Source organism: Bifidobacterium rousetti (assembly GCF_008698235.1).
GTDB classification, from domain to species: Bacteria; Actinomycetota; Actinomycetes; order Actinomycetales; family Bifidobacteriaceae; genus Bifidobacterium; species Bifidobacterium rousetti.
Map to the genome: position 1 here is coordinate 1 of NZ_PEBH01000007.1, position 57,671 is coordinate 57,671.

Consider the following 57,671-nt stretch of genomic DNA (forward strand, 5'->3'; position numbering starts at 1 on the left):
GCCTGCAGCGGACTGGCAATCATTGACTATAAAGAAGTAGTACAAACACACTCTTGAGTTCTCAAACCACCACACACATTCGATCCACAGAAACTTCATCAGGAGTTTTCCGCAACCGAACGGCAGCAAGTGATAACCATAGCCACTCATCCGCGTTTTGGCAAACACGAGGGCATAACAAAACCGGAAACCGTTGCAATCACACGGTTCCCTCGGCGTGTCGCAAACAGCCTGTCATCGCTGTTCTGGTTTCAGGATACACCCGGGAACGCGATGCGCGGGTGACCCGAAAGTGACGAACAGTCGAACAAGTAGAATGGCGGGCATGACCGATGCCTCCATCCCGCATACCCATGCCCTGACCGCAACGCCGGACACGTCCCCGTCACCGGACGTCGCGCCGGCCCCGACCGCAGCCAAAGCAACGGCAACTGCGACGACGGGCGGCATCGCCCGTATCGGCGCCGCGGCGCGTTGGGCGCTGGCGGTGGCGGCGTGCCTGTGGCTGGCGTGGTGCACGGCGGTCGGCCCGCTGTATTGGGCCGATTCGTCGATCGCGAACTTCGGATGGGTGAACGCGGGCTACGGCATCGCCGCGTTCGTCGTCTACCTGCTCATCATCGCGGGCCTGGTGCGCAAGGCGCGCCACCAGCCATTGTTCGGCTGGACGACCGATCCTGACGGCACGCCGACGCCGCGACGGCTGATGCCGCGGACATGGCGGCGAAGGCGGATCGACACGACCGCCGACACCGGTGACGGGCGTCGCCCCGCCCGCATCCCCGGCATCGTCCGCGGCGCATGGCGGCGGACGCACGCCGCCGCGCGACACGCGCGCACGTTCCTCGCGCGCTGGATCGTGCGCGTCACGGACAGACGCTGGAAGCTCACGGCGATCCTGCTCGTCGGCTGGCTGTGGGCGCCGACGACGCTGTTCGCCGCGTTCGGCGCGGACCTGCGCAGCCAGGCGCGCGAGTTCAGCTGGGCGTGGAACCAGTGGACCGGCCTGAAGCAGCCGTACATCGGCTTCTTCTCGTTCGCTCCGATGGACATCTACCCGACGGCGCACTACATGTGGCCGGCGGACCCGACGTACCTGACCGACCAGCACAACATCGTGCTGACGCTGATCTACGGCGCCACGCTCGCGGCGTCGCGCTATCTGACCGGTTCCAACGACTGGGGCACGATCACGCTCGCGGCGACGCAGTTCCTGTTCGCGACGTGCGTGACGGCCGCGACGATGCACCGGTTCCTGAACCTGCCGTGGCTGGCCCGCGCGGATCGCGCCGATCCCGCGCATCCTGAACGCGGCGGGGAACGGCTCGTACCCCGCCGGTTCGACTGTCCGGAACGCGGCATGCGCGCGGCGCTGCCGGCTCAGGCCGCGCACGCGCCGGTCCGCGTGGCGGTGCTGCTGTTCTTCCTCATCTGCCCGCTGACCGTGTTCTCGACGATCTCGCTGACCAAGTCGCCGCTGTTCGCATTCGCGTTCCTGTGGGCGTTCGGCATCTGGTACGAGCTGTACGCGACGTCGGGCGACCGTCTGGCCGCGGCGCACGGGCGCGCGATCGGACTGGACGAGACGTTACGGAAGAAGGGCAGGGTTCTCAAACTCCCCCGCGGCACGTTCGCGGCGTTCGCCGCGGCGAACGCGGTGATGCTGATCTCGGCGAAATACGCGTGGTACGTGCTGCTCTTCGAGTTCGTGCTGGCACTGCTCGCCGACCGACGACGCTGGGCGACGTACGTAGTCGCATTGCTGCTGCCGACGATCCTCATCCACGGCGGCATCACGATGGCGATCAACTCGGGGGCGATCATCGGGGGCGACCCGATCGAGAGCCGCGGCGTGCAGCTGCAGATGATCGCGCGCGTGGCGCAGCGCGACCCCGATTCGATCCCCGAATCGGCCCGGAAGCAGCTCGCCCCGGTGTTCAACCTCGATCAGATGGCCGACGCGTACTTCCCGCAGGACGCGGACCCGGTCAAATCGTCCGGCATCCAGTCGAAAAAGGTCAGCTACCGGTGGCGCTCGGTCAAGCCGTCGGACATGGACGGGTTCAACAAGGCGTGGCTCGAGATCGTCCAGGCGAACCCGGTCGTCGCGATCGACGCGCTGATGGCGAAATGCTACGGGTACTTCGACATCGCGGACCAGCCGTACGTGTCGATGAGCTACTACGTGGACAGCGACTACGTGCAGGTCAATTCGACGTGGATCAAGTACTACCACCACCAGTGGCGCGCGCAGGTGGCGAACTTCGCCGACTCGTGGGGCGCGATCCCGGTGCTCGGCTGGGTCACGCACGGCAACTTCTACGTGATCATGACGCTGCTCATCGGCGCGGCCGAGGTGATCCTGCGGCGTTGGCGGGCGCTCGCCTGGCATCTGCCGCTGCTGTTGCTCATGGGTGTGATGATCACCGCCCCGGCGAACAACTTCGAGCGCCACATGCTGCCCGTCGCGTTCTGCTTCGGTTTCCTCCTGCTCACGTTCTGGCGCGATTCGCGGGGGTTCCGACCCCAATCGGCCGGCGCGACCGCCGGATCGGTGAGGCAATCCCGATAGGGCCTCCTCACTCCCGTCCCGCTCCCGTCGCTGTCATCCCGCGGATGACGGGATGACGCGCGCATCGCGGCGCCCCGCCATAGTCTGGAATCAGGCGCACGAGAGCGAGGGAGGTCGCGATGCACAGGACGAGGAAGCCGCGCGGCGGGGACGCGCGCGGGGGCGTGACCGTATCGGTGTTCGTGCTGCTGGCGGCGATGCTGCTGTCGGTGGGATTGGGCGCCGGATTCCTGTTGACCCGTTCGCGCATCCCGCAATCATTGGAATCCTCCGAACCAGCCGGCAGCATGAAGGTCGCCGCGTCGCGGTTCGACGACGCGCGCTCCGTGCAATTGACGGTGACGCTCGGCACCTCCTCGACCATCATGTCGCCGGTGGCGGGCACGGTGACGGCGTCGCGTTGCGCGACGAACGCCGTCGTCGCCTCGGGAGGCGCGCCGATCAGCGTGGACGCGATTCCGGTGCTCGCGTTGCACACCGGCACGCCGCCGTACCGCACGCTGACCAGCGGCACGAAGGGGCCCGACGCGCGGGCGTTGAACGATGCGCTGCGCTCGCTCGGCTATGCGGCGCCGGACTCCGACTGGTTCACATGGAACTCCATCACCGCATACAACAAGTTGGCCGACAGCGTGGGTGCCCGACGCATCACCAAGGAGGGCGGTTGGGCGATCGACCCGTCGTTCTTCATCTGGCTGCCGTCCGCGAGCGCGACGGTCGCCGAATGCCGGGTTTCGGTCGGACGGCAGATCACGCAGGGGGCGGAACTGCTGGTCACGAGCGCGGCGCCGGTGAAGGCGGCGTTGCCTGCGGGGGCGGCTACGGGTGATCTCGTCGCGGGCGATCGTGTGCTGACGATCGGATCGACGACGGTGCCGATCCCGGCCGGAACCGCGGAGCTGACCGATCCTGGTGTGCTGGCGGCGATCACGGGCAGCACCGAGTATCGTCTGGCGAGTCTGGGAGGCGGATCGGGGCAGATGGGCGCTGGCGGCGGAACCGGAGCCAGCGGCTCGGGATCGGGCGTGTCGGGCGGCGAGGGCGGCACCGTGCAGGTGTCGTATACGTGGCGGCTGGCGCAGCCGATCGAGGCGGTCACCGTGCCGCCGTCGTCGCTGTATCGGGCGTCGGGAGGCAAGGCGTGCGTGACCGTGTCGGGCAAGCCGACGTCGGTGACGATCATCGCCTCGCAGCTCGGCAAAACGATGGTCGCGCCGGACGGGGTGGATTCGTTCTCCTCGGTGGATGTCTCCCCCGCATCCGACGCGGCGTGCCGGGGGTGATCCGCGATGACGGGGATCGCCGATCAGGGCACCATGCAGGGCAAGCGCGTCGAACTGACCGACGTGGGGCACACGTTCGATCCGTCGGGCGAGGACATGCTGTTCCGCCATCTGACGGTGACACTGCTGCCGAAGCATGTGTACGCGCTCACCGGTCCGTCCGGATCGGGCAAGTCGACGCTGCTGTCGATCATCGCCGGGTGGGTGACGCCGACGAACGGCACGGTGGAGCGCATCGGCTGCTCGCGTGTGAACTGGGTGCTGCAGAACCCGCACGGTGTGGCGCGCCGCTCGGCCGTCGACCATGTGGCGCTGCCGTTCATCGCGCGCGGCGAGGGCCGTGCGGAGGCGAGCGCGCATGCGATGGAGCTGCTGGACGCGTTCGGGCTGACGGCGTTGGCGGGCAAGCGGTTCCGGGACCTGTCGGGCGGCGAGGCGCAGCGGCTCATGCTGGCCCGAGGAGTGGCGAGCGGCGCCGATCTCATGCTGGTCGACGAGCCGACGGCGCAGCTCGATCTCAATACGGCGGCGACGGTCAACGAGCGTCTGCACGCGCTGTCGTTGGGCGGGGCGATCGTCGTGGTCGCCACGCACGATCCGCGCACCCGTGATGCGTGCACGGATCTGATCGATCTGGGCGATTTCCAGTCGGATGACCGGGCGACCGATCGATCGGACAACCATGGGGAGGTGGACGGGTGATGACCGGGACGAACAGCCATCCGCGCCCCGACCGCATGCGGTTGCGCGGCGTGCTCGACGAGGCCGCGCGCAACCTCGCCTCCGGCACATCGCACGCGTGCGCGATGGCCGTGAAGCTCGCCTGTCTCATGATGCTGTGCGTCACGGCCGATCTCGCGTCGATCACCGCGATCCAGCGTCAGGCCGACTCGTTCGTCGCCTCGGGCGGGTCCACGTACTCGATCACCTACACCGGGCATATCGACGGCGCGGCGTGCGATCGCCTCGTCTCGCTCGACGGCGTCATCGCGGCCGGGGCGGTACGCGGCACGGCAGGCAAGCTCACGTTCGCGGCGCTGCCGTCCACGGGCGTGCCGACGTACGAGGTGACGACCGGCGCGACCGGCGTGTTCGCGAACAGCACCACCGCCGCGCGTGACGCGGTGCGACCGGACGCCGCACTCTCCGGCGTGTGGTTGTCGCAGGAGGCGGCGAAACCGCTCGGCGTCCGCGCCGGTGGCCGCGTCACGTTGCGCGACGATCGCACGGTCGACGTCGCCGGTGTCTACGACTGGCCGGACGACGGACGGCAGAGCGGCTACTCGTACGCGGCGATCACGCCCGTCCCCGCATCCGACGACGAACCGTTCGACCAATGCTGGGTCAAGGCGTGGCCGGTGCCCGAGAACCTCGAATCGCTGCTGCGCGTCACCACGATGGGCGACGAATCGGCCACACAGGAACGGCCGACCGTCGCGCAGCTCAACACGACGCAGGGACGCACGTTCGACGCGATCGCGGCGTACCGTGGGCGGCTCACGGCATGGGCGCCGCTGGTGGCGGGGGTCGTCGCGCTGCTGGTCGGATGGATCGCGGTGCATCTGCGGCGGCTGGAACTCGCGTCGGCGCTGCACTGCGGGGTGCCGAAACCCGCGATGGTCGCCGGCGTGCTGGTGGAGACCGGGGTCTGGGCACTGATCGCGATCGCGATGTGCACGCCGGCGCTGGCGTGGATGTGGCTGGCGAACACCGATGCGGACGCGATGGTGCTCACCGACACGCTGCTGCGCGTGCCCGCGGCGGCGTATGTCGGGGTGTTCGTCGGCGCGTTGGCGCGTGCGGCGACAATTCGGGAGCGGCAGCTGTTCCGGTACTTCAAGAACCGGTGATGAACCGGTGATGGGCGGAAGTCACTACACTACAGAGGTATGGCTGACTTTCTCGATGTGCTGACCTCGCATGTCTCCGAATCCGTTTCCGGAAGCGCCTCCGACGACGCCGGTGCGGTCGGTGGGTCCGGCGACGCACGGACGCTGCTGACACGGGTCGCGTTCGAATCGCTGACCGACGGCCTGTCCGACGATCGTGTGGCGTCGATGCTGCGCGTACTGGGCTGGGACGGCGATTTCGCCTGTTTCGCGATCGCGGGACGACCCGCCGTGAACGCGGCCGCGACGATGCAGGCGGTCGACAAGGCGGTCATCGACTTGGGTGGATCATCGCCCGTGTGCGGCGTGCGTGATGGGGTTGTGGCGGCGGTGATCCGCATCGAGGCCGCGGTCAGACCGGAGGTCGTGTGCACGGCGGTGTCCCCGGCGTTCGGCGGCGACGTTGTCGACGACGATGCGGACAGTCCGGATGACGCCGCAAACGGAAATGTGACTGCGACGAGTGAGCAGACCGACGGCGCGCGGTCGCCACTCTGTCTGGGACCTGTGCGTCACGGCGTTGCGGGCGCTGTCGCGACGCTGGGCGCGGCATTGACTACGTTGCAGGCGGCACCGGCATTGGCGGCCGGCTCACCGATCGACGGCACCGGCGTCACCGGGGCACGCACGACGCGTCCCGTACGGGGCGTCGCGCTGTTGCGCGCGGAGGACGCGCTGCCGGAACGCGCGCTGCTCGGCGACCCGGACGCACGTCGCGAACTGGTCGACGTGGTGTACGGATCGCTCGCCGGCACCAATCCGGACGACCCGACGATGCTCACCGTCTCGACGTTCCTCTCCTCCGGAGGCTCCCTCGAAACCACGGCGCGCGCGCTCAACGTGCATCCCAACACGGTGCGCTACCGTCTCAAGCGCGCGGCTGACTCCACCGGCTGGGACGCCACCGACCCGCGCGAGGCCTACGTCCTCACCACCGCCATCGCGCTGGGGCGTATGCACGCGGCGTGATATACGAGAAAACCTGACGCTGAGGGGTGCTCAGCGTCAGGTTTTCTCGTATATCCGCTATCCGTTGCGGGCAACGGCTACATCACTGATCGAAATCAGGCGATGGAGGCCGGGTCGACCGGGATGCCGGGGCCCATCGTGGAGGTGATGGTGGCCTTGGTGACGTAACGGCCCTTGACGGTGGACGGCTTGAGACGCTTGACCTCTTCGGCCACGGCGTGGAAGTTCTCGTCCAGAGCCTTCTCCTCGAAGGAGGCCTTGCCGATCAGGAAGGAGAGGTTGCCGTGCTTGTCGACACGGAACTCGATCTTACCGCCCTTGATGTCCTTGACGGCCTTGGCGACGTCCATGGTGACGGTGCCGGTCTTCGGGTTCGGCATGAGGCCACGCGGACCGAGCACACGGCCGAGACGGCCGACCTTGCCCATCATGTCCGGGGTGGCGACGACGGAGTCGAAGTCGAGGAAGCCATCCTGCACCTTGGCGATCAGGTCGTCGTCACCGACGATGTCGGCGCCGGCTTCCTGGGCGGCGGTGGCCTGCGGGCCACGGGCGAACACCAGGACCTTGACGGTCTTACCGGTGCCGTTCGGCAGGCTGACGGTGCCGCGGACCAGCTGGTCGGCCTTGCGCGGATCCACGTTCAGGCGCAGCACGGCTTCGACGGTCTCGTCGAAGTTGCGGGTCGGCATGCTCTTGAGCAGCGCGATGGCCTGATCGGGGGTGTACAGGTTGTTGCGATCGACCTTCTCAGCCGCTTCGCGGTACTTCTTGGAATGCTTAGCCATCTGTCCTTCTCCTTATCAGTCGGTCACCGTGATGCCCATGGAACGGGCGGTACCTTCGATGATCTTCATGCCAGCTTCGATATCACGAGCGGACAGGTCAGCCATCTTCGTCTCGGCGATTTCGCGGACCTGAGCCTTGGTGACGGAGCCGACCTTGTGGGTCAGCGGGTTCTCGGTGCCCTTCTCGATGCCGGCGGCCTTCTTCAGGAGAGCCGCTGCCGGCGGGGTCTTGAGGACGAAGGTGAAGGAACGGTCTTCGTACACGGTGATCTCAACCGGGATCACCTGGCCCATCTTGTCCTGCGTCTGGGCGTTGTACGCCTTGCAGAAGTCCATGATGTTGACGCCGTGCGAACCGAGCGCAGGACCCAGCGGCGGGGCCGGGTTGGCCTTGCCAGCCTGAATCTGCAGCTTGATCAGCGCGGAGACTTTCTTCTTGGGAGCCATGTTATGGTTCTTCTTTCTATAACGCGGTGCTATCGGTCGCCGCACCCGACCCCCGACTTATGCGTCGCGAACTGTTCTGAACTGTTTCAAACCGTTCGAACACGGACGCCGTCAAAGGCCCTGCGCGGTCTCCTCCCGCAACTTATATTGCTGTGCTGTGCTAGCGGGTCTCCCCTCCAGACACGAACTTTCTAATTCTGCCACCGAAGCCCGACGACCGACACGCCGACAAACGAAAAGATCCCGCACGCCATGTGCGGGATCTTACAAGATGTCAGTCGAGCTTCTCGACCTGATCGAAGCCAAGCTCCACCGGCGTATCGCGGCCGAAGATGGACACGAGCACGGTGAGCTTCTGCGTGGTCGGCTCGACGTCGGAGACGACGGCGGCCATCGTGGCGAAGGGGCCGTCGGTGACGGTGACCTGATCGCCCACGGCGTAGGAGACCTCGACGGTGCGCTTCTTGGCGGCGGCGGGCTTGTCTCCGGCCTTCTTGAGCGCCTCGGAGGCGATCATCGGGGCCATCATCGCGACGACCTCCTTGCGGGAGAGCGGCGCCGGGTCCTTGGTGGGGCCGACGAAGCCGGTGACGCCTTCGGTCTCGCGCACGATGCGGCGGGCGTTCTCGTCGGGCCACATGCGGATGAGCACGTAACCGGGCACACGCACGCGGGTGATGACCTTCTTGCCCTTCTCGGTGTGCTTCTCGACCTCCTCCATCGGCACTTCGATCTGGAAGATCTTGTCTTCGAGGCCGAAGGACTGGATGCGGGATTCGACGTTGGTCTTCACACGCTTCTCGTAGCCGGAGTAGGTGTGCAGCACGTACCACTTGCCCTCGAGGGTGCGCAGGGACGCGGAGAACGCGTCGATGGCGGCCTGACCGGCATCGGTGGCCTCGGCCTGCTCGGACTCGTTGGTTTCGGTCTCCTCGTCGTCGTCAAGCGAAACAGCGGGCTCGGAGGAGGAATCGACGGAGGCGACGGGCACGTCCGCAGCAGACGGGGCCTCGGTATCGACGGAGGAATCGCCCTCGGCGGAGTCCGCAACCGAAGCGGTCTCCTCGGCAGCAGGGGCGGCCGGAACGTCAGCCGGCTCGTTCTCCGGCAGGTCGGGCATCGCGTCGATGCTATCGAAATTCACTTCATCGCTCATGCGTTTTCACCTTCGGGTGTACTAGGGGTCGTTACTGGAGGATCAGCCGAACACCCACAGCGTGGCCTTGCCCAGGCCGAAGTCCATGCCGGTGACCAAGGCCATCAGCAGCAGCACGAAGATGAACACGGCAAGGGACCAGAAGAACAGTTCCTTGGCGGTAGGGGTAACAACCTTGCGAAGCTCGTCGATGATCTGCTTGATGAACAGACCGATGCGCATGAAGACATTCGGCTTAATGGCCTTTTCGCTCTTGCTAGCCTTCGCCATATCCATCCTTCGCTTGGGGTATTCGTCAGAAACTTGGCAGGGAAGGCGGGACTCGAACCCACAACCTACGGTTTTGGAGACCGTTGCGCTACCAATTGCGCCACTTCCCTAGGTGAACTTCACCTCGGTTTCACGTTCTCGAAGAACGCTTCGCCACGGCGAAAACCGCCAAGTCGGTATATTAGCGAATGACTTCCGATTACACAAATCGCGTGTCGCACGGCGTGGCGCGACACGCGATTCATACCGAAATTGGCTTGATACCAACGTTTTGGGCGGTTCAGACGATCTGGAGACGAATCACGCCTCAACGTACGCCTTCATGCGCTTCATGCCTTCGGCGAGCTGGTCGTCGGCCAGCGCGTAGGAGAACCGCAGGTATCCGGGGGCGCCGAACGCCTCGCCGGGGACGGCGGCGACGTGCGCCTCGTCAAGCAGCGCGGCGGCGAAGTCGGCCGACGTCGCGGACACGGTGCCGTTGGGGCCGAGCGGTTTGCCGAGCAGCTCGCGGATGTCGGCGAACGCGTAGAACGCGCCGGTCGGGGTCGGGCAGTGCACACCCTCGATGTCGTTCAGCGCGGCGACGATCGCCCTGCGTCGCACGTCGAACGCCTCGCGCATGCGGTACACCTCGTCGAGCGGGCCGGAGACGGCCGCGATGGCGGCGCGCTGGGACACGTTGGCGACGTTCGAGGTCATGTGGCCCTGCAGCTTGGCGGCGGCCTTGGCGACCGACTCGGGGGCGATCAGCCAGCCGACGCGCCAGCCCGGCATCGCATAGGTCTTGGCGACGCCGTTGAGGATGATGAGCTGGTCGCGCACCTCGGGCACCGCGGCGCCGATGTACGTGGTGTGCGCGTCGTCGTAGTTGAGATGCTCGTAGATCTCGTCGGTGATGACCCACACATGGTGCTCGATCGCCCACTTCGCGATGCCCTCGATCGTCTCGGCGCTCCACACGGCGCCGGTCGGGTTGTTCGGGGAGGTGACGATGATCGCCTTCGTGCGCTCGGTGCGGGCGGCCTCGATCGCGGCGAGATCGGGCTCGAAGTCGCGCTCGGCGCCGGCGAACACCTCGACCGGCGTGCCACCGGCGAGCTTGACGGCCTCCGGGTAGCTGGTCCAGTACGGGGTGGGGATGATGACCTCGTCGCCTTCGTCGAGCAGGATCTGGAACGTCGAGTAGACGGCCTGCTTGCCGCCGTTGGTGACGACGACCTGCTCCGGGGTGACCTCGAAGCCGGAGTCGCGCAGGGTCTTGTCGGCGATCGCGCGGCGCAGCTCGGGCAGGCCCGGGGTCGGCGTGTACTTGTAGTTCCTCGGGTCGCGGCAGGCGGCAGCGGCGGCGTCGACGACGTAGTCCGGGGTCGGGAAGTTGGGTTCGCCGGCGCCGAAGCCGATGACGTCGAGTCCGGCGGCCCTCATGGCCTTCGCCTTGGAATCGACGGCAAGCGTGGCGCTCGGGGTCACATGGTTGATACGGTCGGAAAGAGTCTGCCATTGAGCCATAGTCATGGCTTCAAGGATAATCCGGGCGCGCGAGAAGCGCCAGAGCGGCCGCTAGACCAGCCGCTAGACCAGGACGAGGTTGTCGCGGTGGACGAGGGGGTGGGTGTATTCGGGGCCGAGGATGCGCTTCAACTGGGCGGTGTTGCGCCCGAGCATCCGCTCGATCTCCTCGGAGTCGTAGCCGGCCAGACCGCGCGCCAGATGAGCGCCGTCGTCTGAGTCGATCCACACCGGGTCGCCGGCGGAGAAGGCGCCGCGCACCTCGAGCGCGCCGGCGGCGAGCAGGGACGCCCTGCCTCCCCGCACGGCCTTGGCCGCGCCGGAGTCGACGATGATCGTACCGCGCGGTTCGGCCGCGAAGCCGATCCACAGCCGTCGCGTGGAGCCGCGGTGCTTGACCGGGGCGAACGCGGTGCCCACCGGATCGCCCATCAGCGCGGGACCGGCGTTGCCGGCACAGGTGAGGACCGTGGGGATGCCGGAGACGGCCGCCACGCGCGCCGCCTCCAGCTTCGTGACCATGCCGCCGGTGCCGACCTTCGAGCCGGTGCCGCCGACCTTGACCTCGCCGAGCGCGTCCACGACGTTCGGCACGTATCCGATGCGTCGCGCGCCCGGCTGCGACGGCGGGGCGGTGTACAGGCCGTCCACGTCGGTCAGCAGCACGAGCGCGTCGGCCCGCACGAGGTTGGCGACGAGCGCGGAGAGCCGGTCGTTGTCGCCGAATCGGATCTCGTTGGAGGCGAGGGAGTCGTTCTCGTTGACGATCGGGACGACGCCCAGATCGAGCAGACGGTCGAGCGTGCGCTGCACGTTGCGGTACTGGGTGGCGCGGATCGTGTCCTCCGCGGTGATGAGGATCTGCCCCACATGCACGCCGAACCGGCCGAACGCCGCCTCGTACTGCGCCATCAGCAGGCCCTGGCCGACGGCCGCGGCGGCCTGCTGCGTGGCCACGTCCGTCGGACGCTCGTCGAAGCCGAGCGGGCCGAAGCCCGCCGCGATGGCGCCCGAGGAGACGAGCACGACGCGCGCGCCCTGCCGGTGAGCCTCGGACAGCGCGGCGACCAGCGCGTTGAGGCGCGTGGCGTCGAGGTGGCCGTTCGGGCTGGTCAGCGAACTGGAACCCACCTTGACGACGACGGTCTCGGCCTCGGCGATACGCCGACGGATCTCGGCCTGCGATGGTGTGGACATGTTCCCTCCTTGTGGTCGGGAGACTTCTTGTGGTCGGGAGTCTACTCCCGACCTTCGCCGGAGTCGCCGGTGGCGGCCCCGTCGGACCCCTCGCCGCGGCCGAAGAGGCTGTTCTCGTCGTGGCGGTCGTCGTCGATGGACGGGTCGGCCCAGTGGCCGGCCTTGCGTTCGGCCATCATCGCCTCGCGGACGGCCGCCTTCGCGTCCATCATCGCGTAGTATTCGCGACGGCGTTCGGCGTTGGTGCGTCGACGCGCGCCCGGCGCGTCGGCCTCGAGACGCAGGTCGGTGCCGCGGGCGCCGATCGGCGTGCCGTCGAGCAGCTCGCCGCCGGCCATGATCGTCGGATCCCAGTCGAACTCGACCGCGCGGTCGCCCCGGCCGATGCGGATCTCGTCGCCCGGCTTGGCGCCCTTACGGCGTAGCTCGTCCTCGACGCCCAGCTTGGCCAGACGGTCGGCCAGATAGCCGACGGCCTCGTCGTTGTCGAAGTTGGTCTGTTGCACCCAGCGTTCGGGCTTGCGTCCGATGATCTCGAACCAGACGTCGCCGTTGCCGTTCTCCCTGCGCTCGATCGTGAAGTCGAGCGAGGTGCCCGCCTCGTCGGCGACGCGGCGGCGACGGCCCTTCTGCTCGAGCGGCTTGATGACGACGCGGGCCTCCTCCTCGGCGGCCTCGCGACGGGCGACCTCCTCGCGCATCTGGCCGACCAGATCGGCCAGCGCGAAGTTGAGCTCCTTCAGGCCCTCGTGGGAGGCGGTGGAGATGATGAACACGCGCATGCCGCGCTTCTCGAACTCCGGCTTGACGAACTCGGCGAGCTCCTTGGCCTCCGGCACATCGACCTTGTTGAGGATGATGATGCGCGGGCGCTCCGGGATCGGGATCGCGCCGAGCGGCAGGTCGAGCGAACCCGCGTATTCGGCGAGCTCGTGCTCGAGCGCCTCGTAGTCGCTCATCGGGTCGCGGCCCGGCTCGATCGTCGCGCAATCGATGACGTGCGCGATGATCTCGGTGCGCTCGATGTGGCGCAGGAACTCGAGGCCCAGGCCCTTGCCCTGGCTGGCGCCCGGGATCAGGCCCGGCACGTCGGCGATCGTGTAGCGGCGGTCGCCGGCCATGACGACGCCGAGGTTCGGCACGAGCGTCGTGAACGGGTAATCGGCGATCTTCGGCTTGGCGGCGCTCATCGCGGCGATCAGGCTCGACTTGCCGGCGGACGGGAAGCCCACCAGCGCGACGTCGGCGATCGACTTCAACTCGAGGATCACGTCGCGCTCCTCGCCGAGCTCGCCGAGCAGGGCGAAGCCGGGGGCGCGACGGGTGCGGTTCGCCAGCGCGATGTTGCCGAGACCGCCGGCGCCGCCCGCGGCCGCCACGAAGCGGTCGCCCTCGTGACGCAGATCGGCCAGCTCCTCGCCGGGACGCTTGGCCTGGCCCTGCGGGCCCTTCGCGGCGAAGACGATGGTGCCGCACGGCACGGGAAGGATCAGGTCCTCGCCCTTGGAGCCGTCCTTGTTGTCGCCCAGACCCATCGTGCCGCTGGCGGCCGTGCGATGGGGCATGAATCGGTAGTCCAGCAGGCTGGTGGCGTTCCGGTCGGCCACGAAGACGACGGAGCCGCCGTCACCGCCGTTGCCGCCGTTCGGGCCGGCGAGCGGCTTGTACTTCTCGCGGCGGATGCCGGCGGATCCGTTGCCGCCGTCGCCGCCCTTGACGTGGACGGTCACACGATCCACAAAATCACTCATGTTGTCCCTTATCTGTGTAACAAAAAAGCCGCGTCCTTTGGGGCGCGGCTTTTCGCTATCGCTACTCTCAGGCGACGACGTCGACGACCTTGCGGTCACGACGGGTGCCGAACTTCACGGAGCCATCAGCGAGGGCGAACAGGGTGTGATCCTTGCCCATGCCGACGTTGTGGCCCGGGTGGAAGTTGGTGCCACGCTGGCGGACGATGATGTTGCCGGCGACGACGGCCTCGCCGCCGAACTTCTTCACGCCGAGGTATTGAGGCTGCGAATCGCGACCGTTGCGCGAGCTGGACGCGCCCTTCTTATGTGCCATGATCGGTTCCTTTCAGTCAGTCTAAGCTTTGACGGAAAAATCAGGCGATCGCCGTGACCTTGACGGCGGTCAGCTTCTGACGGTGGCCCTTGCGACGGGCGACACCGGTCTTGTTCTTGAACTTCTGGATGTTGATCTTCGGGCCCTTGGCCTCGTCGTTCACGACCTCGGCCTTGACGGAGACCTTGGCGAGATCAGCGGCGGACAGGGTGACGTTGGCGCCGTCGACCACGAGCGCGACCGGGAGTTCCACGGTATCGCCCTGCTTGGCGTCGAGACGGTTGACGAGGATGACGTCGCCGACCTCGACCTTTTCCTGATGGCCACCGGCCTTCACAATCGCGTACATATTCGTTCCTTTTATACTTGGGAAAGCTTATTGCCTGACGCTCTCGGATACGCCGAGCTCGCGGTCAGACACCAGCCATCTAACTTACACTCACACGCGGACTAACGCAACCGCGTTTCGTCCGCGTGTCACTCACGCCGGTTCGGCGCATGCCGTGGTATACGCGCGGACTCCACCGAGTCCGCGCACGGCATGCACACCGGGCGATTCCCGATTCAGCCGTCGATCTCCGCGTTGTTTGCGGCGACCGCGGCAGCGGCGATCTGCGCGAGCTTCGCCTTGACGTCCGGACGGGAGCCGGCCGGCTCCGGCGCGGGGGTGGTGCCGCGTCCGTGCTTGTTCGTGCGCACGAACGGGTCGCCGCCGCGCAATGCGTACGGGTCATCGTACTCGGCGTTGACGATCGGCTTGTCGTGCAGGATGAAGCCGCGGCCCTTGCAGGTCGGGCACTCCTCGGAGAACGCCTCGACCAGGCCCTGGCCGATGCGCTTGCGCGTCATCTGCACGAGGCCGAGCGAGGTGACCTCCGCCACCTGGTGCTTGGTGCGGTCGCGGGCCAGGCACTCGACAAGTCGGCGCAGCACGAGGTCGCGGTTGGCGGGCATCACCATGTCGACGTAGTCGATCATGATCATGCCGCCGATGTCGCGCAGACGCAGCTGACGCGCGATCTCCTCGCTCGCCTCGAGGTTGCACCGGGTAACCGTCTCCTCGAGCGACTTGCCGCGGCCGATGAAACGGCCGGTGTTCACGTCGATCGTGGTCATGGCCTCGGTGCGGTCGATGACGATCGAGCCGCCGGAGGGCAGATAGACCTGACGCTCCATGCCCTTGCGCAGCTGGGAGTCGATCTGCCACTTGTCGAACACGTCCTTGCCTTCGTGCTCGGCCGGATCCCACTTGACGAGCTTGTCCTTGAGGTCCGGTGCCATCGTCTCGAGGTACTCCTCGATGCGCTCGTAGACCTTGTCTCCCTCGACGATCAGCTTGCCGAAGTCGTCGTTGAAGATGTCGCGCACCACGCGGATCGCCACGTCCGGCTCGCCCTGCAGGAGCTTCGGGCGCTTGCCGTGCCAGAACTCCTCGCGCTTGGCGTTGATGCGGTTCCACTGGCGCACGAGGCTCTCGAGGTCCTTGACGATCGCGTCCTCGCTGGCGCCCTCGGCCGCGGTGCGGATGATCACGCCCATGTCCTTCGGCGCGATCTTCGCGACGATGTTCTTCAGACGCGCGCGCTTGCGCTCCGGCAGCTTGCGGCTCACGCCGGTCATGCCGCCGGACGGCACGAGCACGAGGAATCGGCCGGCCAGGGTGACCTGCGAGGTGAGTCGGGCGCCCTTGTGGCCAATCGGGTCCTTGGTGACCTGCACGAGGACCGGGTCGCCGGACTTGAACGCGAGCTCGATGCGGCGCGGCTGGCCCTCGAGACGGGCGGCGTCCCAGTTGACCTCGCCGGCGTACAGCACGCCGTTGCGGGCCTGACCGATGTCGACGAAGGCGGCCTCCATGCTCGGCAGCACGTTCTGCACGCGGCCGAGGTACACGTTGCCGACCGTCTGCACCTCCTGGATGTCGGAGACGTAGTGCTCGACCAGCACGTTGTCCTCGACCACGGAGATCTGGGTGTGCTTCTCCTTCTCACGCACCACCATCAGACGCTCGACGTTCTCGCGGCGCGCGAGGAAGTCCTGCTCCATGAGCTGCGACTGGCGGGAGCGCTCGCGACGGTTGTCGCGGCGGCGCTGCTTCTTGGCCTCGAGTCGGGTCGAACCCTCCACGTCGGTGATCTCATCGATGTACTGCTGCTTGCGGGAGCGGCGGGAGATGATCTGCTCGTCGTCCTGCGACTTGCCGCGGCGGCGGCGACGGCGCGTGCGGGTGACGGTCTCTTCCTCGACCGGCTCGTCGTCACGGTCGTCACGGTCCGCGCGCTCGTCACGATCGTCGCGCTCGACGGCGGCGTCGGAACGTCCGCGGGAACGGCGACGGCGACGGGTACGGGTGCGCGGCTCCTCCTCGGCCGACTCGTCGTCGCGGCCGCGTCCCTCGGGTTCCTCGTCCATGATCGGGCGGTAGGAGATGTCGTCCAGCTCGAGGTCCTCCTCGATCTGCTCGACCTCGGCGGCGGCGCGACGCTCCTGCGCATTCAGGCGGCGGTTGCGGCCGCGGCGGGAACGGGAGCCGTCCTCCTGCTGGTCCTCTTCGGAGGGGGAGCCGGCGGTGCGATCTTCCTGGGCCGTTGCGTCGGAATCGGACTTGACAGGCGCCTTGGCGCGCGAGGTCCGGGACTCCTGATCGGTCCGGTCGGCACGGTTGCGGGAACGCGTGCGGCGGGAACGACGGGTGTCGCCCGTGTTCTCGGCGTCGACGCGCGCGTCGGCGTCGTCATCGGAGGAGTCCTGCGCGTCACCGTCGGCGTGGATGTCGATCACGTCGATGTCGTCGTCATCGCCGCGCAGGGAACGGCCGGCGGGGATGACCGGCTCCTGGAACAGCAGCGAGGTCATCGGACGGGATCGGCGGCCCGCGCGCGGGGAACGGTCGAAACGCTCGTCGATGTCGTCGGCGTCGTCGTCACGGTCGCGACGGTCATGGAACGGCAGGTCGTCGAGCAGCTCCTCGGCACGCTCGATGTCGTCATGATCGTCACGGTCGTCGCGCGCGGGGGCCCGACGGCGGGAACGACGGGCGGAACGGTCGTCGGCGTCGAAATCGTCGTCGATGTCACGGCGGGAGCGACGGCGACGGCGTACCGGACGATCGTCGTCGGCATCGTCGAAATCGTCGTCGAACGCGGACGCGACGCGGCGGCGCGAGCGGCGCGGGGACTCGTCGTCGCGATCGCCGGCGGGACCGCTGGCGGAGGCGCCGTCACGGGAATCGTCATTGGTCTGGCGACGATGGCGGCGGGCCGCGGAGTCGTCGTCATCGGAACCGGCCGCGGAATCGGAGTCGGCAACGGCGGACAGCTTCGGCTCCTCGAATATCGGCGCGGAATGGTCCTCGACCTTCAGTTCGAGCGACACTCCGGCGGCACCGGCGCCGCGCACGACGCGACGGCCGCCACGGCGACGACGGGTCGGAGCGGCGGGCGCCGGGGCGGCGTCAGACGGGTCCGCTCCGGCCGCGGAAGGCGCGGCGTCGGCGATGCCGGACTGATCCGCATTACCGGTGTTCTCAGTGTTATCGACGTTATCGGCGTTGGATACGGTGGGATTCTGGGCGTCGACGTCGTCGACCCCATTGTTGTTCACAGCGGGCACGATGCTCCTCGTTCCGGCGTGCTGCATCACACCGGACCTATATATAAGGCCCCTACGGCTCTCACACCACGCTCTCACCGTGGCCGCGCATCGATTGCGCCCGCAGAAGCAATTCCAGTCAAAGTCTGTGCGGCTCGGACGGCGGACACCGGCGCTCGTGCGGGCCCCTGGGCCCAGCTGCGAGGGGATCGACGCCATCTGGCACGTCGGCGGTTTGCAGAACCGCCATGTTCAAGTATGCCACAACTTTTCCCCGGCATCGCCACGGGCAACGTACGCCGGGTCCGAGGATCGCCAGTTCCCGGGCCGATCGGCGTACGGGGAACGGGGCCATCACATGACTTACCACGGACCTCGTACGCTGAGGACGCGCCAGCGTACGGGGAACGGGGCTAGCGCACGAGTCTCACCCGTATTCGTACGCCTGCGTCGCGGCAACGTACGAATACGGGTGAGATCGGCCCCCAAGTCACGGGGAGCGTACGCTACGGCGATGTCAGCGTACGTTCCTTGTGGCATCGTGCCGTATGACCACGGGATGCGTACGGCGTGTCAGCCGTGACATCCCCGGCGCCCGCCACCGGCACTCAGTCGGCGACACCGGTTCAGTCGCGGGACGAGAGCCACTCCCCCAGGATGTCGGCGAGGAGGGTCAGGTCGGAGGCGGGCAGCTGCTCGTCGTGCTTGTGGGCGAGCAGCGGGTCGCCGGCGCCGAGGTTGACGGCCGGGATGCCGAGCTGCGCGAACCGGGCGACGTCGGTCCAGCCGAGCTTGGCGAGCGGCTCACGGCCGGTGCGCTCACGGACGAGACGCGCGAGGGAGACGGCCATCGGCGCGTCCATGCCGGGGCGGGCGGAGGGCGATTCGTCCTTCATCTCGATGCCGTACCCCTCGAAGACGCCGCCGGTGGCGGTGTGCTCGCCGTTGCCGAGTTCGGCGCCCGCGTCGGCGCCCATCATCAGGGCCTTGGCCTCGGCGAGTGACTTGTCGGGTGCGAACCGGTAGTTGACGTGCACGCGGCACTCGTCGGGGATGACGTTCGTGCCCTTGCCGCCGGAGATCAGCGTGGCGTTGAGGCCCTCACGGTAGGTCAGGCCGTCCACCTCGACGTCGGCCGGCTCGTAGGCGTTGAGCCGGCCCAGGATGTCGGCAGCCTTGTGGATCGCGTTGACGCCCATCCACGCGCGCGCCGAGTGGGCGGCGACGCCGTGCGTGATCACGTCGAAGCGGATCGTGCCGTTGCAGCCGCCCTCGATGCCGCAGTTGGTCGGCTCGCCGATGATCGCGAAATCACCTTGGATCCAGTCGGGGTGGGTCTCGACGACCTTCCTCAAGCCGTTCTTCTCGGCGGCGACCTCCTCGTGGTCATAGAAGACATAGGTGAGGTCGGCGTTGGGCGTGCCGTCCGGGGTCGAGCCGTCGAGCGTGGCGGCGAGGTAGAGCATCACCGCGTCGGACGCCTTCATGTCGGTCGTGCCGCGCCCCCACAGGATGCGCTCGCCCGGATGCGCCTGGGCGACATCCGCGCGGATGAGCGGATCGCCGGGTTCCAGCCATCGCGGCGGGAAGTTGTCGATGACCGGGACGACGTCGATGTGCCCGGCGAGGATCACGCGCGTGGGTCGGCCGAAGTCGGTGGAGGCGACGACGGTGTCGCCGTGGCGTCGGACGGTCAGGTGGGGCTGCTTATTCAGGAACCGTTCGATCTCGTCGGCGAGCGCGGTCTCGTAGTCGCTCACCGAATAGGCGTTCATGATCTGGGCGAGGATCGTCGCGAGGGCCTCGTCGCGGGGGGCGTCGGAGTCGAGGGTGATGGGGGTGGCGGTGTCGCGCGCGAGGGCGGCCTTCGGGTCGGCGGCCTGACCGGCGGCCTTATCGGCGGTCTTATCGGTCGTGGTGTTCGTGTCGTTCGTCATAGCCGCGATTCTAGCGGGGACGCGCCGGCGCCGGGGTCGGGTGCCCATTCGTCGGGCCGACGACCGGGCGGGAGGCATCGCACGGGAATCGCACGGGATCGGACGGGAATCGCACGGACGCGAGCGGGAGCGTCCGGCTCGCGGAAGGCGTCCACGGATGCGTTCGAGGACCGGTCAGTGAGATACCACGGACGAATGCATGGCGATGTGCGAGTATGGGAAGCCGAAAGGGAGGAACATGCCAGGTCTATTGAGCGCGATGCAGGGATTCTGCGTCATCGGCATCGTCATCTTCGTGGGGTATATCGCGGCGCGTATGCGCATCGGCGGGCCGAGCGCGCAGATGGTGCTGAACCGGTTCTCGTTCTTCGTGTCGAGTCCGTGCCTGATGTTCGCGATCCTCTCCAAGGAGCCGATCTTCGACATCTTCCACCCGTCGATCATCGTCGCGTTCCTGTCCGCGATGCTCGTCGGCGTGGTGTTCCTCGTGCTCAACCGCATGTTCTTCCACATGAACGCGGCCGACGCGACGATCGGCGCGCTCAACTCGCTGTATCTGAACTCGAACAACATCGGTCTGCCGATCGCCACGTACATCCTCGGCAACGGCGCGCTGGTCGCCCCGATCCTGGTGATGCAACAGGCGCTGTTCACGCCGATCGGCCTGACCTCGCTGGACGTGTTCACCAAGGGCAAGGTGTCCGTCAAGGAGATCGCGAAGCAGCCGCTGCATCAGCCGCTGCTCATCGGCTCGCTGCTGGGCATCGCGCTGTCGGCGGTGAACGCGAAGACCGGATGGTTCATCCCGAACTACCTGTACGACCCGATCAACATGATCGGCGAGTCGGCCGTCCCGATGATCCTCATGGCGTTCGGCATGTCGCTGCACGGCACGAAGCCGCTGCAGCAGAAGGGCGATCGTCCGGCGATCTTCACGGTCGCGATCCTCAAGAACATCGTGATGCCGGTCATCGCGTTCCTGCTCGCCTACTTCATGATGGGATTCCGCGGCCCGGAGCTGTACGCGTGCGTGGTGCTCGCGGCGCTCCCGACCGGTCAGAACGTGTACAACTACGCGGCCCGCTACAACGTAGGATTGACGTTCGCGCGCGACGGCATCCTCATCTCGACGATGACGAGCCCAGTGTTCATCGCGATCATCGCGTTCCTGCTGAGCTGAAGTGAGCTGAGGTGAGGTGAGACGAGGTGGACTGGGCTGAGGTGAGCTGAGGCGAGCTGAGGCGAGCTGAGGCGAGGTCACCCTGAGCTGAGACGAGCTGAGACGAGGTGAACTGAGCTGAGGTCGCCCTGAGCCTTCGAAACGAGGATTCGGCGCAACAATTTCCCGAAATCATCCCCGACTTCCTGAATTTGTTGCGCTGACTGCGAGTAAGCGCAACAAATTCCCGAGATCAAGGGGGACTTCCCGAATTTGTTGCGCTTACCGCGGCTCAGCGCAACAAATTCGGGAAATGGCCGTTTTCCTCGGGAAATTGTTGCGCTGGCGACCGCGTTGACGGCTACCGGCGGCTTCATCTCGGATACCGGCGGCTTCATCTCGGATACCGGAGGTCATGAAATACCGGAAGCCATGAGATACCGGCGGCCATGAGATGACAGCGGCACGAAATGACCACGGCACGAAATGACCACGGCCGTGAGATGACAACGGCCATGAGATGACAGCGAACATAGCGGACATCGACCGCCGGCGGCTGCGCGGCTCAGCTGTTGAGGATCTCCTGGATCGCGGCGTACTGGGCGTCGGTGAGCTGGACGGCGGGCTCGCGGATCAGCGTGGAAATCGGCAGCCCCTTGGCCTTGACGGCGCCCTTGATCGCGGAGACGAACAGGTCGGACTGGTCGTAGAGCGCCATCAGGTGGCTGATGCGCTGCGCCGAACGGATCGCGGTGGCGTAGTCGCCCGCCTCGTACGCGGCGTGCAGGTTGGCGAAGGTCTCCGGCTCGACGTTGGTCATGCCGCAGATCACGCCGTCGCCGCCGGAGACGCGGTTGACGAGGTAGTACTCGTCGAATCCGGAGAACACGGCGAAACGCGGGTTGACGGCCTTGACCGCGCGGATCACCTTGCGCGTGTGGCTGATCGTGTCGACCGTATCCTTGATGCCGACGATGTTCGGGTGTTCGGCGGCGAGCGAGGCGACGAGCTCCGGAGTCAGGTCGGAGCCGGTGCGCGGCGGGAAGTTGTAGAGGATCACCGGGATGCCGACGGCCCCGGCGACCGCGCCGAAGTACGCCTTCGCGCCGCCCGCGGTGGGGCCGAAGTAGTACGGCGAGACGACGACGAGCGCGTCGACGCCGCTCTTCTCCGCGGCGCGCGAGAAGTCGAGCACCTTGTCGATGTTCGTGTCGCCCACGCCGGCGAACACCTTGATGCGTCCGGCGACGTGGCGGACGACGAAGTCGACGACCTCCTTCTTCACGTCGAGCGGGAAGGCGTAGAACTCGCCGATGCTGCCGAAGATGAGCACGCCGTCAATGCCCGCCTCGATGAGGTGGTCGAGGTGACGTCCCCAGTTCTCATAGTCGATGGAGCCGTCGTCCTTGGTGATGGTGATGGACGGGCAGATGATGCCCGAGAACACTGCGTTGCTTGCCATGTGATTCCTTTCTGTGTACATACAGTAATGGACTACCCCTCAGACCCGCTCTACGGGCCGTCTCCTCTGACAAGAGGCTCCAGAGGCAACCCCGACATGCGCCGAGGGGCGGCGGAACGCCGGTTCCAACCGCCCCTCGACACCGAATGCGTATAGACGTATAGGTAGTGAGTATAAATCGATCACGCCTTGATGCCGTAGGCGCGGCGGGCGTTGTTCGCGAAGAAGTCCTCGTCCTCGCCGAACGTGTCCAGCATGAGCTGGAAGTGCTCGGCGAAGGTCGAGTTGAGCTCCACGACCGGCCAGTTGGAGCTGTACAGCACCTTCTTCGGGCCGAACGTGTCGCGCACGTACTTGACGATGTCCGGGTCGACCGGGTTGTCGCCGGAGACCTTGATGTAGGAGTTCGGCAGTTCGGCCAGGGAGGCGAGCGCGGCCTTCGTGTCGTCGTCGAGTCCCGGCGCGTTGCCGAGGTGGTCGACGATCAGCGTGAGCTGCGGCACCTGGGCGAACGCCTTGGCCATGTCGGGCAGTTCGGCGCCGCGGTTGCACAGCTCGAACGGCAGTCCCTTGCCGGCCATCGCCTCAAGCCCTTCGATGAACGAGGGTTCGAGGCAGCGGCCGCGCGGCTCGGAGTCGACATGCAACGGCTCGCGGATGCCGTCGGCGTTGATCGGCACGCGCATCCACGGGCTGACGCGCCCCTGCAGCATGCGCTTCAATATCTTCGGCGAGGGGTTCTCGGCCAGCAGCCGGTCCTCGAGCTCGTGGTCGGCCGCGTCGACCTCCACGTACACGCCGCCGAGGAAGTCGACGCCGAACTTCGCGTATTCGGCCTCGAGGTCCTCGACCGTGTACCGGTGCTGGAGGGTGGGCAGTCCGGCGAGCCACGGCAGGTCCTGCGCAGCCGGGTCCCAGATGTGGAAGTGCGAATCGATTACCGCAAGTGTCATCTCACGCCTCCTTCAGGCCGATCTTGGAGCCCCAGAACGCGTACCATGCGACGTACAGGAAGCCGGGCACGGTGACGAGCATCGCGATCTCGATGCCGGCGGCGTCCTGGATCACGCCGAGCAGCAGCGGGATGAGCGCGGCGCCGACGATGCTCATGACGAGCGCCGAGGAACCGGTCTTCGCGGCGGAGCCCTTGATGCCCTTGAGCGTCAGGGAGAAGATCGTCGGGTAGCCGATCGAGATGAACAGGTAGGCGACGAGGAACGCGATGACCGACGCCTTGCCGAGTCCGAGGAACACGACGAACATGAGCACGGCGGAGATCGTCATGTACGTGCCGAGGATCTTGGCCGGATCGAACTTGGCCATGAGCGGCGTGGTCACGAATCGTCCGATCGTGAACAGCAGGGACAGCACGGAGAGCATCGTCGCGGCCATGCCGGCGGTGATGCCGGCGCCCCAGTGCTTGAGCGCGTAGGCGGAGAAGACCGCCATGCCGGCGACCTGCAGGCCGATGAAGATGAACTCGGCGAGCACGCCCAGCGCGAAGTACGGGCGCTTGAGCAGGCCGAAGAACGACGAGTCGCCGGAGCCGGAGGCGCCGCCGGACGCGGCCTCCTCCTCGTCGCCCGGGGGCGTGGGCAGCTTGAACAGCGCGAACACGGCGAGCACGACGACCAGCACGATGCCGATCACGATGTAGACCATGCGCGTGTCGCCGAGGAACTGCGTCTTCGCCGCCTCGAAGCCGGATTCGCCGGGGGCGATCGTGGTGCCGAAGATCTGGCCGAGGATCAGCGGGCCGACGATGTTGCCGACGCCATTGAAGCTCTGCGCCATGTTGAGTCGGAACGACTCGCCCTTCTCGTCGCCGAGCTTGGTGATGTACGGGTTGCAGTTGGTCTCCAGCGAGGCCGCGCCAAGCGCGATGACGAACATCGCGAACAGGAACAGGCCGTAGCTGGCCATGTTGGTGGCCGGGATGACCACGAACGCGCCGAGCGCGAACAGGAACAGGCCGGAGATCACGCCGCCCTTGTAGCCGAATTTCCTCGCGATGAGGCCGGCGGGGATGGCCATCACGAAGTAGGCGCCGTAGTAGGCGACCTGCAGGAGCGCGGCCTCGGTGCTGCTCAACTCCATGTAGTTGGCGAACGGCGAGTTGAGCGCGTTCACCAGGTTCATCGTCAGTCCCCAGATGAAGAAGAGGGACGTGACCAGCACGATGGCGATCGTCGCCTTCGAGCCGGTGGTGTTCTTGGATGTCATCGTTGACCCCTTATGTACATGTATGTCCTGTGATTCATGATTCCGCCCGATCCGTCGAATCCGGGCGACCCGGCGGATCGGCGTTTCCGAAGTTCCGCCACTCAGCTCAGGGCGCGGTCGAGGTGGACGTAGCCGCCGTCGACGAACACCCACTGGCCGGTGGTGTGGCTGGAGCGGTCGGACAGGAGGAACGCGGCCTCGTTGCCGATCTCCTCGGGGGTGGTCATGCGGTGCTCCAGCGGGATCTTGTCGGTGATGAGCGACAGGCGCGCCTGCTGCGCCGCCTCGTCGCCGAAGGTCTTGATCCAGTTGGCGTACAGCGGGGTCCAGCATTCGGAGACGACGATCGCGTTGACGCGCACGCGGTCGGCGACCAGAGCGGCGGCCCACTCGCGGGTGAGGCCGAGGATCGCGCCCTTGGCGGCGGCGTAGGCGCTGGTCTTGCCCTGACCGGTCAGCGCGGTCTTCGAGGTGATGTTCACGATCGAGCCGTGGCTCTCCTTGAGGTACGCGACGGCGGCGTGGACCAGCTCGTAGTAGTGGGTCAGGTTGCCGTGGATCGACTTCTCGAACTCCTCCCAGCTGGTGGTCTCAAGGTCCTTGTTGTCGTTCTTGCCCGCGTTGTTGACGATGCCGTCGATGTGGCCGTACTTCTTGTAGGTCTCCTCGACGATCGGGGCGATCTTGTCGGTCTCGTTGAGGTCGAGCAGGTGGATGTCGTACGTCGTCGTGTACTGTTCGATGTCCTTCTTGAACTCCTCGAGCGCGTCGTCCGAGCGGTTGATGACCACCGGGATGGCGCCCTCCTGCGCCAGCTGCAGGGTGATGCCCTTGCCGATGCCCTTGAAGCCGCCGGTGATGATGATGACCTTGCCTTCGAGATGCAGATCCATGGGAACTCCTTCGTCCATCCTTATTCTGCGTTTCATGGGGATTCATGAACGCCCGTCCGGGGCTGCGGCGCCCCGGACGGAGTTGTTGGTTGTTTGGCTGTGACTGTGTGATTGGTCTGTTCGGTTATGTTCAGTTATGGATATTCAGTTATCGATATTCAGTTATGGAGCATCGGTGTGCGGCACGGTCCGCGAGCGAGTCGCGAACGGCCCGCGGACGACTCACGGGCGGTACAGGTACTTCTCCGCAGTCTCGAGCGTCATCTCGGTGCCGTTGCCCGGCGCGAGCGGCGCGACGTAGTTGCCGTTCCTGATCTCGGTCGGGTGAACGAAATGTTCGTGCTGATTGTCGACATATTCGATCATGCGACCGTCCATCGTGCCGGAGACGGAAACGTAGTCGAACATCGCGAAGTGGCACACGGCCTCGCACAGGCCCACGCCGCCCGCGTGCGGGCAGACGGGCTTGTTGAACTTCTTCGCCATCAGGTATTCGAGGACGATCTCCTGCGGACCGGCGACGCGGGTGGCGTCGATCTGCATGATGCCGAACGCGTTGGCCTGCAGGTACTGCTTGTAGAGGATGCGGCTCTGCATCTGCTCGCCGGTGGCGACCGGGATCGGGTTGATCGCGCGGGCGATCGTCGCATGGCCGATCACGTCGTCCGGGCTGGTCGGCTCCTCGACCCACGCGAGGTCGAACTCGTGGAACCTGTTGATCCATTCGATGGCGGTGGGCACGTCCCACACCTGGTTCGCGTCGACGGCGAGGCGCACGTCCGGGCCGATCGCCTCGCGCGCCTTGGCGAGGCGACGCAGATCGTCGTCGATGTTGTGGCCGACCTTGAGCTTGATCTGCTTGAACCCCTTGACTTCGGTCTCCTCCTTGGCGAGCGCGACCATCTTCTCGTCGGAGTAGCCGAGCCATCCGGCGGCGGTCGAGTAGCCGGGGTAGCCGACCTCCTTCAGGTGGGCGATGCGCTCGGCCTTGCCCTTCTGACCCTCCCGAAGGATCTCGATGGCCTCTCTGGGGGTCAGGGCGTCGGTCAGGTAGCGGAAGTCGAGCGTGGAGACGAGCTCCTCGGGTTCCATTTCGGACAGCAGCAGCCACAGCGGCTTGCCGGCGCGCTTGGACTTGATGTCCCACAGCGCGGAGAGCACGGCGCCGATGGCCATGTGCTCGACGCCCTTCTCGGGGCCGAGCCAGCGCAGCTGGGAGTCGTGGACGAACAGGTCCCACGCGATGCGCATGTTGTCGAGCAGCTCCTCCACGTTGCGGCCGATCAGCACCTGCGACATCGATTCGATGGCCTTGCACACCACGTCGTTGCCACGTCCGATGGTGAAAACGAAGCCGACGCCCTTGATGCCGTCGTCGGCGGAGGTGGAGATCTCGACGTACGCGGAGGAATAGTCCGGGTCCGGGTTCATCGCGTCCGAGCCGGACAGGGTGGTCGATGTGGGGAACCGGAAATCGTAGGTCTTGACTTGGGTGATCGTGCTCATGACTGTTGTGGCTCCTTTGCCTTGCGTGATGCAGTGGTTCTCAGCATAGTCGCCGACCAAGAAAAATGCAACGCATATCACGAAATTTTTCCTCCGATTTTTATCGATTTGGGGGAAACGGCGAAAAACCGCGAACCGTTGCGCCATAATGAGGAAGAGGAGAAAACCTGCCGAGCCCGAGGATGACGGCATCGCATCATGGGCGCGGCGTCGACGATCGAACACGACTACCGTATGCGGACCTACCGCATACGATGAACGATATGAACAAGGAGGGAATCATGGACAACGACGCCCGGAACGACTCCCCCGCACACAGCACCGGCGAGCACGACTCGCAAAGGCTCAAGGTCGGCGATCTGGCGCGCCTCGCCGGCGTGTCCGCATCGACTGTATCCAAGGTGATCAACGGCCGAGCCGGAGTCTCCGACGAGACCCGGCGCCGGGTCGAGCGGCTGCTGAGCGAGCACGGCTATTCGAGGCCGCTGGTGAGCACGAAGCTCTCCCCGACCATCGAGCTGGTCGTCGAGTACATCGAGCACAACGGCACGATGGAGCTCATCAAGCACGCCTCGTACTGGGCGCAGCAGGCGGGCCTCGCGATCACCGTGACGCAGACGAATCACGGCGAGGCCACCGAGGAATGTTTCCGAGGGATCATCGACCGCAATCCGCAGGGTGTGATCATGCAGCAGATGGGCGGGCTCACCACCCACGCGAAATCGTTGCTCCGGTCACGGGATATTCCGGTCGTCGTCATCGATCCGATCGATGCGATCGACATGGACGTGATGAGCGTGACCATCGACAACTGGACCGCCGGTTATCAGGCCGGACGGCATCTGATCGCGCTCGGACACCGCCGCATCGCCGTGATCCGGGGGCCGAGCGGCGCGCAGAGCGGCCTTGCGCGCTACAGCGGGTTTCAGGCGGCGCTCGCGCAGTCGGGCGTCGAGCTGCCGGACGGATACGTCAGGCAGGGCGACTACTTCCCCGCCGAGACCAGCTACCGGTCGGCGTGCGAGCTGATGGAGCTGGGCGACGCCGGCGCCCCGGACGGCGCCCTGCCCCGCCCCACCGCGATCTTCTGCTGCAACGACCTGTCCGCGGTGAGCGCCTACCGCGCCGCACGCGAGCACGGACTGTACCTGCCCGACGACCTGTCGGTGATGGGCTTCGACGACATCTTCCCCGCCGAATACCTGACGCCGTCGCTGACCAGCGTCCACCAGCCGTTCAGCGAGATCGCCCAGCGCGCGGTCAGGATGATCGTCGACGTGCGTGAGGGACACGAGACCGACCCGCATGTGATCCTGCCGACCCGCGTGGTGCAGCGCGAAAGCACGGTGCCGCCCCGCGGGCGCTGAACATCATTCGCCGAGGTAGGCGGCGGCCAGGGACTTCAGGCGCGCCTCGAAGCGCGGCCAGTCGGTCTTCATCGCGGTCAGGAGCTTGAGATCGGAGACGCAGCCGATGGGCATCCACGCGATCTCCTTGCTCTCGTCGTCGTTCGCGTGCGGCAGGACGGACCGGCCCGGCCGCTCGAACGCGAAGACCGTGGTGTAGGCCCACGGACCGTGGTCCTCGCGGTAGGAGCCGACCACCTCGATGTCCTCGGGGGTGATGTTCGCCTCCTCGTAGCTTTCGCGCAGCGCCCCCTCGATCGGCGACTCGCCGTCGGCGGTGGCGCCGCCCGGGATGCCCCACGTACCGCCCTCGGCCGACCACGACGCGCGATGCTGCATGACGACATGCGTCACCTCGCCGGTGCGCGGGTCGCGCCGGGCCAGCAGGATGCCGGACGCGCCGTTCGTGCCCCAGTGCTTGCGGCCGCACGCGCAGTCGATCCAGCCGTCGCCCGGCTGATGCACGTTCTCCTTCGGCGGCAGCTCCTTGCCGTCGGCGCCCAGCACGCCCGGCTCGCTCTCGCCGCGCACCACGTTCCACAGATCGGTCCATTCGACGCCGAGCTCGCCCGTCAGGCGGCGCAGCAGCGGCAGGCTGATGCCGATGACGCCGTGCGGATCACCCTCGATCGACTCGATGAACGCGCCGCCGAAGCCCTCGAGCGTGAACGATCCCGCCACCTCGAGCGGCTCGCCGGTGGCGATATACCGTTCGATGTCCTTGTCGGAGAACTCGGCGAAATGGACGATCGCCCGGCTCGCGCCGCGCGCCACGCGCCCGGAGGCGAAGTCGACGACGCAGTGGCCGGTCCACAGCTCGCCGGTCGCCCCGCTCATGCGGCGTAGGCGTTCGCGCGCCACGTCGGCGCTGTGCGGCTTGCCGTAGCATTCACCGTCCATGAGGAACATCGAATCGCAGCCGATGATGAGCGGGCCGACCTCGGCGCGCGTCAGGCCCGGCTGCAACGCGACGACGTTGGAGATCGGCTCGGTGACGGTCGGGATGTCGACGCCGGAGAAGTCGCGCGTCGTGGCGATCGTGTCCTTCGAATAGTCGATCGACTCCGGGGCGACGGACGCGGCGGCGGACGATCCGGCGGAAGCGGACGATCCGGCGGCCCCGCGCGCCTCATCCTCGGCGATGACCTCCTCGGCGCGCAGCGGGTAGGCGATGACGCGCTCGCCGGTCGCGGCGGCGGCCGTCGCGGCGACCTCGCGGTAGGCGCGGTAGACGGCGTCGGCCTTCGCGCCGGCGAGGACCGTCACACGCTGCCCGACACTCAGATCATCGACCGTGACGCCATGCTCACGCGCGAAGTCCTCGAGCGCGGCCGGCTCGTCGACGTGCGAGACGCGGATCGTCGGGCACACGCCGGCCGAGTACAGCACGTCGCGACGCGGGCGGGATTTGGAGGCCAGAATCACGGGAACGGACATACACCCTCCTGACGTAGGTTCACCGCACTACCAGCGGTTCATTCAGCGGTTCTACCAGCATTGTATGGATTGGCGCGGGCATTGCGTCCCGTACGACCCGGCCGTCGACCAAGCCACCAACCAAGCCACCGCACCAGCCACTCCCGACACGCCCGGGCGGGATTCGCCGCAACGATGCGCCGCCCGCACACGTATATACCTGTGAACGCAACGACAAGGAATCCCGGAGGCGATGATGGGCTGGTTCACGGCGCGCAAGGACGACGCGACCGACCGCGCCGCGATCGACCGCCGTCTGATTCGCGCGATCGTACGGCACGGCTCGCGCACCGCGGCCGACCAGCTGGTCCGCGCGTATTTCGACGACGTGCTCGCCTTCGTCTGGCGTATGACCGGCGACCGCGAGCGCGCGTTCGATCTGACTCAGGAGGCGATGATCGCCGCGTTGCGCTCGCTTGCCGGATACGACCCCGACAAGGCGTCGCTGCGCACATGGCTGTATGCCATCGCCTCGCACAAGGTGATCGACGCACGCCGCGCGAATCGAATCGTCATCGCACCGATGCCGTTGGACGAGACGGTTGGCGGCGATGATCCGATCCACGCCCGCGACCCGGCCGACATCCAGACCGACGTCGACCTGCTCGCCCGCATCGACGCCTTTGTGGGCCGGTTCGATGCCGGCACGCAGGAGATCTTCCATCTGCACACGGCCGCGGACCTCACGTTCCCGCAGATCGCGCAGGCCCGCGGCGAACGCACCGAGGCCGTGAAGGCCCGGTACTACCGACTGATCCAAGCGATTCGAAAGGAGTTCGGCGATGAACGCACGAACTGATCGCACTACTGATCGCAAGGCGGACGGCCTATCCGCCGACGACGGCCCCGACGCCATGGAATCGCGAATCCTGCGGGCGATGGCCACGCGGGCGAATGCGCCGCGCCCCGGAGGCATCGTCGACTCGTCGACTCGGCGCGAGCGGGCGATCGCCGCCGTGGTCGAAGCGGGCGTGCCGAAACGTGTCACCTTATGGTCGACGCTGGCTAAAGCGCGCGGTTCGCTGCGGTTGCGCGACCTGTTCTTCGGCGCATGGGATTGCGTGGCCGTCGCCCTCGTGATGACCGCGACCGTCTGGATGATTCCGCTGCTGCAACTGCTGACGGACGCCCAGCATGTGCTCGCCCATCCCGGCACCGTCTACGCGATGGCGTTCCTGACCGCGCCGTTCCTGTACGGGGCCACGCATCTGCTCGTGCGGTTCAAGGAACATGAAAGCCGCACCGACGAGCTGCTGCGCACGATGCGCTGGTCGTTCACCCGGCTGTGCGCGCTGCGCATGCTGGTGACGGGCGCGGCCGCGGCCACGCTCATCGTGGGCTACGCCGCGATCGTCGGCGCGGTGTACACGCAGCTGGGTCCCGCGGAAGGCGGTGTCGGCGGGATTATCGTTCCGGCCGCGCGACTGTCGCTTGTCACGCTACTCGGCGTGGCCTTCAGCGCACTGTTCGTGTTCGGCATCGTCCAGCTCGCGGCGGATGCGCACGTCCGCTGGCCCGGATCGATGCTCGTGATACCGCCCCTGTGGGTGGCGTTGTGCGTGATACTGCTGGTCTGGAACGACTCCCTGGCGCCGCTGCTGTCCAACCTGCCGCCGATGGTCGCGCTGGTCACCGCCGTGGCGACGGGCGCGGCGTATTTCACCGCGATGGCACGGTTCGCGCGATCGGAACCGGTCAGAACGCAAATCGCGTAACAACGCAAGGCACATATCCTCGGCGTGCCTCTTCTTCCTTGGCCCATACCCGCCCCTTCATCCCGTTACCCCACCGATTCACCGCTCCCGAAAGGACCCCGCAATGCTCACCGTTGACAACGTATCCAAGAAACTGTCCGGCAAAACCATCCTGCACGACATCAACCTCGAGTTCGACCATGGCGTCTACGGCCTGCTGGCGCCGAACGGCGCGGGCAAGACCACGCTGATGAAGCTCCTGACTACGTTGTTGTTCCCCGATTCCGGCTCGATCCGACTAGACGGCGAGGACATCGTGGCGCTCGGCGAGCGCTATCGCGGCCAGGTTGGGTATCTGCCGCAGGACTTCGGCTATTACCCCGGTTACACGCCCCGCCGGTTCCTGCGCTACATCGCCGCGTTGCAGGGCATGCCCCGGCGCGGATCGGACGAGCGCATCGACGCGATGCTCGCCATGGTGGGTCTCTCCGATGACGCCGACAAGCGGATGCGCACGTTCTCGGGCGGCATGATCCAGCGCGTCGGCATCGCGCAGGCGCTCGTGCACGACCCGCGCATCCTGATCCTCGACGAGCCGACCGCCGGACTCGATCCGAAGGAGCGCGTGCGATTCCGCAACATCATCCACTCGCTCGCCGCCGATCGCATCGTGATCCTCTCCACCCACATCGTCTCCGATCTGGAGACGATCGCAGGCCATATCGTCATGCTGCGCGACGGCACGGTGTACGCGGACGCCTCCCCCGCCGACCTCTGCGCGTCGCTGGCGGGCAGGATCTACGAAGTGCCGGCCGGCACGCCGCTCGCCGACGACCAGCGTCTGCTGTCCGAGGTGCAGTATGGCGGCGTGACGCGGCTGCGCATCTACTCGGAGCGTCCCGTCGCCGGTGCCGCCGACACGGCCTCCCCCACGGCGGCAGGCCCCGCAGTCGGCCCCGTGACAGGCCCGATCATGGTCGCGCCGAATCTCGAGGACGCGTTCCTCGTCATCTACGGAGGCTGACATGGCCGCATCCCCTCACCCGCTGAGATTCACCGGCGGCGAGCTCGCCAAGATCGCACGGCTGCCACTCGTCTGGGCGATCATCGTCCTGTGCGCGCTGGTGAATCTGCTGATGGCCGCGACGGCGCCGGCGAACACCGTCGCCCGATACAACTATGCGAGCGCCGTCGCCGTGACCATCGGCGGGACGGTCGGCCCCGACTTCGACCGGGAGCTCACGCACGCCACCGCCGTCAATGCGAGGATTCCCGAGGAATCCACGATGACCGCGGACGAGCTGCACCGACAGCTGACCGCGGTCACGCGCGGCGCCACGAACACGCTCGCCGCCTACGACACGGCGTCCACGCGCGACGCGATGCTCGCGCAGGTCGCCGGCGATCCTGTGGCCATGTGGCTGATGCGCCACAAGTACGACGCCTACGCCGCGCGCGTGGCCCATCTGGCGGCCACCGGCGCGGCATTGGATCTGGCGGCCGGCTCGGCCACCGATCCGACGCTGCTCCATTGGTCAAGCATGACCGGATACCTGTTCTTCGAGACGTGCGCGTTGGCCGTGCTGCTCATGGCGTTGGCGCTCGGCTACGAACGCACGGCGGGCACCGAGCAGCTCATGACGGCCACGCGCATCGGACGGCGACTGGTCGCGCCGAAGATCGCGGCGGGCCTGATCGCCTCGACAATCGCGTACCTGACACTCGTGGCGGCGATCGTCGCGCCGTATCTCATGGTGTTCGACGTGCGCGGCGTATGGGGCGCGAGCGTGGCGAGCCAGTTCAACACGGTGTTCGGGCAACGACCGTTCGTCACCTGGTGGGATCTGACCATCGGACAGTACCTGTTCGTACGGCTGGCGCTGGGTCTGGCAATCACACTGTGCTTCGCGCTGTTCACGGCGACGCTCGGGCTACTGGTGCGCAACACGTTCGTGGTGGCGGGATGCGTGGGTGTCACCGTGCTGCTGGTCATCGGCGCGGTGGGCGCCGCGCATGCGACAGGGTCGCCGTGGATCGCGTGGATCGGCGGGTTCAACCCGGTGGGCGTGCTGCTGCTGCGCGAACAGTGGTTCACCGAACTCGGCTTGGATGCGCCCACCGCCTTCTGGGAGACCGGCGTGACCGCCTGCTCGCTCGTATATCTCACGGCCGCATTGGCTGCGGCCCGACGGGCGTTCGACCACAGGGATCTGGTCTCCTGAACCGCCATCATCACCTGCAAGACCACACTCACAACACTCGCAACACTCGCAAAAGGAGTCATCATGACATTGTTCGCCGCGGAAATGCGCAAAATCTGGCGCCCGCTTCCCATACTGATCCTTCTCGCCATGGGCGCGCTGTGGACGTTCGTCGGCATCATGCCCGCCTATCAGGCCTTTACGGAAACCGAACGCAGCGTGGGCTTCACGGCTCTCGATCTGACCAGCGAGCGCCGGCTTATCAACCGCTACGGCCCGCTCACCGACCAGACCACCATCGAGAGGATGAAGGCCGACATCCCGCGTCTGGAGCGGCAGGCCACACACGACATCCAAGCGCACCCGGCCGAGGCGAAGACGCTCGGCATCACCGATTTCACAGGATACGAACGATGGTATGACTCAATCGCCGATGGGACGTTCTACCCCACAGACACACCCAATACGCCCGTCGCCGGCAGGACCTCGACCGGGGCGCGCACGGCCGAAAGCGCGGCCATCGACGCCGCCAGACGGGCGAAGGACCCGACCGCGCACATGACCGAGGAGCAGCAACGCGCGATGAACGAGGCGGACCGCGTCATCACCCAGGATTCCGAGGCGTTGCAGGATCTGTACGGCATCTCCCTCATCATCGGGAGCTTCCCCATCACGCAGGCCGACGCGCAGCGCAATCTGACGAACTCGGTGGAGATGCTGCGTTCCACCGCCGACACCGACAAACCGGTCACGCCGTTGCAGCGGCAGTCCGCGCACGACTATCAGGCGGAGACGGCGAACGGCTGGGGTGGCGAGACCGCCGGCGGATGCGCCGCCATGGACGCCACCGGCGAAGGCTGCAATCCGGAGGACGCCACGCTCGGCTCGCAGTCGTACCGTGTGCCCGGCACCATGCCGGGCGCCGTGACCGGGCGGCTGGCCCGTTACGCCGCGGATCCCGGCCGGTCCAGCTACATCCAGTACTCCATCGTGGAGGACACATGGGCGTACGCCTTCACGGTCGCGGCCTTCGCGGTGATCGCCTCCGCCGCGCTCACCGTACCGGTGATGGTGCGTGACCGGGGCCGCCGCATGACCCAGCTGCAGTGGGCGTCACGTTCCGGACGGGCCGGACAGCGTGTGCGCGTGGCGGCCGTGGCGGTCAGTTCGCTGATCATCGGCGTGGGTTCACTGGCCGCGTTCGGCGTGCCATTGGCGGTGATGCTGCGTGACTTCCTGACCGTACCGGTGCTGAACCTCAACTCGAACGCGTCTATCGCCGGCATCTCGTTCGAGATGCCCTTCGGCGTGCCGATCGTGCCGTGGGCGTACTGGACGTTCGGGCAATATCTGGCGATCATCGGCGCGACGATCGTGGCGCTGACCGTGGCCGTGACGATGCTGGGCGCATGGCTGTGCCGTTCCACGCGCTCGATCATCCGCATGCTGCTGGTGATGGTGCCGTTGCTGGCGCTGGTGTTGCTGCCGGCACGGATCATCTACTTCCCGAACATGTTCCTGATGGGCAATTGGCTGACGAACCGTCTCACCGTGCCCGGTCTCGAGGCATGGCTGCCGCTCGCCGCGCTGCTGTTGGCCGCGTTGGCGTGGGCCGTCTCGCTGCGACGACTGCGCCAACGCGAACTGCTGCGGTGAACGGCGGCCTGGCTACCGCCCATTCACTATCGCCGCTACCGACGCTATCGCCGTTCGATCTCGACGCCGGTGGTGTTGATCGGCAGGTGCAAGGCCCTCCAATGCCCGGAGGCGAGCTGGGATGCGGCGACCTCGTCGATCGCGGCGCGGGCGTCGCCGTAGTGCAGCACAAGCACGCACGGGCCGGCGCCGGAGACGGCGGCCGCGTAGCCCTTGGAGCGGAACAGCTCGATCAGCTCGGTCGACGGCGGCATCAGGCTCCCGCGATACGGCTGGTGGAGACGGTCCTGCGTGGCGGTGAACAGCAGCGCGTTGGCCTGCGCGGCGGCCGTGGCGAACGCGGCCGGGCTGACGGCGGTGCTTACGCCCGCAGCGCCGGTTCCCGCCGCGCCGACACCCGCACCCAGCGACTCGGCACCGCCCTGCGCCGCGGCCTGCGCGAGCACGACCGGGTTCATCGCCGCGGGCAGAAGCCCGACGCGCGAGACGTTGTAGACGGCGTCCTTGTGCAGGATCTCCTTGGGCAGCGCCTGACGCGCCTTCTCGGTGGACAGCTCGTAGTCGGGCACGAACACGGCCGCGGTGATCGCCGGGTCGACCGGGTAGTTGATCGTGTGGAAGCCGCCGTGCAGCGGCTCGCCGCCGGGGATGGCGACCGAGCCGACGCCCTCGGCGGTCGTGAAGTCCCACGAGACGGTCAAGCCGCCGAACACGGCCGGCGCGACGTTGTCCGGGTGACCTTCGATGACCGCGGCCATGTCGAAGATGGCCGCGCGGTTGAGCTCACCTGGCTGCGCGAACGCGGCCGCCGCCGCGATGCCGGCGACGATCGCCTCGGCGGACGAGCCCATGCCGCGCGCCTGCGGGATGTTGTTCGTCGCCTCGAGCGTGAAGCCGAGACGGCCGAGGCCGAGCGTGGCGCACGCGCGGCGGAACGTGGAGACGACCAGATGCGTCTCGTCGCGCGGGAGCGTGTCCTCGCCCTCGCCGTGGATGATCACACGCGCGACGCCATCGGACGGATCGTCGTTGAGCGTGAAGGTGAGCTCGTCGTGGTAGTCGAGCGCGAGGCCGACCGTGTCGAAGCCGGAGCCGAGGTTCGCGCTCGTCGCGGGCACGCGGACATGGACGCTGGTGCAGATGGGGTTCATGGTCAGTCAGCCGATCCGGAAAGATCAGTCCAGCACGCGCAGGATGGACGGCTGACCGGTGACGAAGTCGAGGGCCTGCACGGCCTTGACCGTCTCGCGCAGCGTGACCTCGTCGGTCAGGTGCGTGACGAGGCGCAGCTGCTGGACCTCGCCGTCATAGCCCGGGGCCTTGAGCGAGGGCTTCAGGTCCTGGTTGACGCCGTTGATCGACACGCCGTTCTTCGCGAACTCGGCGGCGATCGCCGCGAGCACGCCCGGCTTGTCGTGGATGAGGAATCGCACGGCGAACGCGGCCTTGGAGGCGTTGATCGGCGCCTTCTTCAGGTCCTTGTACAGCGGGATGGACGGGCCGGTGCAGCCCGCGGCGATGTGGCGGGCGACCGTCACGACGTCGCCGACGACGGCGGAGGCGGTCGGCGCGCCACCGGCGCCGCGGCCGTAGAACATGAGGTCGTCGGCGGCCTCGGCCTTGACGAAGATCGCGTTGAAGGAGCCGTGCACGCTGGCCAGCGGGTGGCTCTCGGAGATGAGCGCCGGGTAGACGCGCGCGGAGACGCCGGCCTCGCCGTTCTCGACGACGGCGAGCAGCTTGATGACCTTGTGCTCGGCGGTGGCGGCGGCGATGTCGTCGGCGGTGATCGCGGTGATGCCCTCGACCGACACGTCGTCGATGGTGACGGGCGTGTGGAAGCCGAGCGTGGCCATGATCGCGGCCTTGTTCGCCGCGTCGTAGCCCTCGATGTCGCCGGTCGGGTCGGCCTCGGCGTAGCCCTTGGCCTGCGCGTCCTTCAGTACGTCGTCGAACTGGAGGCCCTTGACGGTCATCTCGTCGAGGATGTAGTTGGTGGTGCCGTTGACGATGCCGAGCATGCTCGTCACCTTGTCGCCGACGAGGGATTCGCGAAGCGGGCGCAGGAACGGGATCGCGCCGCCCACGGCCGCTTCGAAGTAGATGTCGACGCCCTTGGCCTCGGCCGCCGCGTAGATCTCCGGGCCGTACTTGGCCAGCAGGGCCTTGTTCGCGGTGACGACGGAGGCGCCGGACTCGATCGCGGCGAGCACGAACGTGCGAGCCACGGTGGTGCCGCCGATCAGCTCGATGACGATGTCGGAGCTCGTGGCCACGCCCATCGTGTCGGTGGTGACGATCGACTGGTCGATCCACGGGAACTTCTCGGTCTCCTTCGGATCGAGGCATGCCACGCCCGTCAGCTCGATCGGACGGCCGATGCGCGCGGCGAGCTCGTCCTTCTGCTCGACGATGAGACGGGCGGTCTGGGAGCCCACGGTGCCGGCGCCCAGCAGGCCGACGCGGATGGGGGTTGCGTTGTCGAAAGCCACGGTGAAATCCTCCTGAAATGTCCTGAAGTCTGGAAAACGATCCCGCGTCCATCCTACGGAACCTTTCCGACACGCCGATTGACAATATCCTTAACGAATATAGCCGCAACTCTCGTCTCCCCGGACCCAAGACGCGCGTAGTGGTCCACGGTTCTAGGCATCCACGTTTCCGACGCATTAACGCATAGTGTCTTAACGAAATGGTTGCCGCGTATGTTGTCGGTAGCGTACGATGGTCATTGAAGCGATGCTGCACACACTCGAGATGCGGCGGTCGGGCCAACGACGGAACGCACGCCGCGAGCAATGACGCAGAAGAAGTACCACATCGCTCGCGAAACCCTCAAGAGGGAGGTTAAGGAAAAATGAAGGCATATGTTCAGCGGCTTGGCCGCGCGCTTATGCTGCCCGTGGCGTGCCTGCCGGCGGCGGCGCTCTTCCTGGGCATCGGATACTGGATCGACCCGAGCGGCTGGGGTGGCGGCAACGTCATCGCCGCCTACCTGTGCAAGACCGGTTCGGCGATCCTCGACAACCTCGGCCTGCTCTTCGCGGTCGGCGTGGCCATCGGCATGGCCCGCGAGCGCGACGGCGCATCGGCGCTCTCCGGCCTCGTCGGCTTCATGACCATCACGACGATCATGGGCTCGGCCTCGATGTTCCTCGGCTTCGACCCCGAGACCGTCGACACCGCGCACCCGGCCTTCGCCGCGGGCGCCATCGGCAACAAGAACGTGTTCTTCGGCATCATGGTCGGCTGCGTGGCCGGAGCCCTGTACAACAAGTTCCACAAGACCAAGCTGCCCGACTTCCTGGCGTTCTTCTCCGGCCGCCGCTGCGTGCCGATCCTGACCGCCGCCGTGATGTCGATCGTCTCGCTGATCCTGCTGTTCGTCTGGCCGCTCATCTACAACGGCCTGGTCGCCTTCGGCGAGTCCATCATGGGTCTGGGCGCCCTCGGCGCGGGCATCTACGCGTTCTTCAACCGACTGCTCATCCCGACCGGCCTGCACCACGCGCTCAACAACGTGTTCTGGTTCAACCTCGCCGGCATCAACGACATCGGCAAGTTCTGGGGCTCCGGAGACGCGGCCAACGGCGCCGTCATCGCCAGCGGCTGGGGCTTCCACCCGTTCGGCACCTACGTGACCGGCATCTACCAGGCCGGCTTCTTCCCGATCATGATGTTCGGCCTGCCGGCGGGCGCGTTCGCGATCTACCGCAACGCCAAGCCGCAGAACAAGAAGGCCGTCGGCTCCCTGATGCTCGCGGGTGGTCTCGCCGCGTTCCTCACCGGTGTGACCGAGCCGCTCGAGTTCTCCTTCATGTTCGCCGCGTTCCCGCTGTACGTCGTGCACGCGTTCCTGACCGCCCTGTCGGTGTTCCTGGCCGCGTCCTTCCAGTGGATCGCCGGATTCAACTTCTCCGCGGGCTTCATCGACTGGTTCCTGTCGCTGCGCGTGCCGGCCGCCAACATGCCATACATGCTCATCGTGCAGGGTCTCGTGTTCGCGGTCATCTACTACTTCGTGTTCGACTTCATGATCAAGAAGTTCGACCTGAAGACCCCGGGCCGCGGTGACGACGACGAGTCCGTCTCCTCCGCCGCGTTCGAGGACGCGCCGGGCGCCGGCGGTGCCGGTGCCGGTGCCGGCGCGAAGGCCGACAAGGACGCCGTGCTCGCCGCGAAGCTCTACGAGCTGCTCGGAGGCAAGGCCAACGTGGTCGACATCGAGAACTGCACCACCCGCCTGCGCATGGGCGTCAACGACACCTCCAAGGTGGACGTGGACGCGATCCGCAAGCTGGTCCCGGGCGTCAAGGTGCTCGACGCGAAGAACATCCAAGTCATCGTCGGCACGCAGGTGCAGGCCGTGTGCGACGCGATGACCGACATCCACAACAGGGCGTGACGCCGCCGCGGGGTTTGGCCCCGCCGATCGTCACGTCTCCCCGATTCCACTGATCGACGATTCCACTGATCGACCGCCCGCCCGTCGACGCACCGTCGCGAGGCGGGCGGTCGTCTGTCGTATCGCCCGCATGCGCGCCGCGCGGCGACGCCGTGCCACGGCCCGGTGCCACGGCCCACGGCCCGGCACCACGTCCCGCCGTCACGCCACGTCCCGACGTCACGGCGACCCGTATCCGCCGCCACCGCATATCCGCATATATAGTTGTCACCAATGGTCGCCGGACCCCAGCGGCCGACGAGACCAGTCACCCAATCAAGGAGGATCACCATGGGATTGTTCTCTGGACTGTTCCACAAGGACGAAGCCGAATCCAAGCCCGCCGAGCCGAAGACGCTCGCCATCGTCGCGCCGGTCGACGGCGCGTACAAGACGATCGAGGAGGTGCCTGACGACACGTTCGCCGCGAAGATCCTCGGCGACGGCTTCGCCGTGGCGCCCACGTCGGGCACGGTCGTCGCGCCGGTCTCCGGCACGGTGACGACCGTCGCCAACGCGAAGCACGCGGTCGGCATCACCACGCCGGGCGGCGTCGAGGTGCTCGTGCACATCGGCGTCGACACGGTCCAGCTCAACGGCGCGCCGTTCGACATGCTCGTCGCCGCCGGCCAGACCATCACCGCCGGCAAGCCGATCGAGCGCGTGGACCTCCAGGCCGTCAAGGACGCCGGCAAGCCCACCGACGTGATCGTCGTGTTCACCAACCCGGCCGCGATCGCCTCGCTCGACCTCGACGCCCCCGAAATCGTCACCGCCGGCCAGCCCGTCGGCTCGATGACGGTGAAGTAGGGGCGCACGGGCCGGGAACGAGCCACAACCGCCTCCCCATAACGGGTGCCTCTCGCGTGGACGCATACAGGCGAGAGGTCCCCGCCATAATGCGACGGATGCCTCTCGCTGGGGAGCTATCAGCAAGAGGTACTCGTCATGACGTAGCGGATATCTCTCATTGAGGCATCATCAGCGAGAGATACCCCGTCCTGATATGACGAATCCGTCTCGCCGGGCAGCCTCCCAGCGAGACGGATTCGTCATATCAGGCCATCAGTGTCGCCCGCGCGTGAGATTCAGCGGCGTGAACATCCGCTCGGATCCTGCGATGTGGCGGAATCCGTAGTGCTCGTAGAATCGCGTGGCGTTTTCGGTGGCGGGATCGACGACCAACGCCCTCGCGCCGATGATGTCCGCCGCGCCCATCGCACGAAGCACGGCGTCGCGCAGCAGCTGTCCGCCGACGTGCATGGTCTGGAACCGCATGTCGACCCCGAGCATGCCGAGCAGGATGACCGGTACGGGATCGGGACTGTTGCGTCGGATCCACCCCGGTGTCGACTCGTGATCCACGCTGAACGCGCTCAGCGTGTAAAAGCCGGCCAGCGGTCCATGACCGGTGTCAGGTCCATGCTCTGGTGCCGACACCGCAAAGGTGCCGTACGCGACGGCCGTCCCCTGTTTTCGTGCCGTGCGCAGGTGCTTATGGAGCCAGTCGTCGACGACCGGGACGCCGCATTGGAATCCGTCGACATCGTCTTCCGGCGTCAGTCTGCGGGGCTTGGTGAAGCCTGTCATTTCCAGATGGGCTCCTCCTGCAGCAGTCGGACCAGTTGATCGGGCATCGGATCATCCAGCGCGGCGACGAAATCGTTCCATGATTCATCGCTCAGGCGGAGCACATGCGCCTCCCGGATGTCGCGGTCCGCCGCGTCCATCAGATTCGACAGCGCCCACTGCGAGGCGCTCATCCCCTGCAGTTCGGCTGCCTGATCGATGCGCGACCGCTGTTCCTGACTCAGGCGCATCTCGAAGCGGCTGTTCTTGTTCGCCGATTGCGTTGGCGTTGTTGTCTCCATATCGTCAACTGTACGGCAAATGTCCGTACTTTTCAATGGGTAGGGGATGCGGATTCACCGTATTGTGACGGGTATCTCTCACTTACACATCCTTTAGCGAGAGATACCCCGTCCTGATATGACGAATCCGTCTCGCCGGGCAGCCTCCCCGCGAGACGGATTCGTCATATCAGGCCTCGGATGGCCCGCGAACGTCAATCGCCCGCGGTCCACGGGCCGCGGCTCACGCGCCGCGACAGGCGTCACTCGCTCACGTCGAGGGCGAGGAGGTCATCGACGCTCTGGCGGCGCAGCATGAGGTGCGGGCCATCCTCGCTCACGGCCACGACCGCGGGGATCAGGGCCTGATTGTAGTTGCTGGCCATCGTGCGGCCGTATGCGCCGGTGACGGGCACGGCGAGGATGTCGCCGCGATGCGTGTCGGCGGGCAGCCGCACCTCGTGCACGACGATGTCGCCGGACTCGCAGTGCATGCCGACCACGCGGGCGAGCATCGTCTCATCCGATCCGCGGCGGTTCGCGAGCCGGGCGGTGTAGTCGGCGCCGTACAGGGCCGGGCGGATGTTGTCGCTCATGCCGCCGTCGACGGAGACATACACGCGCTCCGAGATCGGATTGCCGGCCTTGTCGGTCGGCTGCTTGCCGTCGTGCGCGCTCAGCGTGACGGGCTTGACCGTGCCCACGCGATACAGCGTGACTCCGGCGGGCGCGACGATCCATCGGCCCGGCTCGAAGCTGATCGCGGGAGCGGGCATGCCGAGCGCACGGTTGACGGCCGTGACCGCGTCCGCGAGACGCTTCAGCTCGACGCGCACGTCCATCGAGTCCTCGCCGTCGGTGTACGCGACGGAGTAGCCGCCGCCCAGATCGACCTCGGGCAGCGTGTAGGCGTCGGTCGCATAGAAGGTCTTGCGCAGGAGCATCATGCGCTTGGCGGCCTGGATGAACGCGTCGGCGTCGTGGATGTTCGAGCCGATGTGCGAGTGGATGCCGACCAGCTCGAGCGTGTCGTCATGGGCGAGGATGTCCTTCAACACCGCGAGCGCGGGGCCGTCGGCCACCGTGCTCATCGCGGCGGCGAGCGCCCGGTCCTTCTCGGAGACCTCCTCGTGGCTCAGGTCGTACGGGTATTTGACGTCGTAGCGCAGCTGGCGTTCGTGGGCCGCTGCGGACGCGGCATCGCCCTTCTCGGCGAGTCGCGCGTTGGTCGCGGCGGGGGTCACGTCGTTCAAATCGTCGAGCACGTCGAGGACGGACGTATCCGCATCGGCGGGCAGGAACGGCACGCCGAACTTCTGGTCCTCGTGCGCGGTGGAGATGTACTCGTGGCCGCCGGCGTGGATGCCGGAGGTGACGCGCAGCATCACCTTGGCACGCTTGCCGAGTCGCTTGGCGATCGCGGCGATGCGTTCCGGCTCGTCGGGCGAGTCGATGACGATCTTCGCGAAGCCCTGTTCGACGGCGAGCTCGATCTCCTCGTCGGACTTGTTGTTGCCGTGCAGCACGAGGCGACGGCCGGGGGCGCCGGCGGCGAGGGCGATGCGCATCTCCCCCATCGAGCAGGTGTCGACGAGCATGCCGGCGGAGGTGACGATGCGCACGATCTCCTTGGAGAGGAACGCCTTGCCGGCGAAGCTCACATGCGTGGTGGAGTTGCTGAACGCGTCGGCGGCGGCCTTGACGAAGTACTTCGCGCGGTTGTCGACCTCGTCGGTGTCGATCAGGTAGAGCGGCGAGCCGAACTCGTCGATCAGCGATTCGGCGGTGCGCCCGTGGAACAGGGCGGCGCCGGTCACGGGGTCGACGCTCGAGGCGGCCGGCCAGATGGGGGTGATGGGCATGATGCGATTCTCCTTATATCCTCACATCTTTTCCGGCGCGGTGACGCCGAGCAGGTCGAGACCGGAGGCGATGACCAGACGCACGGCGTCGTTGAGCTTCAGGCGCGCGGCGGCGCGGGCCGGCTCCGGGGCCTTGGCGATGCGCAGGGTCTCGCGCTCGTCCTCGCTGCCACGCGACTCGAGGTCGGTGAGCTCCATCGGCACGACGCGCTCGACGTTGTACCACTTGTGGTACGCGGCGGCGAGGTCCTCGAGGTAGCGGGCCACGCGGTGCGGGGCGCGCTTGTCGCCGGCCTCCTTGACGACGGCCGGCCACTGGGCGATCGCGGCGAGCACCTCGCCGTCGGCCTCGGTGTCGAGCAGCGCGAGGTCGGCGCCCTCGTAGGTCACGCCCGCGGCCTCGGCGTTGCGGTCCACGTTGCAGGAGCGCGCGTGCGCGTACTGCACGTAGTACACCGGGTTGTCGTTGGAATGGGAGGCGAGCAGGTTCAGGTCGATGTCGACCGGCGAGTTGTAGTCGGTGCGCGCGAGCGAGTAGCGGGACGCGTCCACGCCGATCGCGTCGACGAGGTCGTCGATGGTGACGACGTTGCCGGCGCGCTTGGACATGCGCACGGCCTTGCCGTCCTTCATCACGTTGACGAGCTGGCCGATGAGGATCTGCATGTTCTCGCCCGGCTTGTCGCCGAACGCCTCGCACATCGCCATCATGCGGCCGATGTAGCCGTGATGGTCGGCGCCGAGCATGTAGATCGCGACGTCGGCCGGATCGGTGTCGCGATGACGCTTGTTCCAGTAGTACGCGATGTCGGCGGCGAAGTACGCGAACTCGCCGTTCGACTTGATGATCACGCGGTCCTTGTCGTCGCCGTGGTTCGTGGACGCGAACCAGGTGGCGCCGTCCTTCTCGTAGATGTCGCCGCGATCGCGCAGCACGGCGATCGCCTTGTCGACCTCGCCGTCCTGGTAGAGGCTGTTCTCGTGGAACCACACGTCGAAGTGAACGCGGAAGTCCTTCATCGACTTGCGGATCTCGTCGAACATCATCGGCACGGCGCGCTTGCGGAATTCCTCGCGCAGCTCGGAATCGGACTCGCCGATCGGCTCGCCGTCGGTGTTGAGTCCCTGATCCTCGTGGCTCAGGGCGGTCAGGTCGACGCCGTCGGCCTTGGCCTCGGCCTCGACGCGGCGGGCGATCTCGTCGATGTACGCGCCCTTGTAGCCGTCGAACGGGGTCTCGGTCTGGTAGCCCTTATCGCCGAGGTCGTTGTCGTGCGCCCAGGCGGAGACGAGGGACTTGGCGAAGCGGTTGATCTGCTCGCCGTGGTCGTTGAAGTAGTATTCGCGTACGACCTTGGCGCCGTTGGCCTCGAGCACGCGGGCCATCGCGTCGCCGGTGGCGGCCCAGCGGGTGCCGCCGATGTGGATCGGACCGGTCGGGTTGGCGGAGACGAACTCGAGGTTCAGGGTCTCGCCGCCCAAGTGCGCGTTGCGACCGAACGCGGAGACGGCCGCGCCGACCGTGGAATCGGTCTTCGGGGCTTCGAGGACCTGGTCCACGACGGCCGCGGCGGAGGCGGAGTCGAGGGTGATGTTGATGAAGCCGGGGCCGGCGACCTCGACCTTGGAGATGCCGTCGGCGGCGGTGAGCTCGGCGGCGAACAGTTCGGCGAAGTCGCGCGGCTTCATGCCGGCCTTCTTGGCGAGCTGCATCGCGGCGTTCGACGCCCAGTCGCCGTGGGCGCGGTCCTTCGGACGCATCACGGCGAATTTGGCGACCGGGGGGATGAGATCTTCGGTGAGGTCGCCGGCCTTTCCGGCGGCGACAAGCTCGTGGGCAATACGCGAAATGAGTTCGCTCAACGCTTCAGGATTCATTCTTACCATGGTACCGGGCGCGCTGACAGGGGTTTCGAGCCACCCATTACCGCCCGCCTCAGCCCACCTGAGCCCACCATCACCTACCTCAACCCGTCATCGCCCACCTCAGCCCGTCATCGCCCACCTCAGCCCGTCATCACCCACCTCAACCCGTCATCACCCACCTCAGCCCATCATCACCCGCATCAGCCCATCATCACCCACCTCAGTCCACCATCACCTACCTCAACCCGTCATCGCCCACCTGAGTCCACCTCAGCGCAACAAATTCCCGAAATCACCCCCAACTTCCCGAGATTGTTGCACTGACCGCGAGTGAGCGCAACAATTTCCCGAAATCACCCTTGATTCCGCGAAATTGTTGCACTGATTCCGGCTCAGCGCAACAAATTCGGGAAATCAGGGATCATCTCGGGAAATTGTTGCGCCGAAGAATGGGGAATTATCGACTCGGCAGTGCCGATGTTCCGTGTCAAAGTCCAGTACCGAAGTTCAGAGCCGCAGTTCAGAACCGAAGTTACCGAAGTTCAGTACCGAAGTTACCGAAGTTCCGTGCCGAAGTTCAGTGCCGAGATTCCGCTGACGCCGCTGTCACCGCTGACGCCGATGACGTTCCAACAGGTGATAGCCGAGATAGCACAGGGCGACGAACGGGATCATGTAGTACAGCGTCGTGCGCTGGGTGTCGTCGAGGGCGACGAGGACCAACGCGCCGATGCACATCGCGATCGCCAGCCACGGCAGGACCGGGAATCCGGGGGCCCGATAGCCGAGCTCGTCAGGCGTATGCCCGGCATCACGCCATTCGCGGCGGAAGCGGATGTGGCACACGCACACCGAGAACCACACGACCAGAGTCGCCAATCCCGAGACCGCGACGAGCACGAGGTAGACGGTCGATGCGGCGACGACCGACGAGAGCAGTGCGAGCAGCGATCCGGCCATCGAGAACAATACGGCCCACACGGGCACGCCGTGGAAGTTGGTCTTCGCGAACCGGGCCGGGATCAGCCGCTCCTTGGCGAGCGACCACACCATGCGCGAGCACACGTACAGGCCGGAGTTCGCGGCCGAAAGCACGGCGGTCAGCACCACGAAGTTCATCACGTCGCCGGCGAACGGCATGCCGATCGACTGGAAGACAAGCACGAACGGGCTGGTGTCGACGCCCGACTCGTGCCACGGGATCAGGGCGGCCATCACGCCGATCGAACCGATGAAGAAGATCGCGAGACGCAATACGGTCGTGTGCACGGCCTTCGGGATCGCCTTGGACGGGTCGCGGGTCTCGCCGGCCGCGACGCCGACGACCTCGGTGCCGGAGAACGCGAACACGACGGTCAGCAGGGTGGAGAAGACCGGCGCGAAGCCGTTCGGGAACCAGCCGTCGGCCACGAAGTTGCCGAACAAGGGGGCCGAATCGTAGCCAGCGATCGGAATCGCCCCGAAGATCGCCAACAGGCCGATCACGATGAACGCGACGATCGCGAACACCTTGATCGACGCGAACCAGAACTCCGCTTCGCCGTAGAGTCGCACGGACAGGATGTTCAATACGAAGACGACCGCGATGAACACGGCCGACCACACCCAGGTGGGCGACCCCGGGAACCAGCGTTGCATCAGAAGCCCCGCGGCGGTGAACTCGCTGGCGAGCGCGACCGCCCAGTTGAGCCAGTAGAGGACCGCGATCACGAACGCGGTGCCGGGGCCGATGAACCGCTTCGCGTACATGTGGAAGCTGCCGGCGTACGGCATCGCGACGGACAGCTCGCCCAATGAGACCATCACGCAGTACACGAGCAGCGAGCCGACCGCGTAGGCGAGGATCGCGCCGAGGGGGCCGGCCTGATGGATCGTGTAGCCGGAGGAGACGAACAGTCCGGTGCCGATCACGCCACCCAACGAGATCATCGTCAGGTGACGCGACTCCATGCGGCGTTCGAGACCGGTGCGGGCGACGTCGCCCCCGTTTGCGTCCTTGCCTGTGCCGGCGTCGGTCATGGTGCTCCTTCCGTACGTCATCCGTGCGATGACGTACGTCATGATAGCAACGGGGCGACGCCGGCTCGAATCAGTTCGGGAGATTCACAGGACAGGATTCACAGGACAGGATTCACAGGACGGCGATCGCGTCGATCTCGACAAGCGCGCCCTTGGGGATGTCGTTGCCGCCGAACGCGACGCGGGCCGGCTTGACGGAGCCAATGAAGACCTCGGCGTAGCGGGCGTCGACCTCCTTGAAGTCCTCGACGTTCTTCAGGTAGATCGTCGCGCGGCACACGTGCTCGATGCCGGTGCCGGCGGTGTCGAGGATGTGCTTGATGTTCTTCAGGGCCTGCGCGGCCTGCTCGCCGGCGGTGTCGCCCGCCAGTTCGCCGGTGGCCGGATCGATGCCCAGCTGGCCGGACACGAACACGAAGCCGTTGGCCTTGACCGCCTGGCTGTACGCGCCCAATGCGGCCGGCGCCTCGGAGGTCGCGACCGCTTCCATCTTCTCGCTCATATGCGCTCCTTATTCCATGTGTGGGATATATCGGTCGTCGGATATATCGGCCATCGGATATATCGGTCCTGACGGCCTAGACCGTCACTTCCGCCATGCCGAGAACCGGGACCTGACTATGGCGTACGTTTCCCGAGGCTAACCATGGTCGGACCACACGAACCGTACGTTACCCGACACAGTAGCGTACGTTCGTTGCGGTGTATGGGCCGATGACCACGTTTTGCGTACCCTGAACGTTGACCGGACATCATACCTGTCGTCTCCATTACCGTGTGGCGTACGTTCCCGGTGGCCATTCAGCCGACAACCTCCGGGAACGTACGGTGAAACGACGTCAGAGTACGTTCCATCGGCCTATCCGACTGATCTTCCGGGGAAACGTACTGTGAGCAGAGGTCAGAGTACGTTTCCCCGGATCGGCGGATGAATAACCCCGGGGAACGTACGCTGAGCCACAATCAACGTACGTTCCACGGGGCCAAGGTTCCCGACCTGTGGGAGACGGGAACGAGGGGAGGTCGGACCGAGGATGGGTGAGTCAGACCGGGAAGGTCAGACATAGGTGGCGCAGACCAGAGTTAGTCAGACCACGGTAGTCAAGCCTAGGTAGTTAAACCTCAGTAGTCAGACCGAGGCCGGATGTCAGTTACCTGATGTGAACCCGCGGAGACGTTTGAGACCCTCGTCACTGACGCGGATCATGTGGCGGTCCACGGTCCTGACCACTTTGCGGGCGTTACCGCCGAGGATGCCGTCGGCGCCGAGGCTCAATGTCGTGTTGCCCTTACGGTAGTCGTCGCTCACGCCGGCGAACACCGGGATGTTGTCCCGGCGGGCGCGGGCAAGGACCGCGAGATTGATGCGGTCGCCGCGCATGACGACGAAGCTCGCGTCCTTGGGCCAGTCGACCGGGGTCCCCGGCACCGGGCTCACGCACTTGCCGACCGACCAGTCGGGGTGGCGCTTGTGAATCAGCGAGATCGCACGGTCGGACGTGGACATGAGCATCGTGCGGTCGGCGAACCTTGCGTCCTCGATGCGGGACATCACCGCGTCGGTGAGGGCCGGCGCGTGACGGTCGTCGGTCTTCAGATGCAGCAGCAGACCGGTGTGGTCGTTGACGTGCTGCGCGGTTTCGATGGCCTGCACGAGGGTCGGGATGTGGAAGTCCTCATCGTGCTGTCGCATCGTCATGCGCTGCAGCTCGTCCGTGGTCAGGTCGCTGACCGGCACGTCGACGTGGTCGGCGGACAGTCGCCCGGTCTTGCGGTCATGGAAGACGACCGGGACTTTGTCGGCGTCGAGTCGCACGTCGATCTCGGAATAGTCGGCGCCGCGTGCGCCCGCGTTGGCGATCGCGTGCAGCGAGTTCTCGGGGGCGGAGTCGTCGCCGCGATGCACGATCGCGAGCGGACGGACCGTCCAGTCGGAGGAGGACGGGGTGGCGCCGGCGCGTTCGGCGACCGATCCGCCGGACCGGGACGCCGTGCCACCGGACGTGCCGGACGTACCAGCGGCACCGGTTGTGCCGGTTGTGCCGGTCGTGCCGGAGTCCACTCCCAAGATCGTATGGGCCGGCGCGACGATACCGGTGTCGCGTTCGCGCCGACGCAGGTTCGCCACCATCGCGACGCCGGTGATCAGCGAGAACGAGATCAACAGCACAACGAGCTGGATGAGCCAGTGGCGGCGGACCTGCGCACGGCTCCACACCTCGGTAGTTGCTCCGGTCGGCGTATCGACTGGCACCTCAGCCGACACGGTCGCGGCGGCAACCGTCGTGAGCGTATCCGCGGCCATGCCCGGCACACCCACGCCCGCCGAGGCCGACACGTCCACAGCCACATCCGACACACCCGCGGCCAGCTTCGCCTCCGTCATGCTCTCGCCGGTGATTCGCGGTTCACGGTTTTCGTTCGTCATCACACACCTCCTGACGCTTCCGCCGAAACGTCGTCGGCCGGTTCCGGCGCGTCCGACGATCCGGACTGTGGCTGAGCATCGCCCCGACCCCCATCGATCAGAGAGTGACCGGTCGCGGCGACTGATGGGAATCCGCTGGGATACGTTTCCGGCGGTTCACCATCCGTTCAGCTCATCGCAGCTCATTATGGGGCGTGACTCTGGTATCCGTCACGGTTTTCAAGGCATGTTCATGGGTTAATCAGGGTATTTTCAGGGTCCCCGCCAACCGTCCCCGAGCGGGCGGTAGGGGACGCGCGACGGAGAAAAATCACCCTTGGGGGCGCCGGCGGAGGCACGCATGATCGACCGGAATCAGGTGCGGCAATCGAGGAAAAAGCGATCAGCCGGCGTAGTAGCCCTCCGACTCGGCGCTCGCGCCATCGCCGTCGTACCCGGCGTCACCGTAACCGGCGTCGTACGAGCCGTCGCCCATGTACTCGCGCGCGCTCACACGGTTCACGTTGCGCGACTCGTCGACCGCGCGCTGGATGACGCGTCGCACGTCGAACCCGCGGACGACATTCTTCAGGACCAATTGGCCGCCGGACGACTGGTCGCGCGTCTCCAGCGTGATCGTCGACAGGCCGAACAGACGTTGCAACAGCGTGCGCGTGAGCGTCAGGTCGACGACGCGGAACAGCTTCGTCACGTCGTAGGTCTCGCGCAGAATGCCGGACTTGACCGCGATCTCGTCATTGGTCAACGTGTAGGTGGTGAAGGTGAAGGGCGTGCGGCACCAGTTGCGCTTGCGCTGCGACCAGATGATGTCGCCATCGGCCATGCTGTTGGACATCGGAGGTTCCTTTCGTTGAGGACCGATACGGTTCCTATCGTATCGGCCGACGAGGCCGAAGGGAACAGACGTGGCCGGCGAAAGGTGGGCACGAGACGCCCGAGAATGACGAAACCCCGGACGAATCCGGGGTTTCCGTGGCTCCTGCGGCTGGGCTTGAACCAGCGACCGTCCGATTAACAGTCGGATGCTCTGCCAACTGAGCTACGCAGGAATGCGCTTGTGCTCATGAACCGTGAACGGCTCTTGCGCACAAGTCATGTAGTGTACACACACTTCAGCGGAATGCAAATCGGGCCATCGCGTCACCGTGTCGCGCCGATAGACGGTGCCGACGGTCATGACCGGCGTGCGAGCGCCAACAGGCCTGACCCCCGTTTGCGTACGCCGAGTCCGATTCAGCGTACGTCCTCCGTGGCCATCCGATCATTGCCCCATGATTTCGTACGCCGACACGAGCTCAGCATACGAAATCACGGGGCATCGGGCGTCAACCCGCCGGGGACGGACACTGACACGGGGTCAGCGTACGTTCCCTGTGGGAAACCGGCACCAGCCCACGGTGTTCGTACACGGGCTGCATATAAAAAATGGATTGACGAACAGACCGTCAAGTCGACTCGATGAGGGGGCACTTGCGTTAGCAATGTCCCCGATTTGTCCCCGATGTACAGACAAGGCGGAACACAAGGGATTACACCCCTTGGAATTCCGCCATTTTCGTGGGCCCAAAGGGGATCGAACCCTCGACCTTCTGTTCCGGAGACAGACGCTCTATCCACTGAGCTACGGACCCATGCACCACACACGGAACACGCTACGAGTGCAACGCAACTCCCCTACTGTACACCACCTCCGCGCCCGGCGCACCTCACTTCGGACCTTTCTGCGTTATAAGGGGTACATTTCGCCCATCGCGGACATCTATCTCGCTTACGAGGGGTACCTGGTGCAAGTACAAACGCTTCGAAACGGCTTGCTTGTCACGAAGCTTAGCCGTTTTCATGTCCTATTACTCCGGCCAAGTACCCCTCATAAGCGAGATAGATGTCCGTGAACCATGAAAAGTACCCCTTGTAATGCAGAAAGCTCACAGAAAACTCGGCGAAGCCCTTCAAAACCGCCTTCAAAACCGCCCGTTCACCCCGTTTTCCGAGCGGCTGCCGCTACACTTGAGGTATGTCCGAGCCTGTGAACGATTTCGAGTACGAGCGTCGGTTCTTCTGCCGCGAGATGCCCGCCGAATACGATGACGGCGACACCCCCACGCTGATCCTGCAAAGCTATTACGTGCACGCCGACAACTACGCGTTGCGTGTCCGACTCAAATCGCACGACATCCGCGTCGCGATGACGCCCGATCTCGACCCGATGGACGTGCTCGAACACTACCGCGACCGGTTCTCCTCCGCGTACGTGACGGTCAAGGGACCGTCCGTGGGCGGCACACGCTATGAGATGGAGCACGCGATCGACACGCGCATCGCGACCGAGCTGGTGCAGCGCGGCGGCGCGCTCATCATCAAAAATCGTTATTCGGTGTGGATCGCTGAGGACGGCTGGAGCGTCGACGTGTTCGGCGGGGCGAACGCGCCGCTGGTCGTGGCCGAGGCGGAACGCGCCACCCCGGTCACGAACCTGACGATCCCGCGGTTCTGCATCACCGAGATCACCGACCAGCCGCGGTTCAACAACGACGGGCTGGCCGGACGTCCGTTCAGCGAGTGGCGGGACGACTTCGAACGGGAGCTCGCCGCGAACGGGCCGCACTTCCAGCCGTATTTCGGCACGAACCGGCGGATGGAGTAGGGATATAACTCCCCCCTATCCCCCCCAGCCAGCTTCGCTGACAGCCCCTCGTCAGGGGGCCACCGTCCCAGCGGAGATGATGACCCACAGCTGGCTGACAGCCAACTGGTCAGAGGAGAGCCCGAGAAGCTTTAGTACATGAGGGTCGCAAGGCGGCGGCGGGCGGCCTTGAGCCGTGCGTCGGACGCGTCGGGGATCGCGAAGTACTCGAGCAGACGCTTGCGCACCGGCTCGATGTCGGCCTTGTGTCCGGCGGCGACGAAGTCGAGCAGACGGTCGAAGGCGTCCTGGATCTGGCCGCCGATCATATCCACGTCGGCCACCGCGAGCTGCGCCTCGACGTCGTCGGGCGACGCGGCGGCCGCGGCGCGCACCTCGCGCACGTCAGCGTTCGCGGAACGGGCCAGCAGCAGCGCCTTGGAACGCTCACGCGCGGCGACCTTGTCGTTCGGATCGGACTCGAGCACCTGCGCGTAGGCCGCCGCGGCGCCCGCATAGTCGCCGGCCTGAGCCAGCTGGTACGCCTCCTGATGCTCCGGCGGCACGACGTTCGCGCCGGCGCCCGCCACACCCGCGCCATCGGCACCGGTTCCCGCGCCGTCGGCCCCGTCCGCGTTCGGGTCTCCCGAATACGGCGCCGTGCCGGTCACGCCGGACTGCTGCGCCATCGCGACGATCTTCGGCAGCACCTGATCCTTGATCTGGGCGAGCTCGTCGTCCGTGGCGATGCCCTGCAGCAACGGCATCGGACGGCCCGCGACCAGCGCGAACAGCGCCGGGGCACCCTGCACCTGCAGCGCCTGCGCGATCGAGGGGTAGGAGGCGATGTCGATACGCGACATCTGCACCTGCCCCTTCATCGCGTTGACCGCGTCGGCGAGCGCACGCGCCATCGGGAAGAGGCGGTCGTCGGTCGGGATCCACAGGAACAGCAGGATCGGGAACGTGGCGGAGGTCTGCACCATCGCCTGGAACGTGTTCTCGGTGGTGTCGATGACGTAGCCGCCGGCCGCGGGCGCACCGCCGGCCTGCCCCGGCTCCGCCTTCACCTGATGCGCCAGAGCCTCCAGATCGACGGCCCCCGCAAGCGAAACCCCGGGATTGAACTTCGGCTGATCAGCCATACCACGCCTCCACTGCTTCGAAACAACTCGATAATGCCGTCACTCATCTTAGTGACAGCGCGGAAGGACCCACGCCAATATCGCCGATCATGAAACGTTCATACGTTGTTTGCTTTGTCTGTAAATATCTGTCTGTGGGGCGTGGGGTGGAATCCGCGTTGCTCGACACACTCAAGGCCGTTCGGCCAAGCTCACGGTCGATCAACGCGGATTCCACCCCACGCCAAGTTCCGTACGAAACGCACGTTTACGAACCAAACGAGGAAGGGACCGTGATTCACGTTGCCGGACCGTAGGCTTGGCCGAACGGCCTTGAGTGTGTCCGGCAACGTGAATCACGGCCCCTTCCGGCCGATCACCCGATCACGAAACGCGCGGGCTACAGCGCCTCGACCTTGACGGCGTAGCGCTCGGCGCCGACGGCGGTGATCTTGGAGGCGTCCCCGGTGCCGCCTGCGGGCGGCACATACAGCGCGATGACGTTCACGTAGGTGACCTTCATCGTGCTGGTGGCCTTGCCGTCACCGAACAGCGCCTTCTCGTTGTTGTTGGCGGGAAGGGATTCGCGTCCTTCGCCGGCCTGTCGCGTCCACACCGAGTCGATGCGCGCGACGACGAGGTCGCCGCCGTCGGTGGAGCGCATGACCTTGAGCTGGTCCTTGGGCACGGTGAACGTCTGCTCCTGTGTGCCCTTGTTCGCCTCCATGCCCTGCTGGACGGTCTGGTCGAGGGTACGCAGCTCCTGGCGCAGCAGGTCGTCCTTGAACTTGGCGTTGTATTCGCTTTCCGAGTCCTTGTTGAGCAGGTCGGCGTACATCTCGACCGCCCTGGCCGGGGTGGCGACGAGCTTGGCGTCGTTCGCCGTGCCCATTTCGGTGCCGAGCTTGGGCACTTCGAACTTCGGCAGTTCGGCGCCCTGGAACAGTCGGGCGAGGCCCCACAGCTTGTAGTTCTGGCGCGGGGAGTCCTGCGTGAGGACAAGCAGTCGTTTGGACTGCTGGTCCTCGGTGGTGGTGGTGATCGTGAAGACGGTGCGCGGCCAGCCGTCGTCGGTCGGGATGACGGTCTGGGTCATGTCGTGCGGGATCGTGGCGAGCTTGTCGAGCGTGCCGGTGGCCTTGGCGACGGCGATCTGGCTGGAGCGGATCTCGAGTTCCGGCCCGGTGAGCCTGGCGGAGAGGCCGTCGGTGCTTTTCGCCTGATCGGAGGCGTCGAGCACGTCGAGGATGCTGGCGCGGATGCGCGCTTCCTGCTTGACGGTCAGGTCCGGCGCGTGCGTGGACGACGACGCGGCCGCGGGCTTCGGCACCTGACCCTCGCAGGCTGCGAGCGAGACGGTCATGCCGGCGGCGAGCGCGAGGGCGATCCCCCTCCTCGCGAGCTTCGCGAGTTTCGAGCGTTTCGTGGACTTCGTCATGTTCGTGATCATGGTCGTGTTCGTCATCAGCGGCCCTCCTGACCGTCGTCACCGCTCCCGCTCGCGTCGTCGTTCGGCGTCTCGCCGACCTCGCGCGCGAGTCGGGCGAAGTACGCCTGCAGCTCGTCCTGCGAGATGACGGAGGTGGCGCTGTCGTCGACCGGCGCCGGCTGCGGCGTTTCGGCCGCGGCGGCCGACGCCGTCGACGAGGCCGGCGCACCCGGCTCCGTCGGCGCGGAGACGCCCGCGTCCGCCGCACCGCCGGCGTGCTCCTTCGCGGCGTCGGCGACGAGGTTGCGCGACGACGGATCGACGACGACCGGGATCGACGACGACGTGTCCGTGCCGGCCGCGTGACGGCGGCGCGGACGCCCGCTCTTGGGCGTGAAGCTCGGTTTGATCGCGTTGAGGCTTCCTGTGAACGCCTCGGCGATGGTGACCTCCTCCTCGTTCGGCTTGACCGGCGCGCTTTCGACCATGCGCTTGCGGCGCTTGTGCGGCGGCATCGCGAAGACGGAGGCGGTCAGGATCGCGAGGACGGCGAGCAGACCACCGAGGAAGTACATCGGGGTCGCGTAGTCGGGCAGCGTCTGGCGCGTCCAGGTGAACTTGACGTCGGCATTGCCGGAGTCGGCGCCGAGGTCGATGAGCGCGACGTCGGTGATGGCCGAAGCGGTCGCCTTGATCGTGGCGGAACCGTCGCCGCATTGGACGGAGCGCCACATGTCGGAGTCGGCGAACGCGACGTCGTTCTCGCCGCTTTCGGCGCTGCCGCCGGCGCTCGTCGGCTGCGTGGACAGGGTGGTCCAGTCGGACAGTCCGGTCAGTCGCGTGTAGGGGTGACCGGCCAGCCAGCCGGTCGCGTCCTTGGATGCGGCGATCGCGATGCAGACGGTGCCGGAGCCGCCGTCGGCCTCGACCTTGACCTGATCGTCGACCAGTCCGAGCACGTCGGGATCGGTGACGATGTAGCGCGAGCCCGTCACCTTCGCGTCGGCGGTGATCGTGCGGCTCGGTTGCCAGATGGTGGCGTTGAGCAGTCCCAGCGCGACCGCCGCGACGGCGAGCAGGCCGAAGATCGGCGTGACCACGCCACGCATGATGACCGTGTGGCGCCTCGCCTTGCGTGCGGCGTCCTCCGCGCTTTCGGGTTCCTTCTTGCGTTTGGTAAGTCTCATAATATGGCCATTCTACAAGCCCGTACCGAGGATGGGGAGGGCGGGGGCGCAAAATCAGGGTTTGCGGCTAGGGTGATAGCCATGCGTAAAGCCACGATTCATACCATGTTCCGTTCCGCTCTGGCAGTCGTCTGCTCGCTGGCCATGTGCGCGACGCTGGCCGCCTGCGGTGGCTCGAACTCCTCCGATTCCTCCAAGAATTCCTCCTCGTCGTCGAACTCGTCGAAGTCCGATTCCTCCGATTCGTCGTCCTCGACGAAGATGAACCAGATCGCGGGCATCACCGCGACCGGCGATCTCGGCAAGAAGCCGACGATCAAGTTCAGGACGCCGATGACCGTCCAGAACAACACGTACGCCGTCCTGCAGGAGGGCGACGGCGCGACGGTCGAGAAGGGCGACCGCGTGTGCGCACAGGGCATCGCGATCAACGTGAAGGACGGCTCGGAGCTGATGAGCTCGTGGGAGAAGAACACCCCCGAATGCTCGATCCTGCTGTCCGACGACAATCTCGCGCAGATCCCGCCGTACACGAAGATCGTGGGCCTGAAGCTCAACTCGACGATCGCGTTCGGCATCAACGACTCGAACAGCTCGGGCACGTCGTACATCCTCGCGTACACGCTGGTCTCCAAGTCGAAGGATCTGACGAAGGCCGAGGGCACGCCGGTCGCGGACGTGCCGGCGAACCTGCCGAAGGTGACGCGCGCGAAGGACGGCAAGCCGTCGATCGACATGAACGGCCAGGGCGCGGTGAGCCAGATGGTCACGCAGACGCTCATCAAGGGCAACGGCAAGGAGCTGACCGACTCCAGCCACGCGGTGGTCAAGTACACCGGATGGCTCACGGACGGCACGCAGTTCGACTCCTCGTGGGACAAGAACACGACGTTCGACGCGGACCTGTCCGAGTCCGGCCAGATCATCACCGGCTGGAAGGAGGGCCTCAAGGGCCAGACGGTCGGCTCGCAGGTGCTGCTCATCATCCCGCCGGACAAGGGCTACGGCGACAAGGCCTCCGGCTCGATTCCCGCGAACTCGACGCTCGTCTTCGTCGTCGACATCCTCGCCTCGTACTGATCCGGAGCCTTATGCGAATCCTTGTTGCCGATTGCTCCGCGATCTACTCCGGGCGACTCAACGCCTCCCTGCCGCCCGCCAAACGCGTCCTGCTCATCAAGGCGGACAACAGCCTGCTGATCTTCTCCGAACTGGGTTCGTACAAGCCACTCAACTGGATGGCGGCCCCCTGCACGATCAAGGAGATCGAACCGGACGAAGCCCGGGATGAAGCCCGGAACGAAGCCCAAAGTGAAGCTCAGGACGGCGACAGCCCGATCGAGAAGATCCTGCGCGTCAGCGCCACGAAAAGCTCCGACGTGCTCGAGGTGACGCTCCACCACGTCTACTCCGACCAGGCTTTCGATCTGGGGCAGGACCCGGGTCTCGTCAAGGACGGCGTCGAGGACCATCTCCAGCACTATCTCG

Annotated in this window: 47 protein-coding genes and 3 tRNA genes (1 of these 50 running past the window's edge); 17 read left to right on the top strand and 33 right to left on the bottom strand. The window is 66.3% G+C overall.

The genetic code is table 11. The annotated features are described in order from the left end of the window. Positions 1-325 precede the first annotated feature (325 nt). The 5 genes from CSQ85_RS07935 to CSQ85_RS07955 all read left to right on the top strand — a co-directional run bounded on the left by CSQ85_RS07935 (position 326) and on the right by CSQ85_RS07955 (position 6,713). Positions 326-2,572: a DUF6020 family protein gene (locus CSQ85_RS07935; protein WP_223846911.1), complete on the top strand. Its 2,247-nt coding sequence runs from the start codon at positions 326-328 to the stop codon at positions 2,570-2,572. Positions 2,573-2,691: 119 nt separating this feature from the next. Beyond that, a complete protein-coding gene (locus CSQ85_RS07940) occupies positions 2,692-3,855 on the top strand; it encodes a hypothetical protein (RefSeq protein ID WP_150383625.1) in 1,164 nt (387 codons plus the stop codon). A gap of 6 nt (positions 3,856-3,861) precedes the next feature. Then, entirely contained in the window at positions 3,862-4,557 is a 696-nt protein-coding gene (locus CSQ85_RS07945) for an ATP-binding cassette domain-containing protein (RefSeq protein ID WP_150383626.1), read from the top strand. Beyond that, positions 4,557-5,705 carry a hypothetical protein gene (locus tag CSQ85_RS07950; RefSeq protein WP_150383627.1) on the top strand — a complete coding sequence of 383 codons (1,149 nt, stop codon included), beginning with the start codon at positions 4,557-4,559 and terminating at the stop codon, positions 5,703-5,705. The genes CSQ85_RS07945 and CSQ85_RS07950 overlap by 1 nt, the downstream gene beginning before the upstream one ends. A 207-nt stretch (positions 5,706-5,912) precedes the next feature. Further along, the gene (locus CSQ85_RS07955; protein WP_449495016.1) at positions 5,913-6,713 is read left to right on the top strand and encodes a PucR family transcriptional regulator; all 801 of its coding nucleotides are present in this window, start codon (positions 5,913-5,915) and stop codon (positions 6,711-6,713) included. A 95-nt stretch (positions 6,714-6,808) separates the two neighbouring features. Here CSQ85_RS07955 and rplA read toward each other — a convergent pair whose 3' ends face one another. The 12 genes from rplA to dapE form a co-directional block, all read right to left on the bottom strand. Continuing rightward, on the bottom strand, positions 6,809-7,501 hold the full coding sequence (gene rplA, locus CSQ85_RS07960; RefSeq protein WP_107041800.1) for a 50S ribosomal protein L1: 693 nt from the start codon (positions 7,499-7,501) through the stop codon (positions 6,809-6,811). 15 nt (positions 7,502-7,516) lie between these two features. Next, positions 7,517-7,948 (bottom strand): 50S ribosomal protein L11, encoded by a 432-nt coding sequence (gene rplK, locus CSQ85_RS07965; RefSeq protein WP_107041799.1) that lies wholly within the window; start codon positions 7,946-7,948, stop codon positions 7,517-7,519. Between the two features lie 274 nt (positions 7,949-8,222). Further along, positions 8,223-9,104 (bottom strand): transcription termination/antitermination protein NusG, encoded by an 882-nt coding sequence (gene nusG / locus CSQ85_RS07970; protein ID WP_150383629.1) that lies wholly within the window; start codon positions 9,102-9,104, stop codon positions 8,223-8,225. 42 nt (positions 9,105-9,146) lie between these two features. Further along, positions 9,147-9,374 (bottom strand): preprotein translocase subunit SecE, encoded by a 228-nt coding sequence (secE, locus tag CSQ85_RS07975; protein ID WP_107041797.1) that lies wholly within the window; start codon positions 9,372-9,374, stop codon positions 9,147-9,149. Positions 9,375-9,408: 34 nt separating this feature from the next. Further along, positions 9,409-9,484: transfer RNA gene (locus CSQ85_RS07980), tRNA-Trp, on the bottom strand. A 190-nt stretch (positions 9,485-9,674) separates the two neighbouring features. Beyond that, positions 9,675-10,883 (bottom strand): pyridoxal phosphate-dependent aminotransferase, encoded by a 1,209-nt coding sequence (locus CSQ85_RS07985; RefSeq protein ID WP_150383732.1) that lies wholly within the window; start codon positions 10,881-10,883, stop codon positions 9,675-9,677. Between the two features lie 63 nt (positions 10,884-10,946). Continuing rightward, positions 10,947-12,080, bottom strand: coding sequence for a glutamate 5-kinase (gene proB, locus CSQ85_RS07990; RefSeq protein ID WP_107041795.1), 1,134 nt, complete (start codon positions 12,078-12,080; stop codon positions 10,947-10,949). Between the two features lie 41 nt (positions 12,081-12,121). Continuing rightward, positions 12,122-13,831 (bottom strand): GTPase ObgE, encoded by a 1,710-nt coding sequence (gene obgE / locus CSQ85_RS07995; RefSeq protein ID WP_150383630.1) that lies wholly within the window; start codon positions 13,829-13,831, stop codon positions 12,122-12,124. A gap of 67 nt (positions 13,832-13,898) precedes the next feature. Further along, complete coding sequence (gene rpmA, locus CSQ85_RS08000; protein WP_107041793.1) at positions 13,899-14,147, bottom strand: 50S ribosomal protein L27; 249 nt, start codon at positions 14,145-14,147, stop codon at positions 13,899-13,901. Between the two features lie 40 nt (positions 14,148-14,187). Then, on the bottom strand, positions 14,188-14,496 hold the full coding sequence (gene rplU / locus CSQ85_RS08005) for a 50S ribosomal protein L21 (RefSeq protein WP_107041792.1): 309 nt from the start codon (positions 14,494-14,496) through the stop codon (positions 14,188-14,190). 215 nt (positions 14,497-14,711) lie between these two features. Next, positions 14,712-17,786: an Rne/Rng family ribonuclease gene (locus CSQ85_RS08010; protein ID WP_150383631.1), complete on the bottom strand. Its 3,075-nt coding sequence runs from the start codon at positions 17,784-17,786 to the stop codon at positions 14,712-14,714. A 578-nt stretch (positions 17,787-18,364) separates the two neighbouring features. After that, on the bottom strand, positions 18,365-19,675 hold the full coding sequence (gene dapE, locus CSQ85_RS08015) for a succinyl-diaminopimelate desuccinylase (RefSeq protein WP_150383632.1): 1,311 nt from the start codon (positions 19,673-19,675) through the stop codon (positions 18,365-18,367). Positions 19,676-19,913: 238 nt separating this feature from the next. Between dapE and CSQ85_RS08020 the strand changes: the two genes are divergently transcribed. Next, entirely contained in the window at positions 19,914-20,855 is a 942-nt protein-coding gene (locus CSQ85_RS08020) for an AEC family transporter (RefSeq protein ID WP_150383633.1), read from the top strand. Positions 20,856-21,399: 544 nt separating this feature from the next. On the opposite strand, the gene CSQ85_RS08025 is transcribed toward CSQ85_RS08020, so the two are convergent. The 5 genes from CSQ85_RS08025 to CSQ85_RS08045 all read right to left on the bottom strand — a co-directional run bounded on the left by CSQ85_RS08025 (position 21,400) and on the right by CSQ85_RS08045 (position 26,918). Then, positions 21,400-22,296 (bottom strand): dihydrodipicolinate synthase family protein, encoded by an 897-nt coding sequence (locus CSQ85_RS08025; protein WP_150383634.1) that lies wholly within the window; start codon positions 22,294-22,296, stop codon positions 21,400-21,402. 182 nt (positions 22,297-22,478) lie between these two features. Beyond that, positions 22,479-23,249, bottom strand: coding sequence for an amidohydrolase family protein (locus tag CSQ85_RS08030; protein WP_150383635.1), 771 nt, complete (start codon positions 23,247-23,249; stop codon positions 22,479-22,481). A 1-nt stretch (position 23,250) separates the two neighbouring features. After that, positions 23,251-24,519 carry an MFS transporter gene (locus CSQ85_RS08035; RefSeq protein ID WP_150383636.1) on the bottom strand — a complete coding sequence of 423 codons (1,269 nt, stop codon included), beginning with the start codon at positions 24,517-24,519 and terminating at the stop codon, positions 23,251-23,253. Between the two features lie 101 nt (positions 24,520-24,620). After that, the gene (locus tag CSQ85_RS08040; RefSeq protein ID WP_107041779.1) at positions 24,621-25,412 is read right to left on the bottom strand and encodes an SDR family oxidoreductase; all 792 of its coding nucleotides are present in this window, start codon (positions 25,410-25,412) and stop codon (positions 24,621-24,623) included. Positions 25,413-25,634: 222 nt separating this feature from the next. Next, positions 25,635-26,918 carry an enolase C-terminal domain-like protein gene (locus CSQ85_RS08045; protein ID WP_150383637.1) on the bottom strand — a complete coding sequence of 428 codons (1,284 nt, stop codon included), beginning with the start codon at positions 26,916-26,918 and terminating at the stop codon, positions 25,635-25,637. A 281-nt stretch (positions 26,919-27,199) separates the two neighbouring features. On the opposite strand from CSQ85_RS08045, the gene CSQ85_RS08050 reads away from it, so the two are divergent. Then, on the top strand, positions 27,200-28,285 hold the full coding sequence (locus tag CSQ85_RS08050; RefSeq protein ID WP_150383733.1) for a LacI family DNA-binding transcriptional regulator: 1,086 nt from the start codon (positions 27,200-27,202) through the stop codon (positions 28,283-28,285). Positions 28,286-28,288: 3 nt separating this feature from the next. Here CSQ85_RS08050 and CSQ85_RS08055 read toward each other — a convergent pair whose 3' ends face one another. Beyond that, a complete protein-coding gene (locus tag CSQ85_RS08055; RefSeq protein WP_150383638.1) occupies positions 28,289-29,761 on the bottom strand; it encodes a Maf family protein in 1,473 nt (490 codons plus the stop codon). A 232-nt stretch (positions 29,762-29,993) separates the two neighbouring features. On the opposite strand from CSQ85_RS08055, the gene CSQ85_RS08060 reads away from it, so the two are divergent. From CSQ85_RS08060 to CSQ85_RS08080, 5 genes are all read left to right on the top strand, one after another. Further along, positions 29,994-30,599: an RNA polymerase sigma factor gene (locus tag CSQ85_RS08060; RefSeq protein WP_150383639.1), complete on the top strand. Its 606-nt coding sequence runs from the start codon at positions 29,994-29,996 to the stop codon at positions 30,597-30,599. Then, positions 30,583-31,515 (top strand): hypothetical protein, encoded by a 933-nt coding sequence (locus CSQ85_RS08065; RefSeq protein ID WP_150383640.1) that lies wholly within the window; start codon positions 30,583-30,585, stop codon positions 31,513-31,515. Before CSQ85_RS08060 ends, CSQ85_RS08065 begins: the two co-directional genes overlap by 17 nt. 103 nt (positions 31,516-31,618) lie before the next feature. Next, the gene (locus CSQ85_RS08070) at positions 31,619-32,518 is read left to right on the top strand and encodes an ATP-binding cassette domain-containing protein (protein ID WP_150383641.1); all 900 of its coding nucleotides are present in this window, start codon (positions 31,619-31,621) and stop codon (positions 32,516-32,518) included. Between the two features lies 1 nt (position 32,519). Then, entirely contained in the window at positions 32,520-33,716 is a 1,197-nt protein-coding gene (locus CSQ85_RS08075) for a hypothetical protein (RefSeq protein WP_150383642.1), read from the top strand. Positions 33,717-33,779: 63 nt separating this feature from the next. Next, on the top strand, positions 33,780-35,351 hold the full coding sequence (locus tag CSQ85_RS08080; protein WP_150383643.1) for a hypothetical protein: 1,572 nt from the start codon (positions 33,780-33,782) through the stop codon (positions 35,349-35,351). A 44-nt stretch (positions 35,352-35,395) separates the two neighbouring features. Here the strand turns inward: CSQ85_RS08080 and CSQ85_RS08085 are convergent, their stop codons facing one another. Next, positions 35,396-36,502, bottom strand: coding sequence for a homoserine kinase (locus tag CSQ85_RS08085; protein ID WP_150383644.1), 1,107 nt, complete (start codon positions 36,500-36,502; stop codon positions 35,396-35,398). A 24-nt stretch (positions 36,503-36,526) separates the two neighbouring features. Next, complete coding sequence (locus CSQ85_RS08090) at positions 36,527-37,843, bottom strand: homoserine dehydrogenase (protein ID WP_043165815.1); 1,317 nt, start codon at positions 37,841-37,843, stop codon at positions 36,527-36,529. Positions 37,844-38,208: 365 nt separating this feature from the next. On the opposite strand from CSQ85_RS08090, the gene nagE reads away from it, so the two are divergent. Then, complete coding sequence (gene nagE, locus CSQ85_RS08095) at positions 38,209-39,756, top strand: N-acetylglucosamine-specific PTS transporter subunit IIBC (protein WP_150383645.1); 1,548 nt, start codon at positions 38,209-38,211, stop codon at positions 39,754-39,756. Positions 39,757-40,086: 330 nt separating this feature from the next. After that, a complete protein-coding gene (locus CSQ85_RS08100; RefSeq protein ID WP_150383646.1) occupies positions 40,087-40,605 on the top strand; it encodes a PTS sugar transporter subunit IIA in 519 nt (172 codons plus the stop codon). Between the two features lie 255 nt (positions 40,606-40,860). Here CSQ85_RS08100 and CSQ85_RS08105 read toward each other — a convergent pair whose 3' ends face one another. The 10 genes from CSQ85_RS08105 to CSQ85_RS08150 form a co-directional block, all read right to left on the bottom strand. Next, entirely contained in the window at positions 40,861-41,391 is a 531-nt protein-coding gene (locus CSQ85_RS08105; protein ID WP_150383647.1) for a GNAT family N-acetyltransferase, read from the bottom strand. Then, on the bottom strand, positions 41,382-41,666 hold the full coding sequence (locus CSQ85_RS08110) for a type II toxin-antitoxin system TacA family antitoxin (RefSeq protein WP_223846912.1): 285 nt from the start codon (positions 41,664-41,666) through the stop codon (positions 41,382-41,384). Before CSQ85_RS08110 ends, CSQ85_RS08105 begins: the two co-directional genes overlap by 10 nt. Before the next feature lie 242 nt (positions 41,667-41,908). Further along, a complete protein-coding gene (locus CSQ85_RS08115) occupies positions 41,909-43,507 on the bottom strand; it encodes a diaminopimelate decarboxylase family protein (protein WP_150383648.1) in 1,599 nt (532 codons plus the stop codon). 21 nt (positions 43,508-43,528) lie between these two features. Beyond that, positions 43,529-45,385, bottom strand: coding sequence for an arginine--tRNA ligase (gene argS, locus CSQ85_RS08120; protein ID WP_150383649.1), 1,857 nt, complete (start codon positions 45,383-45,385; stop codon positions 43,529-43,531). A 594-nt stretch (positions 45,386-45,979) separates the two neighbouring features. Beyond that, positions 45,980-47,392 carry an amino acid permease gene (locus CSQ85_RS08125; protein ID WP_150383650.1) on the bottom strand — a complete coding sequence of 471 codons (1,413 nt, stop codon included), beginning with the start codon at positions 47,390-47,392 and terminating at the stop codon, positions 45,980-45,982. Between the two features lie 112 nt (positions 47,393-47,504). Further along, a complete protein-coding gene (locus tag CSQ85_RS08130; RefSeq protein WP_150383651.1) occupies positions 47,505-47,894 on the bottom strand; it encodes a Rid family detoxifying hydrolase in 390 nt (129 codons plus the stop codon). A 645-nt stretch (positions 47,895-48,539) separates the two neighbouring features. Then, a complete protein-coding gene (locus tag CSQ85_RS08135; protein ID WP_150383652.1) occupies positions 48,540-49,820 on the bottom strand; it encodes a glycerophosphodiester phosphodiesterase family protein in 1,281 nt (426 codons plus the stop codon). 382 nt (positions 49,821-50,202) lie between these two features. Continuing rightward, positions 50,203-50,655, bottom strand: a complete 453-nt coding sequence (locus CSQ85_RS08140; protein ID WP_150383653.1) for a PH domain-containing protein — start codon at positions 50,653-50,655, stop codon at positions 50,203-50,205. A 138-nt stretch (positions 50,656-50,793) separates the two neighbouring features. Beyond that, positions 50,794-50,869: transfer RNA gene (locus CSQ85_RS08145), tRNA-Asn, on the bottom strand. 509 nt (positions 50,870-51,378) lie between these two features. Then, positions 51,379-51,451, bottom strand: a tRNA-Arg gene (locus CSQ85_RS08150). Between the two features lie 383 nt (positions 51,452-51,834). On the opposite strand from CSQ85_RS08150, the gene CSQ85_RS08155 reads away from it, so the two are divergent. Beyond that, positions 51,835-52,464: a CYTH domain-containing protein gene (locus CSQ85_RS08155; protein WP_150383654.1), complete on the top strand. Its 630-nt coding sequence runs from the start codon at positions 51,835-51,837 to the stop codon at positions 52,462-52,464. A gap of 131 nt (positions 52,465-52,595) precedes the next feature. Here the strand turns inward: CSQ85_RS08155 and CSQ85_RS08160 are convergent, their stop codons facing one another. The 3 genes from CSQ85_RS08160 to CSQ85_RS08170 form a co-directional block, all read right to left on the bottom strand. After that, positions 52,596-53,588 carry a co-chaperone YbbN gene (locus CSQ85_RS08160; RefSeq protein WP_150383655.1) on the bottom strand — a complete coding sequence of 331 codons (993 nt, stop codon included), beginning with the start codon at positions 53,586-53,588 and terminating at the stop codon, positions 52,596-52,598. Positions 53,589-53,967: 379 nt separating this feature from the next. After that, complete coding sequence (locus CSQ85_RS08165; RefSeq protein WP_395956673.1) at positions 53,968-55,005, bottom strand: hypothetical protein; 1,038 nt, start codon at positions 55,003-55,005, stop codon at positions 53,968-53,970. 26 nt (positions 55,006-55,031) lie between these two features. After that, positions 55,032-56,183 (bottom strand): hypothetical protein, encoded by a 1,152-nt coding sequence (locus tag CSQ85_RS08170; protein WP_150383656.1) that lies wholly within the window; start codon positions 56,181-56,183, stop codon positions 55,032-55,034. A gap of 81 nt (positions 56,184-56,264) precedes the next feature. On the opposite strand from CSQ85_RS08170, the gene CSQ85_RS08175 reads away from it, so the two are divergent. Continuing rightward, entirely contained in the window at positions 56,265-57,263 is a 999-nt protein-coding gene (locus CSQ85_RS08175) for an FKBP-type peptidyl-prolyl cis-trans isomerase (RefSeq protein ID WP_150383657.1), read from the top strand. 11 nt (positions 57,264-57,274) lie between these two features. Continuing rightward, positions 57,275-57,671, top strand: the 5' portion of a protein-coding gene (nucS, locus tag CSQ85_RS08180; RefSeq protein WP_150383658.1) for an endonuclease NucS. Its footprint extends 338 nt past the window's final position; the window shows 397 of its 735 coding nt (coding positions 1-397); the start codon lies at positions 57,275-57,277; its stop codon lies beyond the right edge, outside the window.

Bases quoted from the DNA above. Each gene is read 5' to 3' on its own strand.
- CSQ85_RS08080 (WP_150383643.1), top strand. From the start codon at position 33,780: ATGACATTGTTCGCCGCGGAAATGCGCAAAATCTGGCGCCCGCTTCCC.
- CSQ85_RS08140 (WP_150383653.1), bottom strand. From the start codon at position 50,655: ATGTCCAACAGCATGGCCGATGGCGACATCATCTGGTCGCAGCGCAAG.
- nusG (WP_150383629.1), bottom strand. From the start codon at position 9,104: ATGAGCGATGAAGTGAATTTCGATAGCATCGACGCGATGCCCGACCTG.
- rplA (WP_107041800.1), bottom strand. From the start codon at position 7,501: ATGGCTAAGCATTCCAAGAAGTACCGCGAAGCGGCTGAGAAGGTCGAT.
- CSQ85_RS08050 (WP_150383733.1), top strand. From the start codon at position 27,200: ATGGACAACGACGCCCGGAACGACTCCCCCGCACACAGCACCGGCGAG.
- proB (WP_107041795.1), bottom strand. From the start codon at position 12,080: ATGTCCACACCATCGCAGGCCGAGATCCGTCGGCGTATCGCCGAGGCC.
- CSQ85_RS08165 (WP_395956673.1), bottom strand. From the start codon at position 55,005: ATGACGAAGTCCACGAAACGCTCGAAACTCGCGAAGCTCGCGAGGAGG.
- CSQ85_RS08175 (WP_150383657.1), top strand. From the start codon at position 56,265: ATGCGTAAAGCCACGATTCATACCATGTTCCGTTCCGCTCTGGCAGTC.
- CSQ85_RS08055 (WP_150383638.1), bottom strand. From the start codon at position 29,761: ATGTCCGTTCCCGTGATTCTGGCCTCCAAATCCCGCCCGCGTCGCGAC.
- CSQ85_RS07935 (WP_223846911.1), top strand. From the start codon at position 326: ATGACCGATGCCTCCATCCCGCATACCCATGCCCTGACCGCAACGCCG.
- CSQ85_RS08160 (WP_150383655.1), bottom strand. From the start codon at position 53,588: ATGGCTGATCAGCCGAAGTTCAATCCCGGGGTTTCGCTTGCGGGGGCC.
- CSQ85_RS07985 (WP_150383732.1), bottom strand. From the start codon at position 10,883: ATGGCTCAATGGCAGACTCTTTCCGACCGTATCAACCATGTGACCCCG.
- CSQ85_RS08045 (WP_150383637.1), bottom strand. From the start codon at position 26,918: ATGAGCACGATCACCCAAGTCAAGACCTACGATTTCCGGTTCCCCACA.
- CSQ85_RS08035 (WP_150383636.1), bottom strand. From the start codon at position 24,519: ATGACATCCAAGAACACCACCGGCTCGAAGGCGACGATCGCCATCGTG.
- CSQ85_RS08130 (WP_150383651.1), bottom strand. From the start codon at position 47,894: ATGAGCGAGAAGATGGAAGCGGTCGCGACCTCCGAGGCGCCGGCCGCA.
- secE (WP_107041797.1), bottom strand. From the start codon at position 9,374: ATGGCGAAGGCTAGCAAGAGCGAAAAGGCCATTAAGCCGAATGTCTTC.
- CSQ85_RS08040 (WP_107041779.1), bottom strand. From the start codon at position 25,412: ATGGATCTGCATCTCGAAGGCAAGGTCATCATCATCACCGGCGGCTTC.
- CSQ85_RS07940 (WP_150383625.1), top strand. From the start codon at position 2,692: ATGCACAGGACGAGGAAGCCGCGCGGCGGGGACGCGCGCGGGGGCGTG.
- rpmA (WP_107041793.1), bottom strand. From the start codon at position 14,147: ATGGCACATAAGAAGGGCGCGTCCAGCTCGCGCAACGGTCGCGATTCG.
- CSQ85_RS08020 (WP_150383633.1), top strand. From the start codon at position 19,914: ATGCCAGGTCTATTGAGCGCGATGCAGGGATTCTGCGTCATCGGCATC.
- CSQ85_RS08010 (WP_150383631.1), bottom strand. From the start codon at position 17,786: ATGCAGCACGCCGGAACGAGGAGCATCGTGCCCGCTGTGAACAACAAT.
- CSQ85_RS08155 (WP_150383654.1), top strand. From the start codon at position 51,835: ATGTCCGAGCCTGTGAACGATTTCGAGTACGAGCGTCGGTTCTTCTGC.
- CSQ85_RS08065 (WP_150383640.1), top strand. From the start codon at position 30,583: ATGAACGCACGAACTGATCGCACTACTGATCGCAAGGCGGACGGCCTA.
- CSQ85_RS08135 (WP_150383652.1), bottom strand. From the start codon at position 49,820: ATGACGAACGAAAACCGTGAACCGCGAATCACCGGCGAGAGCATGACG.
- CSQ85_RS08110 (WP_223846912.1), bottom strand. From the start codon at position 41,666: ATGGAGACAACAACGCCAACGCAATCGGCGAACAAGAACAGCCGCTTC.
- CSQ85_RS08070 (WP_150383641.1), top strand. From the start codon at position 31,619: ATGCTCACCGTTGACAACGTATCCAAGAAACTGTCCGGCAAAACCATC.
- CSQ85_RS08025 (WP_150383634.1), bottom strand. From the start codon at position 22,296: ATGGCAAGCAACGCAGTGTTCTCGGGCATCATCTGCCCGTCCATCACC.
- CSQ85_RS08125 (WP_150383650.1), bottom strand. From the start codon at position 47,392: ATGACCGACGCCGGCACAGGCAAGGACGCAAACGGGGGCGACGTCGCC.
- CSQ85_RS08060 (WP_150383639.1), top strand. From the start codon at position 29,994: ATGATGGGCTGGTTCACGGCGCGCAAGGACGACGCGACCGACCGCGCC.
- argS (WP_150383649.1), bottom strand. From the start codon at position 45,385: ATGAATCCTGAAGCGTTGAGCGAACTCATTTCGCGTATTGCCCACGAG.
- dapE (WP_150383632.1), bottom strand. From the start codon at position 19,675: ATGACGAACGACACGAACACCACGACCGATAAGACCGCCGATAAGGCC.
- CSQ85_RS07945 (WP_150383626.1), top strand. From the start codon at position 3,862: ATGACGGGGATCGCCGATCAGGGCACCATGCAGGGCAAGCGCGTCGAA.
- obgE (WP_150383630.1), bottom strand. From the start codon at position 13,831: ATGAGTGATTTTGTGGATCGTGTGACCGTCCACGTCAAGGGCGGCGAC.
- CSQ85_RS08075 (WP_150383642.1), top strand. From the start codon at position 32,520: ATGGCCGCATCCCCTCACCCGCTGAGATTCACCGGCGGCGAGCTCGCC.
- CSQ85_RS07955 (WP_449495016.1), top strand. From the start codon at position 5,913: ATGCTGCGCGTACTGGGCTGGGACGGCGATTTCGCCTGTTTCGCGATC.
- rplK (WP_107041799.1), bottom strand. From the start codon at position 7,948: ATGGCTCCCAAGAAGAAAGTCTCCGCGCTGATCAAGCTGCAGATTCAG.
- CSQ85_RS08085 (WP_150383644.1), bottom strand. From the start codon at position 36,502: ATGAACCCCATCTGCACCAGCGTCCATGTCCGCGTGCCCGCGACGAGC.
- nagE (WP_150383645.1), top strand. From the start codon at position 38,209: ATGAAGGCATATGTTCAGCGGCTTGGCCGCGCGCTTATGCTGCCCGTG.
- rplU (WP_107041792.1), bottom strand. From the start codon at position 14,496: ATGTACGCGATTGTGAAGGCCGGTGGCCATCAGGAAAAGGTCGAGGTC.
- CSQ85_RS07950 (WP_150383627.1), top strand. From the start codon at position 4,557: ATGACCGGGACGAACAGCCATCCGCGCCCCGACCGCATGCGGTTGCGC.
- CSQ85_RS08115 (WP_150383648.1), bottom strand. From the start codon at position 43,507: ATGCCCATCACCCCCATCTGGCCGGCCGCCTCGAGCGTCGACCCCGTG.
- CSQ85_RS08030 (WP_150383635.1), bottom strand. From the start codon at position 23,249: ATGACACTTGCGGTAATCGATTCGCACTTCCACATCTGGGACCCGGCT.
- CSQ85_RS08170 (WP_150383656.1), bottom strand. From the start codon at position 56,183: ATGAGACTTACCAAACGCAAGAAGGAACCCGAAAGCGCGGAGGACGCC.
- CSQ85_RS08100 (WP_150383646.1), top strand. From the start codon at position 40,087: ATGGGATTGTTCTCTGGACTGTTCCACAAGGACGAAGCCGAATCCAAG.